Origin of the sequence: Nitratireductor arenosus, from assembly GCF_009742725.1 — a bacterium.
In the GTDB taxonomy this organism is placed as follows: domain Bacteria; phylum Pseudomonadota; class Alphaproteobacteria; order Rhizobiales; family Rhizobiaceae; genus Mangrovimarina; species Mangrovimarina arenosa.
Map to the genome: position 1 here is coordinate 1 of NZ_WPHG01000010.1, position 50,085 is coordinate 50,085.

Consider the following 50,085-nt stretch of genomic DNA (forward strand, 5'->3'; position numbering starts at 1 on the left):
TCCCAAACCAGATGCGCTACCAGGCTGCGCTACGCTCCGACTGCCGGATGGCATTGATCGCACTATGCTTTTCGGCGCGAAAACGCAAGAGCCGAATTTTCGAAGCGGAGCAAAAACGGAACAAACGGACTGCTGTGGCAGGGTTGGGCGCAGAAATTACCACGGAAATTACCACGGGCCTCGCACCATGACCGAAACCCTCGCCCCTGTCGAATGCGCCTCAGCAGACCAACCAGCCTACGACGCCGTGTTTGGCGAGTTGTGCCGCTTCCTTGCTCGTGAGGGACTCACAATGCACTCTCCTAGACGAGGTGCGCCCTATGTTCGCAGAAAGAGCGGGAAGCTATCGCCGCTGGCGTTTCAGATAAAGGATTGAACATGATCGATGCATTCAGGCACTTAGTTCTTTGGCTACAGTCCAACAATATCGACCCGAGTAACGTCAAGGTCACTCTAGCCTTCTCCGAACCGGGGGATAGAGTTGCGGCGACGACCGCGCTCTACAAAGATACGCGGTGGCTAATGCACGAGTTGCCAATAGACATCGGATCGGCAACTCGCGGGATCATCCACGGCGTGCGCTTTGAAACAACCACCCCTCAAGCGCATTCCAACGGCAATGGGGGTGGCGTCGGTCCCTACTAATCGATGCCGGTGGAGAATTAGACCGCGACCGCCGGTAGCGCTCGTAGCTCAGATGGATAGAGCGGCGGACTTCGAATCCGCAGGCCGCAGGTTCGAGCCCTGCCGAGCGCGCCATAATGGAGACAAATGATGGCAAACATCAAGGAATGGCTTGAGTCCGCCGAACGGGAATTTGGCGAGATGATTGAGGCGGTGGTCGTCGGCAAGCATGATGATAGGTGGAGGTCCGGTGCCCCATTGCCGGATGAAGACGTGGTCCTGTCGCGCGAAGATGGGCTGCGCAAGCTCGACCAGGAATTTGACTGCGGTTTCGGCGGCGCGGACTGCTTCCCTATGTACGCATGGACCAAGACACGCGTATTTCTGGTGCACGAGTATGACGGCGCCACCAAACTTGGTTGGGTGCCGCGAAACCCTCAGGCAATCGCTCCAGATTTTGGCGGCAACTCGTGCGAATAGAGCGCCGCTCCCTCCCCGTCCTCATAATCGCTGCAATCGTGCTAGTGATAGCCGTTGCCGCGAACGCAGGGGCGTTTATCCAGCCTTATGTATCAAAGGCACCAATCTCGGCGGCTATTCCGCCAAAGGGCGGTATTGGCGTTCAGGGTGCGCCAAACGAAAACTATACCGACCGCCGTAACCGCTACACTCGCCAACGTGGCCCACAGTACACCCTCGGCCCAATCCGCCATCTCCCGCTGGGCGTTCAGGTCTTCCTCGGCGCGCTTCTCAGCGCGGGATGTCTCGGAGGGATTTTCGGCGCACTCCCGCGCCTCATCGATGCTGGGAAGTATGAAGCAACTGCGATAGTGGCGTTCGCGCTCAGCGTAGGAAGCGTTTTTAGCCTCATCTTGTTGATAGGCGCGTTGGTAGCCCTTTGACGAGAAGATAGAATACGGAGCCACTTCCGAATCCGCAGCGAGCTCGCCATAATGGAGATGATGAAGTGACGGCCACGGCGATTGAAAGAGCAACACGAGCGATCCGCCGAAAGCGACAAAGCCCGCTTTGCCAACTTTGCGACCGCACGAAAAACTCGGGTGGATCGTGCGAGTGCGAAGATTGGGCACGAGCCGCTATCTTATCCATCAGGGATGTCGATGATCAGACTTTGCCAAGCGGTGAAATCTTCTCGCACTTCCAAACCTTCGACGGCAGTGAAGACAACATCTACATCGACGTGGACCGCGACGAGGCGAGAGTCATCTGGGCATCCACAATTGACGCCATCCTGAAAGGACGGAAGGCGTGAAGACAAAATCGCCCACCTACCCCCTTCGCATAGACACCATTCGAAAGGCCATGGATTGCGGCTATTCGATATGGGTCCACTGCAACAGCGAAGGATGCTGGCGGCATCACCGGATCGACCTAGGCGCACTAGCCGACATGCTCGGGCCGGATCATGGGTGCATGGCCGCAGACCTGGCATCGCATTTCCATTGCTCGGAATGCAGGGAAGCTGGCCGGCCCGACAAGAACATCTCGTTCACCATGCGCCCGGCGACGAATGAAGACGGATGGGCGAAGATCGGTGATTAACGCGGGCGCTTAAGGAATTTGTGCGGCGACAGCTTGCCGTCCTTATCCGTTAGAACCTCTACGAGACGCGGCGGCAGGTGCCCGAGTTCCGCCAGCTTGTCTATGGCCTCGCGAAGATCGTCAAACGCCTGTTGCGCCTTCCCGAGCTTTTCTGCCTCGACCTTCTCGGCCTTGATCCGCGCCCGTTCGATCCGCGCCATCTCAAATTCAGTGGCGAGCCTTTCGAATTGAGCGTCCGTCACATCCATCAGTTCCGGCCGCAGCTTGTTGATATCGGTGATTTCCACCATGGTCCATGTTCTCCCGCATTGAATAGAACGGGATAGATGGCACTGAGTGGGGAAAGCGTCAAGAAGCGTTTTCGCGATCTACCGCTTGCCTGTGACCTCAAATCGAAGCGACGACACGGCCTGCATGGCGAACTCCAACACCTCGAAATAGGATAGGTCCGCGACCTTCTGGCCGTCCAGCATAAGCTCGCGTTGGGGCGTTTTGCCGTCCTCTGCCATTGTGACGCGGATATATGCTCTTGCCGTCATCGAAAGCACCCCACGATGAAGAACACGACCATGTTAGCCTTGAGGCATAGGCCTATCCATTTGAGGTATGTTCTTGCTGCGATTCTTGTCATGCCGCCCACGCTGATGTTTTGACGCGAGATACCTCGCCATGTTCGCGATGATAGGTGATGGCCTGTAGCTGGGATCGGGCGGAATAAGCGTGACTGGTCGCGTAAGCGTCCCGATCCGTGACCGCCCGAAGCTGTTCCCAAGTGACGCCGCCTATATCCTGTGATTTGTGGTGATGGAGATGGCCGGTCCAAAGGAACCTATGCCGTGTCGAACCCCACATATCGGGATATTGATCGGCTAGAAACAGGACGAGTCTATCGGCCTTTGCCTTGTCGCCATGATGCGCCGCAATCATCACTTTGCCAAACTGTTTTGCGAAGAACTCCCCAGGGATTTTGTCTACTGAAATCCTTGAATCATCGCGATATCGCTCGGCCAATGCCATGACGATGGCGACATATGAGTGCGGGTTGTGGTTGCCGGGAAGAATGCGGACTATGACGCGCTTATGCTTGGTCGCGGCGGCCTCAATAGCGGTTGCGAGGGCCGCAATCGTCATGTCGATTGTTTTGAAATACCGCGTATCCACGTCCAGCACATGCTTCGAACGCGGCGTGGCGTTCATCTGGTCGTCGGCATGGGTCAAATCGCCAACATCGAGGATGACGGCCGTGTCGGAAGGCGGTGAAGACGCCACGCATTGCGCCACCCAGGTCCTGAGACGGCGGCAGGCAATATCGGTGTCGTAATCCTCTCCGACCTCCTGCCCCCATGCCCTCATACCGATATGAGCATCCGCGATGGGATAGAGCGTCAGAAGATCGGCGTTGACGTGTTCCGGCGCGGGTATCGGCTTTGAACGGGGGAGCCCTTCCAGTGCGCCGCGAATCTTGTCGGCGATATCTTCCGGGTCCGCTTCCGGGGCGGTCCATCGAACCGTGCCCGTCTTCTTGCCTTCGCCGTCGTAGACGTGCTTCCATCCGCCGCGCGCTTCGCCTATATTGAGGTTTGCACTGGCGATTTCGCCGCGCACGCCTTCGGATAGATGCAGGCCGCGTGCGATGGCTTCTCTACGACGCCGGCTGATAGTGACATCGGAAACGCCGAGGGCCTTACCTGCTTCGATATTGTTACCGTATTCCTTCCATGCTCGATAGGCTTCAATCGCGATTTCATCGGAGATTGGAGGCGTCGGCATGTCTCACCTCGCAAGCAGGTTGCAGATGGTCTTGCCGGGCACGATGAAACCCACGCCGACATATGTGGCGCTAGCGAAGCCCATTGGTACCGTCATGACGCCGACCGTGATGCCGACGACCTTTCCATCAGCGTTCATGACAGGCCCGCCAGATTGCCCCGGAACGGTCGTAATGTCTGTGACAAGCAACGATCCCCATGGACCTATGGAGCGCTCCCCGCCGGCAACGCGGCCCCAATGGCGGGTGAACTCGACATCAACGGGATTGCCAATCGACATGATACTTGAACCGACAGGCGGTACGACACATGCCAGTTCCGACGCGCTCAATCGCTCGGGGCGGGAAGCCCTCAACAGCGCCACGTCATAGGCATTGTTCACCCATAGGACTTCCGCCTTCTGGATATCGCCCATGGTGCTTTTGAGCGTGACGGCCTTCGCGTCTTCCACGACATGCGCGGCAGTGATGACAAAGCCGCCCCCGATATGCACACCGGAACCATGCCCATTGCCCGGCATGACCTTGACCGTGGACTCGGCGTGGTTATCATCCGCCTTGGTGCTCGACAGACCCATGACGACAAGCGCCATCAACACCGCGACCAATCCGGCCGCGATCCAGTAAAGGACACGCATGGGAGCCTCCTATTTGGGTGGGATTAGTCGCCTTTGATAAAAAGCCAGATAGCGCCGATGACGCCCGCCGTGACAATGCCAACGGCTGTGATGAGGCTTTGCTTCTTGACGGTGGCGATAGACCGTCGCCACTCGCGCAAGTGCCGCATGTCGGCCTGCACCTCAGTGGCTTCATCGACATCAAGGCCGATGATCAGGAACGTCTCTCGGACGGCTTCTTTAGCCGCCTTATGCGCGATCTGGTGGATTTCGGCTTCGGTGAGGTTCTGCCGGGTCATTTTCGGAGCCTCGAAATAATCTCCGCACCGGCCTTGCCGATGAACAGCGATCCGATCATAGCGCCCATCCATTCGTCAAGCGGAGACGGCAGGGCGGCGATGGTCCATTCCTGCGGGAATGCGCACGACTGGCACCATAGAATGCTGTAGACGCATACCGAGGCGAACCACAGCCCGGCAGGAGCGAGGAACAGGATCGGAAACCACCACCCTCGCCCATTCAGGACGGAAACCTGTGCCCGGAGGTATTCGGCAACCAGATCGGCCTTGACCGCTTCACGCGTGGTGTCGTTGCTAATCTTCGTATCGACCGTGGAAAGGATACGGTCGAGAGTGCCGCCGGTGAGCCATCCAAGCAGGAGCTTGACGAGTTTAAGCATCGCCTGTCTCCCAGTCTGGTTCTTTCGGGTCCGGCTCGCCATTCAAATCGCTGGCACGACGCCGGCGAAGGTATTCGGTCAGAATGCCGTTCACGACGAGGAAGTATGGAAACCATTCGGCAGGCATAAGCGGCGCGAGCACTTCCGGCTCGACATATGTGATGATGCCCGCCACGACGCCCAAAACAGCCTGGAACCGCGCCCAAAAGAGCGTTTCGGAGTCGCGGAAATATCGCTTGATACGTTGCCACATGACCTGTCCTTCCGCCTCATCAATCGCCGTATGTTTCGCGTGCGATTGCAGCGGTATTCCAAGAGGGGTGCCCGCGAGCCGCCTTGCTGACCTCCCGGTGGATAACTGTGAAAATTGCCACGTTCCGCCCTCGTATGCCGCTTGAATTTCGCGCATAGATGTCTGCGATTTCGGCAGTCGCCACCTTCGCGATTTCAGCCAGCCCGTTATCATCCAGCGCTTTTTGCATCGCCTTCATCGCCGTTTCCGACGCGCCCAGCCGTTGACAGATAACCAGATATGCGTCCTCCAACTGGTCGAGCTCAGAACGCAGCATCCGGATTGTTTGCTTGTCTTCTCGTGGACTGAATGGCCACATCACTTGCCACCCCGCAGGATTTTGCCGATCATGCCGAACAGCCACGACCAGAACGAAGCCTTGCCAGATGGCGCGGTTTTTGGCTCGGTTTGGCGAGGCTCGGGCGCGGAAACCCCGTCAAGGATTTCCATGACGTTCACACGCCGTCCGCGACCCCAAATCACCTTGCCGCTAGAGGTCGCGGGATACATCACCGCAGTGCCGTTCCCGGAATACCGGCCATCGAAGAACAGGTTTCGTTCCTTGCGGCGGCGCGGGATGATCTCCGGGGGCTTGCGCCACTGCATGAACGCCTCGCGCGCGGCGCGGTCGTCGCCGGCATTGAACAGCTTGACCCACGTCGCTCGATGGATGCCGCCAGAATTGAAGTCAAAGGAAAGTGCCGCGTCGAACTGCTGTTGCGTGAGCGGGCGCGTAAAGGCCTTGTTCACCCGCCTTTCGAATTTGGCGATATCGCGGGCGAAGATGTCCATGATTTCGGACAGCGAATATTCGCCGCGTTTCGTTGCCGGGTCTGGCGATCCTGCCGAAGCCGTGTGGCCGATGCCCACGGTCCAATAGCCCTGGCTATCTTTGTAGGGCGAACTGACTATCCCTTCGTGCGCGGCAATCTCTACTAGACCCGCCGTCGATACCTTGTTTGCCATGTTTGTGCTTCCTATTACTTATTGACTTCCTACCGTGTCGTGGTATTGATCTTTTATGGCTAAGAACCCAAGACTCATCAATTTGACCGGCAAGCGCTTTGGTATGTGGACGGTGCTGCATCAAGATGGGAATGCGCCGAAAGGCGCTGCCCGATGGTGCTGTGTTTGCGACTGCGGGACTGAACGCACTGTGGTTGGTGGTGACTTGCGCCATGGCAAGTCCACCAATTGCGGATGTGTTGGATCTCGGCGAATTGGAGCGCTGCGTCGAAGTCACGGCGGCACAGGAACGCGCCTACACAATATATGGAAAGGGATGCGCAAACGCTGTTACGGAACGAGCGACCCAGGCTACGCTAACTATGGTGGTCGCGGGATCACGGTATGCGGCGAGTGGCAGGAATTCGCCGCGTTCAAGGATTGGGCCCTCAATAGCGGATACCGCGATGACCTTTCTATCGAACGTCTCGATGTTGACGGGGACTATGAACCCCACAATTGCATTTGGGCTGACGCTCAGGCGCAAAGCGAGAATCGTCGTTTAGTGGCGAAAGCCCCAAGCGGGAGACTTTGGTGGCACATCGCCAGGGACAACGGTATAACGCACGCGGCCTACCGGACGCGCCTCAGCGCTGGCTGGTCGCACCATCAAGCCGCAACTTGGCCGATAGGGAAAAAGCGACGCGACGGGAACCTCTCAAGAGCCGTGTTCCTCAATATCAATGGCGAAGTGCTTCCTATGTCCCATGCGGCAAAGAAAATTGGGTATTCTGCTTCTGCGATACCACAGCGCGCAAAGCGCAAGGGCATAAGCCTGCAAGCTGCCCTCGATGAGCTAGCGAAACGTCCACGATGATGCCCTCGTGGCTCGCGATCTCTGCGAGACCGCGCTTACTGGCTTTCATAGCCATGATCTGTCCTTTCGGATTGTGATTTTGAGTTTACGCGGGTTATGGTGCCGCGCCTCCAACGGGACGGGCAGATGCCGGGCACGAGACGCAACGAAACGCTTAACCGCTTTCCCGCCGAAGCAGCGGAGTTCAAGCGGCTCGCGGAGTCGGCCTACGGGTGGGGATACCAGACGAAAATCGCTCGAAAATTTGGCGTGGCGAACCGGACAGTCATGCGGTGGGCGAACGGGCACAACATTGCTCCGAAGCATGTCATGGCCTGCCTGGCCGATGATTCGAGAAAGGCGGACGCTCGCGCCGAAGCGTTGGAGGGATTGATTTCGGGCATTCTGCAAGTGCTGCCCGAGCCGATGGCCGATGCCGCATTTGAGATCGCCATAGGCGAGGCCGGACCGAACGCGCGTCACGAAATAGAAAAATTCAGGTCTGCACTTTCAGACGCGCGGGAATAGCAGTATTTGGCTTTGGGGCGTCGAGAATGGGTGTGGGAATGCGATATCAGCACATGCTATTCGCCGTGGTACTGACCGCCTCGGCACTTATGGGGGATGCCCCGCAAAAACATCTCATTGCCGTGGCAGTCGCCGGCGCGGCGCTCGCTGCACTAGCCGTAATGTGGGTGACGCGTCCTGCGATTCCCCGAAACATTACGTCCTACGGGCTTATGGCCTTCCTGGCGTCAATCGCAATTTCACTGCCCGTCGCGCTCTCCAACGGAACAACCGTTTTCGATTGGGCCTTCCGCGCTGCCGCCCCACTGGCCTTGATGGGCGTCTTTTTCCTGGCGCCGCTCGAGACAGAAGAAGACGAAGCCGCAGTACTCAAGATCATTCTGGCCGCTTGCGTTGCCTGGGCGGCGCTGTCGTTCTGGCAGCTATCCAGTCACGTCGACTTGTTGTGGTCGTATCGATGGACGGCACTGTCCAACAATTTGATCGTGCCCTTCAATCTCGTCGCGATCGCGGTCCTGCTTTTCGGGCGGAAACTGGTCAGCCAACGCATGACCTGGCTACTGCTGCTCATCTTCGGGCTTCTGACGGTCGGTGGCGGCTACAGGTCGCACATAGCCATCATTGTCGGGCTTCTGGCCGCTTTTGCCGTCAGCTTGCCGTTTGTGGCCGAATACCGCCGGCGCGCCGTACCGGTCGTTCTGATCGCGGGGCTGGCTATCGCCCCGTTTTACGCATCCGGTATGCTGGATCAAAACATGAAAGTCGGCGAGCACGAAGAGAAGATCGTCGCCAAGAACCCGCCCGCGCCAAAAGCACCGCCTGTCACCAAAGCCCCGCCGGCCGCTATCGTAAAGGTGGAAGCCGGCATACCGTGGCTGCGGAAGTTCCTCGGCAGTCGTGACGGTTCGCGCGTTCTCGAAATCGAATACGCGTACCGGAATTTCATGGAGTCGCCGCTAGTCGGAAAGGGTCTCGCCTTTCCGATCCCGTCCGAAATCCACTTCTACAACGACCTTGACTATCTCCATCGGCTGGAAGCCGCGAATGGGAAGACTTACCCGTATGTGTACATGATGCACAACTTCCCCGCATCGATAGCAATGACCATGGGCCTCTTGGGGCTGGCGTCCCTCGGCGTGTTCTTTATCGGGCTGCTATCTCACGCGCTAAGAGGCGGCGCGACCGCAGCCCCCGCCTTCGCGGCGATTGCCGCCATATGCGTGTTTTCGCTGATTTCGGCCGCGTGGACGCTGCCTCAATTCTCATTGCTTATCGGCGGTCTGGCCGCCGTCGTGTCACAGCGACGAGGCCGACAGCGCAACGACAACAAGGCCGGCATAGAGAAGACCGATAAGCAACCGCTCGGTGATCGACATGACCTATTCTCCAGTGGAGATGTAAGGTAGCCCACCAGTCGCCGGCAGGCAACTACGGACCAAGCAACCCGTGGGTTTTCAGGTCGAGGATCAGCGCCATAACACGCTCGGCAAGTTGCTCGGTCGTGACGGTGCTGGTGACGAAAGTCGTTCGCGTATCGGTCCCGGTGGGGTCTTCCCATCCTGCAATCCGGTTGCCGACGACCTTCACGCCGTCAATGCCAAGGATGCCTTCGAGGTTCACGGAACCGCGCGGGGCACTGGTCAGGGAAGTCGGCTGGCCGGCGTGAACATCGCCGCCCAACGGGTTCAATTCGAACACCTTGAATCCCGTCGCGTCCTGGATCGTCTGCACGCCCCCACGGTGCGTATCGGAGCGCGAATAAAGGGCGGTTCGCATATACGACACGTCGCCAGCCGCTTCCGCCTCGATCTGGCCATACACACCCGTCGTCGGGTACGCGGTGAGAGCGGCGCGGGCGCGCAGCCCGCCGGACGGCAGCAGCGTACCGAGCATCTTGTACTCTACACCGCCCGATTTCGGATTGAGGGTGATCTGTGAGCCGCGCCGAATATCCGACGAGCAGCCGGACGCGACATAGACGCTCGTGTAGAAGCCGTCGAACGTGTTGACGCCGAAATGGACGAGTTCGGCGTGCGACTCAAGGAGCACACCGCGCATGGTCGAGGCATTCCCTGCTGCCACGTTGCGCAGCCGGTTGTTGTGGATCCAGACGTCCGAAACCAGACCGTTCGCGCCTGCGGCCTTCACCCATATGGCCCCGCCAACCGTACTGGTCGCATCAACGTCGCCGCTGTTGTCTTCGATCACGACCCCGACACACCCGCCGACGTTCCCGTTGACCCCGACAGCATCGTTCCAGTAGACGGTGCCGTCCGAACTCGGCTTGAGACGATTGCCGCGAATGACATTGTTGTACGACGGGTCGCGCACAGGCGTGCGAGGATTGTCAACTTCAATCGCGATAAGGCTCGTCGCGATGCCGACCGTGTGGGGCGCCTCGATCTCGTTGTCTTCGATCCAGATATCCTGGCAAGGGCCGTTATTGTCCGTCAGGATCGTCCCTGACGCATGTGTGGTCGCCGTCGTTCCGAGCCGGCCGCGCTCCGTGATGTTGACGGTATCGGTCGGGCTATTCGCATTGGCCGCGACAATCTTCACGATCTCGTCGCCTAGCCTGACCTCGTAAGGGACGCCGGCCGCCAAGGTGAGCCCGGTCACAGGCGTGATCGAGATGTCGTTGACGGGGGTCGTAACGGTCACGTCTTCCGCGATCGTGGTGGCGGTCACGCCGCGCGCATAGAAATATATACCCACATAGGTCGTCGAAAACGCATACTGGTTGACGCTCCAGTTGCGAATTTTGTTGCGGTACACGCGGACATTATCGCAGCTCCCACCCCGGATGACCTGACCGTACCCATAGCTGCCGGACAGCACATTGTCGTGGATGTCGATGTTTCGGATGCGGTCGTAAGGGAAGGCACCCTGCAGGTTGATGCCGCCGCCGAAATAGATGGTGGCGCCGTCGACCGTGTTATGTGCGATCTCGACATCGGCCACCGCCCCATAACAGCAGATTGGATACCAGACGGCGTTCAGCACCTTGTTGCGCAGGACGGACCCCTGCGAACACTCGATCATGAAAATCGCGTAACCGCTGACGTCCTCGATCTCGCAATCCCATACTCCGAACCCTTCGGTGAACTGGATGCGGATTGCATGGGCCACGTCTAGGTCGCCAAGTGGCGTTCCGCTGGTTCCCCGATAGAGGAAATTGCGGACCTTCACCCGCTCGAAATAGATGCCTTTCCGCTGCCCGTTGTCGGTGTTCGTGATGAAGGCGAACCGCGAGCCGGTGGTCGCCGGCGTGTAGGTCATCCCCTCGGCGTCAACGATTACGTCCCGCGTGACCACGCCCGACGAGTTGATGACGAACAGGCTCGCCGGATCGAGGCCGATGTCAGGAACATATGTCGCGTTGGCGTGGATCACCGGAAAAGTGACCGTAGTCCCGGCGGTGATCCTGTAGACGGCCCCCTGGCCATCCACCATGATCGCCTTCGTTGCGGCCGCCACCGCGAAAACATTCTGGACGGCGGTGGTGTCGTCGGCGCCAGTGGCGGCCCCGACTGTGCCGTCGCCAATCGCCCCGAGCATCTTATGAGTTAGGACACTTTCCGCGATTTCATACCAGACGACCGTCACGGCGTCGGAAAGCGCGATCGAAAATTTTCCTGCATGCGACGGCTCCGCGCCGACCATCTTGTACAGCGCACCGCCGCCATCGCCGGCGGAGGTGTGCCCAGCTAGCCGAATGAAATCAGGGGCGGCGGAGGGCGCGTAAGCCTCGGCGGCGGATTTGGTCGGGAACCCGGTCGTCTTTGCGTCGAGCGCGCCTTGAAGCCCGCTGACCGTCGAAATAGCCTGCGTCCCGGTGTGGTTGGCGCGGTCGAAAACATCGCTGCTGATATTCTGCGGGTCGTAGACGCTCGCGAGCATTCCGGTCGGGCCGGACGAACTCCATACCGGGGTCGAGCCGTCCGACATGAGGAAGTAGCCGTTCGGCGCAATGCCGAGGCGGGCCATCGAAGCCGCACCATTGGCATAGATCAGATCGCCGTTGGAATAGGAAAGCCCGGCCACACTCGAAAGCATGTCGTTATAGGCCTGAATAGTGACGCCAACGGCGGCGGGTTGTAGGGCAGTATCGGCCTTTGTTCCCTGCGCCGTTGTGGCAAACTGCGCACCGCCAAGCGCATCGATAGCCTGCTTAGTCGTGAGGGGGGACATCGCCGCCAGCGCATCGACGCCAGCCTCCGCTTCGGCCTGGTTAGCCATGGGGCGGCCGGCCGATACGATTTCAGCAAGGGTAGATTTACGCGTCGTCGCACCATCAATGGCCACAACGTCCGTGTCTACCGGAGAGGTATCCGCCGGTAGGTCTCTAATCCGAATATCAGCCATTGAATATGCCAGTCCAGATGATTTTATTCGTGATGATTGTCGGCTGCACGTTGTTGTGCGCCCCGCCTCCGCCCTGCGATGGGATGGTGTGTGCGTGATTGGGTGCGTCTGAAGTCACGCGGGTCACCACAGCGGGTTGGATATAGCCGCTGCCGAAGTCAAAGCCGGTTCCGTCTGCCGTCGTGCTGTCGGATACGGTGTGGTTGTGCGCGCCGGCATTGCCGGTAGTCCCGTCATGGTTATGAGACGGCATTTCCGCGATAGAAAGGACATGTGTTTGCGAGCCGCCCACAGCGCCCAAGGCTGTGCTTCCAATGGAAGAAAGACGATTGGCGCTCGTGCCGCCCATATCGTCTTTGCCGGCGCTTACGCGTCCGCGATGGTCAGGAAGGTTGAATGTAGTCGATCCGTCGCCGGACCCGTACGTGGTCCCGATTGCCGCAAAGAGCGTCGAATAGGTCGATCTGGATACTGCTTGGCCGTAACAGAGCAGCCAACCGGCGGGGGCCGAAGGGCCGGCGTAATCGTTGATAATCCCAGGGGGCAGAAGGGCGACAAGCTGCGCTCGCGTCACGGCGTCGGTTGGCTCTGTGCCGGCGGCCATATTCGTGACGCGCTTTGCGCCCATTGGCATGTTGGCCTGCATGGCCGCAGACCCATCGCGAGGCAAAGACCCCGTAAGTGCCGTCCCGATGTCTTCCAGGACGGGGTTGTGCTGGGCAACAGTGATCGGCTGGCCGGTCGTGGCCTTGTAGCTGCCGGGAAGCGAATAAACGCCGCCTGCTCTAGGCATGGGCTGCTCCATAAAAAAGCCGCCCCTTGCGGAACGGCATGCGAATTGCGATATTGGCGGAGATGCGGAAGTTCGCTCTCCCCCTATTTTTTGCTCTAGCGGGCTGCACCACGGCGGAGCCGGTTCCCGGTCCAACCGGCGCTGTCATGAACCAGACGAAATGCTCAGGCTCACCGACCGGGTGCTTCAAGACGGCCGTCAAGACCTGCAACGGCCCGTATCAAGTCATGGACAGCTACAGTAAGGCCGGCGGATTGTTGGCCGACCTGTTGCCGGGGCCGATCACATGGTACGGCATGACATACCGATGTGGCTCATCAGACGGGGCAATGCCGACCTTTCCTTTTGGAGGCCAGCAATACGTTCCCTCACCCGTGGCGGCTCCATCAGCACCAAGACCGACACTCTGCACGAGCACGATAGGCGGTTCCGTTATCGGGGCATCCAACCAGATCACAACGAGGTGTTCGTGAAGCGTCAGCCAATCCTTGGGCCGAATGCCCTACCATTCTTCCTACAGTTTGCGTTCGCCATTGCGTTCGCATTTCTGATAGCGAAGCCGGTCGTGACCTACTTGGCGGACCACCTGCTATGCAAGCCTACCGGGATATGTTCGAAGGAAGCGCGCGAGCGCCTGAACCTACCAGCGCTTCGATAATGGCTTGCTGAATAGGCGTAAGAGACTGCTTCGCCGTAGCGCCGCCCGAGCGAATTAGCGCATCGGCCAAATTCACGCTATTTTTGGTCAGCGCATCAGCCGCCGTCTTAGCGCCCATTCCGCCGAGGGACAGCGCCCCGATGGCCGGGTTGACCATGGTTCCGCCAATACCAAGTGCTGCCATAAGCCCATTGCCGGAAGGCGAGAGCTTGCCGGCCAGCCTTAGGGTATTTTGCCCCGGCGTTCCCGTCACAATCTTTTCCAGAGCCTCTTGTTCGGCCTTGTTAAAGCCACGTGGCTTCTCGACAAGGCGCCGGACGTTCTGACGAATAGCGTTGTCAACATTGCCGCCAGAACCGGTAGAGCCGGCTCGCAATTCGGCACGAGAAACTGCATCCGACAAGCGCTCCGCCTTACTGACCCGACTCCACAATTCGCGAGCTGTCCTCAAGGCAGACGCGCCGGCCTGCTGGTTCCCCATCAGAACGCCACCCTGCCCCGGATTGGCAATCACGTCATCGATAGCCTCGATGATGCTGGAAATCGCCTTGTTGTTGGACTGGTTGCCGGGAATGAACCCGTTGGATGCAACTTTCCTGAGCGTGTCAAGCCCCTTCAACGTCACGTTCTGCCCATTAAGATCGCGAAGCCGCTTCACGACAGCCGCCGCGCCGGGCTGCAAAGCCGGGTCGAAGCCAATATCGCTCAACTTCCCAACCACGTCCTTTGCAACCTTGTTGACAGCATTTGGCGTGAACACGACCCCGGCCTGGTCCGCATTCTGATAGGCGGTGTTCGCCGCCGTGCGAAGATCGTCAAGTGACGGTGCGGACTGTTTTGTTGCGCCACGCACGCCAAGGCGGCTTGCCGCGCCTGTAGCGCCGCCCGTGGCTGCGCCCAGCCCCCCGCCAACAGCAGCATTGTACGCCCGCTCCTCAAGCCCCCGTCCTTCCCCAGCGCCATAGACCGCACCGTAGGCCGCGCCCTCGGCCGCGCCGCGCCCTGCAAGACTGCCAAGCGTCGGTTTGGCACCCTGTAGAAAGGAAACACCACCCTTCATTAGCGGTGTCGCGGCCCCCAATCCGCCTGCAACTGCACCGAATGTCGTGGCGATTGGGGAGCGCCTTGAGCGCCGCTGCTGCAATTCTTCCTCGACCTGCATGTTGCGATCATAGGCGCGTCCCAGGTCGAACCCATCACCCTGCATCCACTCACGGCCTGCACGGAAGGGCGCATTGACCCCCGACACGATTTCATCGCCGAACGGGATGGCCTTTGCGATGCCGCTGCCGGTCATGTCGGCAAACGTGCCCTTGCCGGTGATCTTTTCGGCTAAGTCGGCCTCCTTCTCAGGGGACCAGCCATCCGTTTCCTTGCGCCTACGGCGAGCGCGAGCAAGAGCAAGCGCTTTCTGCTGTTCAGGGTTCATCGAAACAGCGCCCTTTCTTCCGGCGTCATGAACTCCCAATCGGTCGGGTCAACGCCATCAGGAATAGCGCCATCGGCCTGCGGAGCACCGCCGAGCGGCCGTCGCGCCGGCCCCCTGCCCTCACCGTGGATCGTATCCATATAGGTGTTCCAGAGTCGGTTCAGGTTGAATTTCAACTGGTCCGCCGATTGAGACTGGTCCAGAGAACCGGCCACGGATTGGAGGAAGTTCAGTTCGCGTTCCGTGACCTGGCCAAGCGCGCCACCTGTTGGCGACTGCTGACGCATACGGTTCAGTTCCTCGAAACCGATATTGGCGCGGATCGTGTCAAGTAGCTTCGAGATTGCCTTCGCATCGGTGTTCGGCACGCCAGACAGAAGCGCGCCAAATCCCGTGTCCGGCAGAATGCCCGTGTCCATCAGGTCAAGAGCACGGTCGATCTCCTGTGTCACAAGGCCACCCCGGTCAACCTCGCCAGTGCGACGAGCTTCTTCGGCGCGAGCCTTTGCATCCACCTCAGCGGCGGCAGGGCCGCCCGGAATCGGCCTCATGGACCGAGAGCCGGTTTCGGGGTTGGTGAACAACTCGAAGCCCTGCGGGATTGTACCGACTTCACCGCCCCCGACCGTAACATTCGTCGCGCCGGCCTTGCGCATGTCCGTCATGAAATCCTGGAACGTGCCCTGATAGCCCTGCTGACGCGCGAACTCGTATTCACGGATATCGTCGGTCTGTTTAGGCTGAGGATTGCGCAACTGCTCAAGCTCAAGCTGGGCGCGCTCCATTTCCATCTGACGCATCGGATCGTTCTGCTGCATCTCGCGATTGAGAAGCGCGTTGACGAGCGAACGCTGAGTGTCGGAAAGCCAAGGGTTTTGCGCGGCGTTGAACAACTGCGCCATGGAAGGCCCATCGTTCGGGTCTACCGCGTCTGCCGTGCCGCCAGCCATGACGGGGAGCCTATCCATGCCGGCCTGTGCCATCTGGACGGGAGGCTTGCCGCCGCCGTTCGCCATGGCTTCCACGAGAGCTTGCCGGATATCCGGCGTGCCGGCAGAAGCCGGGGCCGCACCAGCATTGCCGAGCGCACGCGAGAATTTATCCACGTACTGCGAACCAGACGTTCCGAGCACGTCCTTGCGCCCAGCACCTTGAGATGCGGGCAGCCCGGTAAACCATGCGCTGGCCGCGTCCTGCGGGTTGCCGTACTTTTCGACATAGCTGCCAAATCGATGGTCAAAAATCGCATCCTGGATTTGCGGATTCGACAGAAATTCATCCGGCGTCACTTCACGGCCGAGGGCAGCCGTCGACCATGGGCCGATATTGGCCTCCATCACCTGATACCGGCCAAGAGCGCGGCCAAGCTTCGGATGGGTCGGACCAATTGCGGCATAGCCGCCGTGACCGTCGCTTTCGATGGATGCAATAGCGTCGCGGAACGGCGACATATCACCCCCGACAGAATGAGCCTGTGCAACGCGCGCACTGGCCGGGTCCATCGGTTCACCGCCAGCCATGGGAGACATGGGCGCATCGCCGCGCGGCGCATCAGGGAAATTGCCGCCACTGAGCGCGCCAATGATCGACTGCATTGCGCTGGACGCGCCGGCACGGCCCGCGCCTTCGGCCTTGTCCACACCGCCCATCATGCGACGATAGAGCAATGCCTGACCAATGGCATTCAAGCCCTCGCCAACATCGCGAGGCGCGCCGGTCATTTGCCTCGCCGCGATAGCCTCGGCAATGGCGCGCTTCTTGGCAACGCTATCCGGCGTTTCCTTGGATGCGTCGAAGGCAAAGGAAAGATCACCGACCGCCATACATGCCCCCTGCGCCCATGGTGAAAAGCGGTGACTGGAACGCGGGCTTTACAGGCTGCGGCTTCGCAAGCGTGGGCTGCGGTCGCGCAAGGCCACCCATCGCGTTGAACTGCGGTGCCTGCGGCTGCTCGGCCTGCATCGTGGCAAGACCGCCCATGGCCTGCGGTATGAACTGCGGGCGCTCGGCATCCAACGTTGGCTGCTCCGAAAGCATCATTGGGGCCGGGACAGTATTTTCAGGCACCTGAGGAAGCCCCTGCGGCATAGGAGCCGGTGCGGCCCCACCCATCGTTCCGCCAGCCATCGGCATATTGCTAGATGAACCGTTCGGGTCAGGGACGCCGCCCGTGCGGCCAATGCCGCCTTGCTGACGTGCATTCTGGAGAAAAGCCCGCAAAATTTCCTCGTACATATCAGGCTCCTTCCAATGCCTTGCCGTAATCGACCATCTTTATCCCCGCCACTTCCTTGACCGCGCCGGGCTTCTTCTTCTCCACTTCCTGAGCCATAAGGCCCATCTGGAGTAACGGAGAGCCCTTGTAGCGGAACTTGTAGATGGCCTGCCCGTCGTCGGTCTTGCCGACCTTCTCAATGTCTTCCTTGGTGCGCTTGTCCGACATGATGAGAGACGACCCCAGCCCAAACAGGCCACCGAGCAGGCTGTTGCGCTGCTGGTTCTGAATCTGCCAGTTCTGGAGCTGCTGGTTGTAGTTCTGGTTGATCAGTCCGGCGTTATCCGTGGTCGGGATTGTCGGCATGTTGCCGCCCGTGAACTGCGGGATATTGACCTGAGAACCACCCAACAGCGATGCAATCTCATTAATGGGCTGCGACCGCTGCGCAAGCGCCTCCTGCACGGCCTGCCCCCGGCCCGTGAGCAAGAGCTGGTTGTAGGCGTCGTTGCGGCCTTGGTTGAAATCGCCCATCGCCGCCGAGAAAGCGTCTGAGCCCTCTCGAATACCGCGATTGAGCAAATTCGTGCGCATCGCTTCTTCTTCGCGTGCAAAACGCGGGTCAAGGCGCTTTGAGCCGAGTTCGAATAGTCGCGCCTCCGTCGCCTCATTGCTGAGGTCGATCGGTTCGGCCATGTAATCAGTCAGGAAGCCGGATTGCTGCGCCGCCAGATCGGCTAGGTTGAACTCAGCATCCTGCTGGCGATCATAGGTGCGCTGCTGATTGTCGGAAAGCTGAACATTTTCCGTGAAGCGCGGGATATGGTACGTCTGGCCGGTATACGGGTCCGTGAAGGAATATTCGCCGGACTGGTCATAGGTCACGCTTCCTTCCGGCCCGACACGGTTGACATTACCAAGCATCGCGTTGGCAAGCGCCGTCGCGACACTGGTGCCGGTCTGTGCCGCAGACGTTTCTCGCGGGTCTGGCGGAGCGGGCGGTTTTGGCTTACCCAATGTATTGATCCTCAACAGTTTTTTTCGACGCGATGGGGTGACGCTCTCTCGCATTGAAGCGGTTCGAGAGCCACGCATCATCTGTCAGGAAGAAAATGCGTTCGCCTTCCTCGCGCCCCCTAAGCCGGGGGATGGTGACGTGATCGAAGCCGTACGCCGTGAAGATGCGAAGCAGGCGACTATCCCGCTCCGAAACCCGCGTCACGACCATTTGCGCGCCCGCTTGATGGAACGCATATCCGAACATGGCTTTGAGGACTGGTCTGGTCAGCCAACGAGGCGTTGTCGCCGCGCTGTGCATCTCAATAACCCCAGCCTCGGGCTGCCAGTTGTTGAACACCACCACGCCGACGACAGTGCCGTCCTTCATGACGCCCATGGTGGTATAAGGTTCTTCGAACGGGCGCGGCAAACCGATCTGAACCGCGCACCACAATGCAAGCGCCCTGTTCAATTCAGGATCGCGCGGCCCGCCCCACAGAATATCCATCATACGATTGACGACGACTGACTATAGGCGAAATCGATGCGCACAATTTCGATATCCAGCGGCACGACTGCCCCGCTCGTCATCTGAAAAGACGGCGCCACGGCATAACCCGACCCGCCAACAACGTGCCATTCCTGGAAAGTCAGTTGCGCGCCGGTGACATCCCATCGCGCCGTACCCCAAATGCCGACACCCCAAGCCGAACTTCCTTCGACCGATGGAGATGCTGGAGGCGGCGGAAGGTTGATTTCGTAATCGCTCTGCAACGAGATGCGCGGTTTCGGGTTAACCTCACCGCGAAGAACGGGCCGCGCCATTTTGCCGATCTTGATCGCGGTCGGGTCGCCAAGGTCGTGGAACAGCGGCACGAACGTCGCGGTGTACGGCTTGCCTTCATCCTGACCCGTAACGTTGGCCTGCACGACCTTTCCATCAATCGAGCCGAAATAGAGATGGCCCTGAAACACCTCCATGCAGGTGGCATCCCAATTCGAAAACAGGCCCCACGCCCCGGTGCGCGTATTGGCCACGAACCAACGCGGAGGCTGTTGGTTGACGGACGGAAGCGCGACCACGACCATCTGGTTTGCCGGCCACACCTCGCAATGCCATTCGCCGGACTTGCGCAACGCTACGGCGTCGTTCCACGCATCTTCAATGGGATAGGACACGGCAGAGGGCGAAAGAGCCGCGTAGTCGCGCTGGATGGCCTGCGAGAGCGGCACGAAACCGATATCGGTAGCAATTACCAGATCGCCGCCGGCCGGGATGAATGCCTGCTTTCCAAGGGGCTCGCCGATGCGATAAACGCCGACCTGCGACCATTCAGACGCCGACGCGGGGTTGTTGCCCTGGAAAACAGCAACCTGCCCCTCGGCAGTGGCAAAGATGCACTGCGCCGACAAGCCGCCGCTTTCACCAGTGCCAAGCGACCAGCTTTGACCAAACAGGAGCCGCCCGCCTTTGGTCATGACACCGCCGAGTGGGATTTTAGCCGCCGCGCCGCCAATGCTGTCCACCGGCAGATACCACGCGTCCAGGCTGTTCTTCTCCACAAAGAAGAGGCGGTTTTTGTAAACCCACACGAAATCCAGATCGGCCGTGTTCACGCCCGTGATGCCGGAATAGGCCAATACCTCAGCGCCGGACGCCAAAGCCGAACCGCCTGTCCCATCCGTCAGGGCTTCATTGTCCTGAAACGGCCCCCCAGCGATGGTATGGATGATCAGGGTGCCGCTGGTTTCATCGCCCGCGATATTGACGATTTCTGCCGTGGCGCCCGACGTGCCGCCCGTGACGGTCTGTCCGATGGTGAACGCAGCCGTCCCGCCATCATAGGCGAGGCGATAGACATCTTCACTGCCGATGGGATACCAGAACGAACCATCGTAGAGTAGCATCGGGTCAGTGCCGTTAACCAGCACCAGAAACACGCCGCCAGACGTGGCGAACTGCGCATCGACCCAAGCGCCGCCCGTCCGCCCCGTGATAACCGACAGGTCCCCCGTGCTGCGCTCGCCGAAATAATCCCCGGCATCCGTAATGAACAGGCTTCCGCCCTCAGTGCCGAGACGATAGTTCGTAGGCGAGACGATGCTTGTGACGTTGTAAACCGCATCCTCAGTCGCGCCGAATAATTCTTCCTGACTGCCGTTCTTGTAGGCAAACAGCGCGGTGGTGGGTTTATCCCCTTCGCCAAGCGTGGCATAAAGATCGCTGCCCCGGCGCATGATAGCGCCCTCGGCGGTCGGAAACAGGTTTTCCAGCACCTCGGCGCCAGGAGGGACATCAGGACCGTTCGGATTGGCCTTGTTGCGATTGGCAATCCAGCCGCCCGTAGGCGCTGCAAAGGCAAAGGGGCGCGCGACGTTTTGCGTGGAATAGGGCGCGGGACGCCTCATAGCGCCCTTGAAAACGGCAGGTTGTCGCATTGATCACCCTACGGCGTGATGATGCCAGGCCAGGTGCGGGACGCAACCATGGGATCGACAGGCCATGACGTGTTGACCGGACGGGCGGCGCGATCCGCCGAGATATCCAACTCAAGTTGATGCTCGAAATCGGCCATTTCCTGCGCATAGGGCAGGTTCTTCATGGACAGCCAATTGTAGACCGTCCCGAGCGTCAGGAGATATTCGGGGAAGGCGAACGCGTCATCGTCTTTCGACACGCGCTCCTTGTTCACCCCACCAGAAATCGGGACAACCCACCCTTTGCTGACATACTGCACCGACAACGTTTCGCCGGAGGCAACGCCAAGGATTTCCAGATTGCCGCCAAACTGCCGCCAGTAGCCGGGGAAACCCGCACCGGGTACGGTCAGGAGCCGATGCCATGCATCCGGCGCGCACGGGCCGGACAGCGGCGAAAAACTGGACCCGGAGCGCCAGACAGACGCATTGGAAAAGGACGTGCGCCAGTCGTCAGGCAAGGCCTCCTGCTGGGGCGTGCCGCCCGTCGCGATAAAGGCGAAGGACTTGCCAAGCGTGTTCCAGTTATGGCGAGCGACAAGCGCCCTCCCTGTCATGTTCAACGCAGCGCGCAGGCTTACAACATCCGGGTCATCCGTCCCCTCGATGGTCGATGGGATATTGGTGATCGGCAGTTGTTCAACCGCGTCCTGAATGACAAGGAGAGCGCTCATGTTGCTTCCTTACGCCGCTTCGGCTTCTTCCTTGCGGGGCCGGCCGGGCCCGCGCTTGGGCGTGTCCGACTTTTCCTCAAGTCGCTGAGACAGTTCCTCGATAGTCCTGCTCATACGTGCCATATCGTCTTTCATGCGCTCGTTCTCGGCCGCGAAACGCTGCGCCTCGGCAGTATTCGCAGCCTTTGCCAGATAGGCCTTGGCCTTCTCGACCAGTTCACGCGTACCGGGACCGATCTTTGAAATCGCGATGTCATTCAGCTCGGCAAGCTGATCGACGGTATAGACGTTGAAATGGTTCAAAAGCTTGATCTGCGCCGGCAGAATGGCCGGCCACTGCATCAGCGGCGTGCCGGAAAAGGTCTGCTCGACGCCCTTCTTGAACACCGCGTATTCTTCGGGGAATTTCTGCCGTTCGGCTTCGGTCACGCGCTTGGTGACGACGGTTTTGTTGTCGCCGATGGGGATGATCTTGATGAACTCGAAATCCTTGAAGATCGGGCGACCTTCCTGTTCGGATTCGTGTTTCATATGAACGGCATCGATGTAAAATTCTGCGATCAGGCCTTTAGCCATGATGTTCTCTCCGTTTGATTGGAAATGAGAAAAGGGCGGCCCGGAAGCCGCCCCTATCGATTATCAGTTGCCGTCAAGCGGGCTGGTGGTCTTGCGAATCCAGCCATATTCGCCATTCGCAAACCCGGTATCGGCGGTGAAATCACCCGCACCGGCAGCGGCCGTAAAGCCCGGCGTGGTCAGGATGACAACCGTGGCGTCATTGATCGCGGCAGAAGCCTTGACATAGACCCAGGTCGTATTGCCAGAGCCGATAGCAGCGGTTCCAAGACCGAATTCAGGCGTGGCGGTGCGGCGGTCAAACCCCACACCGACCTTGCCGTCAGTTGCAAAAGCCATGTTTCGTTTCCTTCGAAAATGAGGAAGGGCCGCCCGGAGGCGACCCTATGGGGTTAGTCCTTGAGGACGCCTTGCAGCGACCGGTTGGAGGTGGTCATGTTGCCCGCAAAGAAGATCAGGCGGGTGATGGCGTCCTGATTGACGGGAACGCGCTCACCATCCTCGACCGACATGTTGCGATCACGCGACGGGCGATAGAACAGATAGTCGGTGTTGAGGAAGTACATCTTGTTGGTGGGGGCAGAGCCGCCGAAACCACCGTCAAGGACCACATCGGCAGTCATGTATTTCAGGCTGGAGAAGCCTGCCGACGCCTCACTGATCGACTGAATGCGCTGGATCGCCTGGAGGCTTTCCAGATAGTGGCGCCAGTAGTTGTTGTCCGCCACGATCAGGTCGGGCTTGTCCGAGTTGCGGACCAACTGCACCCACACCTGGTTCATGTAGGACTGGATATTGGCCGCACTGGCCGGCGCACCGCCATCCGTGGTGGCGTCAAAGGCGACGTTACGCCAGAACGTCCACGTGGAGGCGTCGATACCACCCACGATGTCAGAACCGGGCGCGTCGGAAACCAGAAGCTGCATGCCGCCGATCTGCTTGCCGCCATCGGCAGTACCGTCACTGTAGGTATCGGCACCGATGTTGTTCTTCATGGTCTTTTCGGCATTGCCGATGCGCGATTCCAGAAGATCGATGATGGCTTCCGGGCCGGCGTTCTGGATTTGCTCAAGACCGCTGATGGTCACGGCAACAGAGGCCTGCTTCCAGTCGTATTCAGCCGCCGAGAAAACGTCGGAAGGCGAGATGTTGAGGGCTTCATACCCACCATAACGCATGAACGTGCTGTTCTCGTCGTATTCAAGCTCCTGCACGATGGTGCGGCCACCGGAGACAGGCTTGACCTTCCCGCGCCGGTTAAGGCGGTCCAGGAGGGCAGTGGATTTGGTCACGTTGTCCGCCAGCCGCTTGGTGCGGCTGCGCAGCGTGGTGGTGACCAGTTCAGAAAGATTGGGCGATGCCATATCCTATTCCTTTTGGGTCATGTGCGCCCCTGCATCGCAGCGTAATTCTGCTCAAGGAGGGCGCGGAGGTTTTCAGAATCCGGCTCTGCCCCGGCCTGAGTGGCCGCAGGTCCGCCGGTTATGGATGCGCCTGCTTGCCGCGCCTGATCGGCGGCCTGCTTGGCTTTTGCAGCCTTCGCCTTGGCGTCCGCGTTCAGCCGCTCTTTGATGAGCGCATCGCGAACTTCCGGGTTCATATAGCAAGCCGTCTCGTAAATCTGATTGAGATCGACCGGCTGGCCCGAAGCGTTGGCCTGCTGGATGAGCCCGAGCATTTGAGGTGCTACGTTCTCAGCGAATTTGTTTTTGGGATCGGAGAAAAATGCCTCGACCTTTGAAGTGGCCTGTGCCTGCTTTTCCCCGTACACGGTTTGTTCAAGCGTGTTGACGCGGGCCAACTGCTGCTTGAGCGAATTGATTTCCTGCAAAAGCGGCTGCATGGCCGGGTCGGCCTGCTGCGCATCGGCAGTCTGTTCATTGGCCTTCTGACCGCCAATCTGCGACGGATCAACGCCGTAGTTCTGGCAAAGCCAAAGGATCGCATTTTGCGGATCGCGTTGTAGATATTCCTCGGCGCGGCGGTAAGATTCGAAGAACTCGGCCGGCTCCATGCCATGCTGCTTGGCCGTCTCGACAAAACGTTCGAGCGGCTTGTATTCTTTCAGCTTGGCAAAGCCCTGATCGATTTCGCGCTCGCGCTTGGCGATATCTAAGCGCACGCTTTCCGGCAGTTCGTCAAACGCGGCTTTCGAAGCCACAGACCATCCCGGAGGCGGCCCGGCATACTTGTCGCTGGCCGCGTTTTCGTCTGCGGTCTGCGCCGCTTCCTGCTCGCCACTATCCTGCACTTCCGCTGCCGGGTCAGAATCGCCTTCCTTGGCCTTGAAGCGGCCCTTTTCGTCGCGACCACGGGCGTCCTGTTCCGCCGTATCGGCCCCCAGACCAATGGCGTCTTCATCCACCGGCGCCGCAACATTTTCTTCGACGGGCGGGTTGCTGGACCGCTCAAATTCGGCCTTGATGGTATCGCGAAGGGACACTTCTTCTTCGATCGCGGACGCCGTGTCCACGTTCATGGCTTCGTCAGTCATGTTTTACCTGATCTGTTGATGTCAGAGGTGTAAAAAAAGCGCCGCAGGGAACCCTACGACGCTACGGTCTGCCAGAAATGTCGTCGCCTATCAGGCGTTCAAGGCCTTCCAATCCGTGGTTGCCGTGCCGGCGGCGCGATACCAGATGTCGTTGGTGATATCCAAGACCCACTGGCCGATGAATTTCGGCGTAATGCTGCTGTTAGGGTTCCCGGCATGAGTGATGTAACCCAGCCGCTCGGCAAGGGCGGCGGGAAGCCCGAGGCCCATGAGTTCAGTCGTTGTCATTGTCATTTCCTTTTACGATGAAAGTTGCTGCCATGCCTGCACGATGTCTTCCTTGACGCCCTTGGGTTCGGTGTCGCGCGCACCGGCCTTTTCCCAATGCCCCTTGTCGTCACCGACGATTTCGCACCCGGCCTGCTTCACCGCGCGCTCATATTGGCTACGGCTCTCGTAGTGGTTGCCATCGACAGGGTTCCACACCGCGTCCATTCCATCGGCGCGAATATAGGGCCGCGACAGATCGGAACGATGAGGCGAAGGCTTGGGAGCCTTGCGGAAGACGCGCCGGCCGTCGCCAAGCGTGTACCAGTGATATTCAGACATCACCCCACCCACGTTTGATTGGCGGATTGCTGTTTCAGCATCATCTCGGCGCGGGCGCGCTCCTGATCGGCCTGGAACTCAGCCCATGCCAACTTGTCGCGGCTTTGGAACTCGGCCCACTCACGCTGTTCCTTGCTCATGGTCTCCTGAGCGTCGATTTGAGTCTTGGCCTGATCGTTCTTGACCTGCGCCGCCAACTTCTGCTCCTGCAACTTGGCATCGGCCTTGATCTTCTCGACGCGCGGGTCAGGCGGCGGGGGTTGATTGCCGGCGCTATCGGCCTTCTTGGTCAGGTTCTCGACCGCCGTTTCAATCACATCCTCCATCGAACGGCCGGCGCGATAGGCGCGGGCCATGAACAGAAGCGATTCACCGATCACCGGAACCAGCTCGGGCACCTGCATCGCGGTCGGGATGGCCTGCCCCATCAGCCCGCCTAGAACCGTAACGAATTCCTGCCGGCTTTCCTTTTCGGACTGCTCATCGGCTGCAATGGTGCTGTCCGTTTCGATGCCAATGCGGTATGAACGCAACTGGTCGTCGCGCATCAGGTTGATGATTTCCTCCTGTGAGGGCTTTTTCAGCATGTCCTCGATTTCTTCCGGGATGGGAGGCATCGGGGGCGGCGGCTGGCCGGTCGCCTGCGCTTGTTGCGCCATCAGTCGGGCTATCTTCTCGAATTGCTGAATTTGCTTTTCAGCGGCCGCCTTTTCCTCGGCGGTGGGGTATTTGAGGCCGGATAGACGCCACAACGTATCGGGCTGGAACTTCTCCGACAGGATTTCCGCCGAGATGCGCGTCAGGTCGCGGCAGAACCGCGCCACTTCCTCCTGACGCGGGCGAATGCGCGTGCCGCCCCACTGCGCCTTTAGCTGCTGCGCGCCGCGCGTTTCTCTCGGGTCAGTCGAGCCCCGGATGATGTCCGAAATACCGGTAATCTGGTAAACGTCTTCAATGAGCTTCTGGCGCAATTCGATGCAGCCTTGAAGCACCACAAGGACATTCTCGACCGGTAGCCATTCGATCATCTGCTTGGCGCCGCCGCCAGAGACGAAAGAAGCCCAGCCCGGCACAGGGACCATCTGATTGCTGGTGCCCGGCTTCAACGCCATTTCAATGGCCGACGATATTTCGCCATCGGCGCCGGCAGGGTAAAACCCGACCAGCTTCAGCGCATCCTCAAGCGCGTCGATCTTGGCCGTAAGCTTGTTGATTTCCTGCGCCTGATCCTGGTAATAGACGTAATCCGGTACAGGCTTCAGCTTATCGGTCGGCAGCGTGGCGTAGAGCGGCTTCGGGCACGGAAAGAAGCCCTTGAGCATATAGAGCGGTGGGCGGCGATCCAAAACGTCTTCGCCGTAATTCTCCGCCAGCCATATCACCTCGTTATCGCGCTTGGACCACACCTCGAATACGCATGTCTTGTCATCCGGCTTGGCCTTGGCATATTCGCCCGGCTTGTTCGCCATGTACGCGGCGCGAACCTTATCCCAAACCTCCTTGCCGAAACGCTGTTCGCCCGCCTCCTTGTCCAGATAGACCTTGCGGCCAACCCACGGCAAATCCTCCCAGCGGCGGGCTTTTGGGTGAATGAAATCCGACCAGTGCACAAAGTCATAGGCTAGCGTTTCGTCGGCCAGAACCTCTACAAGTTCCGTGCCCTCGTCGCCCTCGTACTGCTCCGTCTTGAATGTAGGTACATAGCGCACCCACATAGTGCCCCGGCCGACAATCAGGTAGTTGTCACGGGCCGATTTGATCGGGCTATCGATGTCCGACAGGTCGTAGATCGACGTGATAGAGCGCTCAAGAACCTCAGCTACGGCACGCGCAATCGGATCGCGATCCGAAAACCGCCTCGATACGGCAGGCTGCGGCGGCTGGGCGTAAACGGCAGGCTGGAGCACCGACACGTTGGCCCAAAGCATCGCGTATTTGCGCTGTGTGTCGGTCTTTTCCTCACGGTCATCGAGATAAATGCGCTCGATGTTCTTGGCGCGCTTGGTCCAGTCGGCCATGGACTGCTCGGCCTGCTGGATATCGTCCAGCCATGCCCTTGCAGAGCGCTTCTTATCATTCTGAGGCGAAGCGTCGGTATATTCGTCCATCTATACCCGCTCCTGCTTCGGACCCCGCCGCGTGGTGGCGTGGAACTCGTTGTATGTCATTTCGGTCAAGGGCTTGGGCGGGGGCGCCATGGCCACCAAACCACGCGGACCCTCGACAACGACGCGCTTATCCGGTGGCGGGGCGCTGGACAAAGCCGTCATCATTTGGCAGCCGTACGAAAAGCTGTCGCCGGGGTGGCTGGCCCAATCGTGCGCCGGCTCTTTTGAGAACGTCTTGGTGTCGTCGTTCCATTCGTATTTCCATGCGCGAAGGCCATCCAACCCATCCTCGCACCGGCTTTCATGAAACTCGCACTGCTTGACCACGGTGCGCGCCGCGTTGATCCTGTCCGTCTTGCTGGTTTGCGGCACGATCCCGCACTTGCTTTCGCCAAACCCCTTGATGAACTGTTCTATCGGGCTGTGACGGCTAGCGAAGGTCTTTGTCCTTGCGTCGTGCGGGAGCCATATCTTGCCGAGAGGCCACCCGCGTTCTTCAAGACGCCTTTTCAGGCGCGGTATCCATTCCTCAGCGTCAAGGCCGCTATCCCCGTCATAATCGAGTAGCGCGAAACCACCCACGCGACGTTGCCAGAACCACCAGCACGCCGTGTCCCTGAAACCAAGGTCGCTACTGATCTCAATGGCCGGCCCATTCGGATCATAATCCACATGATCGCCTATACGGCCTTCCCTGTCGCCAACGGCAATGAGGCGCGCTAGAATTGCACCCTCAGTGACCGTAGCGAAAGCGCCCTCCCAGATATGATCATATTCGTCAGGCCGCTTGCGCTGGTCCTCCAGGCGCTCCATCTCAAGGACGGCAGGGAACCACGGATTATCCCGCCAATTGATCTCCACCACCTTCGCATCGTCAGGCGGGTTGAAACGAAATCGCTTATGTGTCGCGCTGTTCTTCTGCTCGGGGTTCCATGTAACCCAGATTTCAGAACCATGTTCGCGAACGGTCGGTACGGCCTTTTGCCACGCCGCCTCACTAACCGGCTCGGCCTCATCCACCCAAAGCACATGAATGCGGGCCTTCGACTTGATGCTGTCCAGGTTGTGGCGAAGGCCAATGAAGATGAACGATATCCGGCCATCTCTGGTTCGGATGAACTTCTCGCCTACCTCGTAGTGGGCCGCCAACCAAGGCTCGGACGCAATCGCCTCCTTAACCTCAGCCATCGAACTATCGTCCAGCGAGTTCATGTACTCGCGACCGCAGACAATGACGCCGCGCTTGCCCTCTTGGCTTAACTGATAGCCCCTGACAGCGGCCATCTTGGCGAAGGTGCGCGTCTTGCCGCTACCCCGCCCTCCATAAGCACATCGATAACGCGCCTGGCCTGCAAAAACAGGGATGAGCTTTGGAGGAAGCTCAATCCGTGCTGTCGTCATGCCCCGGCGCAACAAGTTCGACACGGGTGGGCGTCATGGTGCCGTCGCTCGACGTGTGGTCCAGCTCGCGCTTATCGCGCCATTCTTCCGGGCGGCGGTTCTTTAGCCAATTGAACGCCGCCCCGGAATCCGGTGGCACATGCTCGACAGTCGCGGCCCTTACCACCTGCCCCTGAAACTGGAAGACCTTTTCACTCTCAAAGGAATAGCCAACGGCCCTGTTAAACAACGAACGCTCTACGCGGTCGTCAGCCTTATCCTTGCCAGCCTTGACCGCATGACAAAAATCATCGTGGGTATTTTTCCACCGGTAGATAGTCCGCGTGTCCACCTCGAAAAAGTCCGCCAGCTCGTAGTCTGTAGCGCCACGCTCGCAAAGCTTCTTAGCTTGCTTTGCGTACTCTTTCCTGTAGGCCGTAGGCCTGCCGCGCTCACTCTGCGTTTCGGAATCGACCATAGTCAGGTATCTTCCTCAGCCGTGGCCTTCAACGCCGCAAGTGCTAGTTTCTCGCAGTCGTACGTTGTGTTGACGTCGTCATCAATGACCTCAACGACCTGCCCTCTCACATGGCGAACATCCACGTGCTTGTATTGTCTCTTCATGGCGTTTGCGATGGCCAACGCAACACGCTCGACCTCGCCTGCCATCAGATTCTTGCGAATGTTAAGGGCAACCTGCCCGCTTCCCAAAGAACCGGATAGACGCTTCTGCAACGCCGTCGCCTCTTCGCCCTCCATTTGCAGGGCCAGCTCACGCGCGGCCTTCTGCGCGGCGCGCCGGAAGTCGTGATAATCCATAATCGGCACCCTGGCTTCCGACCAAGGGCTTGCCACGATATACATCTGCACACCTGATGCAGACTGATAAACCTCTGCGTACAGGTCATCAGACGGAACGATTGCGAATTCCTCGCGCAGAATGTCCAACCGACTTTTAGCCATCTCATCCACCTCGACCGTTTGATTGGTCATGTCGTGTGTCGCCTATTGCCGCGTCACCACGCCCCCGGCCATTGATCATAACCACAGCTAGACCAGTTGGCCGCGCCGAACATATCGGCATAAGCCTGCAACTGCCCGGGTAGATCGGTGGCGGTGCTGTTCGTTGCCGCCTTGCACAAACGGAACAGATGCGCATTGGCGTCACCGCTAGAGTCCGCCGTGAAGAAACGGCTTGCGGCCATCATGTCGCCGTTCCAGTCTAGCGATGTTCCGGCCGTCTCACGAAAGCGCTTTTGAAGGCCGCCCTGCTGAGACATTACGCCAGCTCATCCACCGGCAACCAGTGGTCATCCACGCGTGCAAATGCCTTGCCATCCGCATGGACAACAGTGGCGTCCACCGTACCAGAAATGCCAGATGAATGAGAAACAGTCATGCCGATCATGGTTGGTACCTCTCCTTGGTAAGACGACCCCACGCCCGCCGGCCTAGCGGATCGCCATGTGCTCATAGCTGGTTTGCGTTGCAGGGACCGGGGCCCCGGCGCGTCGATTCGGCTCTGGGAGCGACGTGGGGGGCCTACGCCGGCTGCAAGTGTTGCGATAGAAATGATGCTCGCGGGGGCTACGCCGCCGGACCCCATGGCGAGCATTCTACGCGGCGACTCCCCTGATTAGTTTGCCGCCAGCGTTTCGCTTTATCAGTGCGGAGCTCTGCGGCTCAGGACGGGTGCGCCAATCCAGAAGTCACGCACCATAGTTGCCGGGCTGCTGGCTTACCGGCGGAAACAGAACCGTTACCGGTCTGTGGCGTCCTGATTAAGTGCCCGGACACCTCGCTAACAGCTACGAGGCTTCTGTGGTGTTCGGGGGCCGGGCGTTCGTGAATACGTTTGCCAGTTACCAGCTTCTGGCGTCACTCTTGCGCGGTGACGGTGCGCATCGGCGCGGTGCAGGCAATCGAGGATGGAGCCTCTAACCGTGAACGCGCCTGCACGAGCGCTGGACCACGGTGCGCTTGATATCAGAACGGGGCGATTTCCTTCGCCATCGATCTATCCTCCTTCGTGAAACAGCACAGGCATTCGCGCCTGTGAACCCGCAGCACGCTACGGGTGGGTGATGTGGTTTGGTTCCCGCCCATGGATTCGAACCACGGCCTTCAGAGCCAAAATCTGATGTCCTACCGCTAGACGAGGCGGGATTGGCACCGGAGCCCGGAATCGAACCGAGATTTTCAGTTTTGGAGACTGACGTCTTAGCCATTAGACCACACCGATGTATGGTCTATTGCCAGCGATGATTGGTCTGGGCGGCTGGACTCAAACCAGCGGCTTCCGCATTCCAAGTGCGGCACGCTACCAACTGATACTCCCTGCGACTTGACGGTTCTCCAATCCGAACGCTGGAAACCGATCGAAGGCGCTCCGCCGCGAGCATGCGAGCCCCATTCAGGCCCGCACAACCATGATCGCCTTCTTCGTTCGCGATCTTTGGCATGCCGGAAGTCCTTTGAGACTGACGCCGGGGGCTTGCGTTGCAGAGGCTGGCCCGACGTATACGAACAATAGGTGGCGGGCTTCTGTTGCCAAGTGCCCGCCGAACTCCGTTAGGCCGCGAGAGCCTCAACATACGGAACGTTATCGTTGTCCGCTCAAATTTCGATCCGATAACGGCGGTATCATACCGAGGTGCGTCACTCGCTTCCAACGGGCGTCGATCCTAATTCATCCCCATTGGTGGAGATGGCGGGTACTGCCCCCGCGTCCGACCGCATTCCACAAGTACCGGGTTACACCCATAAGGGGCACGGCAATTTGCCTTAGCCTCCACCACTCACCTTACGGCGAGACATTAGCCCCAGATTGGGGCGATTTGTAAGAGGTACCGACCTCCGCCCGACGCATCACGCGTCAGTCTGACACTGCATGTCATAAATTCGCGTTTCAGTCAACCCTTAAAATGACGGTTGAGGTCTGAAAGCACCGTCCTTAGATCGCCAACGAGGTCTTCGCATTGCTTGTCTCGGAGCACGATCTGTTCCAACGCTTCCGGCACACGTGATCCTTTGTTGTTCCGCCAGCACTCCATAACGATGTCCATCGCCTTCTTCCGTCGAGCACATGCCGTCATGGCCCAACGTTCCGCTGCTTCCTCGTCGCCCGTTCCGAGCCCTCTATGCTCGTAGTAGGCGCCGGGAGACAGGACCGCCTTGGCGTAGTCGTTGGCGACTTCCTGGAACGTCAGGGCGGCGTAGTAGTTGGCCGTACTCAGGCTCATTGCCGGCTGGGGAACGTCGAATTTTCGGCCCGTCCGTTCGGCGTGATTGGCCTTCTTTTTCCATGCCAAATATGCGAGGTGCAACCGGCCTATGAATGTGCTGGCTTGTGGATCGGCGGCATCTGCTACCGAAAGCCGATGCATCCGGGCTCTGGCTTCCACGGCGAGCTTATAGCCGTTCTGGTCGGATCGGATAGCGCGTCCATTGGGCTCGCGAAGCACGCCGTCTTTGCGTGGCCTGCCCCGCTTGGCCTTGATCTTCGCGCTTTGTGTTCTGGCCTTCAATGCCCCGTTCCTTCGTCCGCCTCAAGGATCGTCAGCATCGCGGCTCGGAGGCGACGCCGATGTTTTTCCTCCTTGGTCACTCGCACATTGTACCCGGACACGGCCGCCATACTCGCATCGAGCATTTCCCTTGTCGGCGAGATTGGAGCGATGACAAGCTGTCGCAAAGCCAAGAACCTGCATAGCCCATCGTAAGTGACAATGCCGTTGGCCAGAAGCGAGTCAACCGCGCCACGCGAGTCATTTCCTTGCCCGTGCTGCCGCCCCCCGGACCAGCAAGCGGCCACGATCTCCCGAATGTGGTCCGGGTTGTTGATGCCACGTTGCATCATGACCGTGACAATCGGCAAGCCGAACTCGTGAACACATGCGCGAAGGCCGGACGGCATACGATCTACCGTGTGCAGCGCGTCAATCCGTTTTTGAGAAAGGGTCATCGATGAACACCCGCCCCTATCGCCCCGTCCCGCCTTCTATTTCAGCATTTCAATTGCTGACCGGACAACTGCGACGATGATGGCCGATATCGCCATCAACACTATCAGCACAACTAGAATCGCCCATTGGCCCAAAATCGGGTCTAGTGCCAATGAAAGCCAAAACAGCCCGGCGCCCATCAACGCGCCGAGAGTCATCATTAGGCTGAGACAAACGACCACGAGAGCCGCCACTTGTAAATTGAATGCGAGATGCCTAAGAAACACTCCTAAGCTTTCCATATCCGCACCTTCCCCGCCACCATTGTCTCGATTGTGGTCATCCGATACGAGCAACTGACGCATTCTTTACGACGCCGAACGCCCGCTCTCGTGGGTCTTGAATCGATAGTCTTGAACGGTCTTTTACCACATGCCGGGCAATGAAGGCCCTTTGTCTTCCCCTTCAACGGGTTATCCCCATTTTCCTTAGTACATAGATGATTGTCGTGTGGTCTTTGCCGAACATCCACCCGATCTGTGTTGTCGATAAGTGTGTCTTGGCCAGCGCCACGGCCGCTATCGCCTCGTGCCTCGCGCGAACCGCCGCCTTCGATCTACTCGCACCCATGATATCGGCATAGCCCATGCCATGATATTCGGCGATGGTGGTGATGAGTTCCTTTTCCGATGTCTGGAAACGTTCCCGGCGTATGACCTCAAGGCGATCCCCCGCATCTTCTTTCATGCGCTCAAGGTTGGCAGCCGCTTCGAGGCTTGCCATCCGTTCCCGGAATATCCTCGCCTTTTCTGCCCGTTCTTCGGCGCGCTCCCGTTGCTCTTGCTCTCGCTTCGCCTTGGCTTCTTCCGCCCGCTTGATGGCAACCTTCCGGTAAAAATCGGGATTATAGCCCCGCTCTATCGCACGCTCGACAATATCCATTATTCACTCGCCTGTTTTCGTTCCCATTGCCTTGAGAAGTGATTTTCCGGTAGCGCGGCCCTTCGGATCGGCACGACGTTTTCACGCGCCTCCCGCTCGGCTTTCTTCGCCTGATATTCGCGCTCGCGTTCGGCCCAATCGATGTAGGCTTCCTTGTTAAGCCATGACGCGACCAGCGGGACAAACTTGCGGTCATCGTCTTTCATGAAGCGAAAGAAACCCCTTGCGCCGTCTATGATGTCTTGTGGATCGGCGCCCATGTCCATATGCTTGTTGAAGGCCTTCCGGGCGTCTCCACGACCGTCTGTATGGCGCATGTTGGGTCGCCATATTTCCTCCCAGAACTCTTTGAACAGTTCGTGTTCTTGAGCCTTGGTTTTTACCATTATCAGCCCTCGCCTTCCCGCTCCATATCCCGCTTGGCCCGTCGCCATGCGCTGATGAGCGCTTCCAGATTTTCACGTTCATATTCGCTTTCATGTGCCGGCCGCTTTGGGCCGTGGTCTTTGAGCCATATGCGTTTTGACCGGCCCATGCGTTCCAGGCGCTCGGCTTCGATGTCTGGTGGGAGAGTGGTCATGCAACCGCCCCCTTACGTGTTACATTTCCTAGGTCTTCCGCGAACAAGCCCAAGGATTTGTCACACGGCACTGCGCTGCCGATCTGATCCAGCACATATCGGCCCCACTGATCTGCCATCGCGGCAGCAATGCCGGCGAAGAAGCGTGATCGTTCTTTCTGCCGGTTGGGGCCGGGAGGCATACGCCAGACACGATGGGTCAACTCGGCCGGCTTTTCATGGTGTGAAGGGACAAGGGCCGGCAGGTTCTTCAACCACAGACAGGTGCGCTTGGCTTCAGGGTCACCGAACTGCCAAGGCTGCACCGATTGTGTATGCTCCCGAAAGCTCTTTATCCGCTTTTTTGCGTGTTTATGCATAACCGGGTTCTCAACCGCGATCCGTTCGATAGGCGCGTTCCAGAGGTCAGAGAACAGCGCTGCGCCTTCCTCCAGTTCCGCCCACATTTCTTCATGTGTTCTGCCCGGCGGCGGGGTGTGAAGCCAACGAACACCGCTGTTACACAGGCGCGTGCACGGCGGGTGAGCGACGATCAGCATATCCCACCCGTCGTGAAGCACCGACCGCACATCAGCACGGATATGGCGGTTGCTGCCGTCCTCCGCTGGGAGAAGGTCACACGACCACGCGTCATGACCGCGCGCCAGAAAGGCATTACGGACAGTACCGGAAAACTCGCACGCTATCAGCACCTTGAGCCCGCTCATATCTCCACGACCCTCAGCCCCGGATACATCGCCTCGACAATCGCCTTCTTGAGCTTGTACGTGTCGGTGCGAAATCCCTTAGCGTCCTCGACAACCCGCTTTTCGCCATCCCAATATGCGAAATCGGCTACGTATTTGGCTTGCCGTCCGTTCGGAAAACCGCGCGATCTGATCAGCACCGGACGGCCGTCTATCGCCAGCTTGAATGCGGGCTGCAATTCCAGATGCGTTATCTCGCCGGCCTTTTGAAGCAGGCGAAGCTCGCAATAGCGGTTGGCCTCCTTCTTGCTCGCGAAGGTGATGCCGTCGATTGTGGTTTTGGTGGCACCGTATTTGTTGCGTCTTGCCCTCAAGCCGCCTCTCCATCGAATAGACCATCTCGTAAGCCGGTCTGGTTGCCCCACGCCGCCCAGCCGGGCCTTGAAAGACGCGAGAACAGTTCAAGGTATGGACCGCCTGTCAGGGCTTCTATCCGCTCGTATTGCTCATCAGGCTTTGCCGAGTGCCGACCCCGCCCGCAAAAGATAGCTTGCTCAACGCCCTTGCTGGTCCGAGGAGGCTTTCCCCTCGTGAATAACCAGCACTGTTCCGTCTGTTTGCGTGTCCAGTAGCCCATACCGACCTTTGGCACGATGCCCTCGTTGCGTCCCTTGAACCAGACAAAAGCGCACGTCTTAAACTCGAATCCCCACGCCTTTCCGAGCGCCAATGCCTCATCGAAATGGCTATCCACAACCCACATGAACAGCGCGCAATCCTTCGCCGCGACCGATGCCACCGGGATCGTCGCCATATCCTCGAATGAGGCAACAACGTAGTGGTCCTCAGCGCCCCGATGCGGAGTCGTGCCGGACTTCTTGTTATACGTCTTGAATGACCATGGCGGATCAGCAAGGATTGAGCAGAACCCACCATCGATCTGTGGCAGTGGCATCACCAATCCGACTCTCCATCCACAAACACGGCGCTTTCAGAAGCCGGAAAGTTCGGCGCATAGGTCCAGACCAGCCAGCTCAGAACGCCGAACAGGCCCGCGATAACGGCGAACGAGCACAGGCATACGATCCAGTCCGCATACGGACCGCTTTCGCCTGTGTAGTCGTCTTCATTGTTCATGATGGCGTCCCCTTAGATACGCATTGGCATCAGAACGATGCGCAGCGGGTCATCGTCGGCCGTTATTACGCTTGGAGACGAGCCTATCCCGCCATCATCCGGCGATGCGGCAAACGTCACAGCGTCGCCTCGAAGTGCCGACAGGACTTCGATCAGGTATCGGCCGTTAAAGCCGACCCTGAAGTTTCCGAGTTGGGGGGTTACGCATGGAATGGCCTCGCGGCCACAACTGTCACCGACACCGCGCACCATTGTCAGGCGATCATCCGATCCGCTGAGGACAACAGGATTGCCCCCAAACTGATCTAGAGACGAAAGGCGCCGCAGCGCAGCGATAGCGTCTAGCCGGCCAAGGCGCGCGTATGGAACGGGCAACTTCGGGATGACCCGCGCAACATCGGGATAGGTCCCCTTGATGCAATGCGTCGTGAAAACTAGCCCGTCATATTCGAACCGCGCCCTTCTTTCATCGGGTGAATAGACGGACGCTTTTGGTTCATGCTTGCGCTTTGCCAGAAAAGCCACCGCTTCGTAGGGTAGGATTGCGCCCTCCGCGCCGTTTGGCATAAACGGGATGGACAGATACGCCAATCGGTGGCCGTCCGTCGCCACCACCAATGGCTCGCCATCGAGATTAATCGTCGCTACGCCATTGAGATAGTAGCGCATCTCTTCCGTCGATGCCGCGAACATCACCCGCTTGAGCGCGGCGGCGAAGCCGGCGTTATCCATTGCGGAACGGTCGCCCTCGACCTTCTCCATGTCGCTTGGAAAATCAGACGCGGCATAGGATGGAAGCTGGTATTCGCTACCGTTGAATTTGATCACGGCAAGCGAAGAGTCATCGGTGATCTCTACAACCTCGTCGCGTGGGATATGGCGGGCAAGTCCGGCCAGCGAATGGCAGTCAATTGCCGCCGCGCCGCGCGTCTTGCCTACCGTTGGCAACGCGATGTCCGCGCGCATACCCACTCCGCCCAGAACAGACAGCGTGCCATTTTCCAGCTTCACGGCACCCAAAATTGGGATATTCCCTCTGCGCTGTACCAGCCCGCCAACAATGCCGAGCGCGTCCGCGAGGCTACCTGCATTCGTCTTCATCTGCATGATGGCGTCCTTTCGCCCGTGCGGTTTGTCTATTCCAGTTCCTGCTTGAGGCGGCTTTTGATGATGGCCTTGAGGTCGGTCATCATTTCTATCGCCTCCGGTGATGTGACGACCGTCTCACCAATCTCGGATGCAGCGATCATGTAGATGGTGCGACTGCTGGGCGTGATTGTGTGGACAGCGGCGAAAAGCGCCGTAACCAACGCCCACACGCCCACCAGTCGTGACGCGGCCCGCACGCTAATTTCGTCAAGGCTGATCGCTACTGCGATAAACATCATCCCGGCAATGCCGACCATCACCAAGATTATTGACATAGCGCCCGCCCAAGCGCTGACCTTATCCGCTACTTCCGCCAGATAGATCAGCCATGAAAGATTGTTCATCTATCCGTCCTTTCCAACTCCGGGGCTATCCACGCCGCCCAAGCCGCGCGCGAACGCCCTATGCGTAGCCATCTGCGGGCCATGAAACGCCTCATCCGCCATGGCAAGAGAAGTCTCCAGGAACGCCAGCCGGTCTTGTAGTTCCTTGTATTCACGCCGTGCCCCTTCAATCTCTGCCGCACGCAAAGCGTCGGCTTCTTCCGCATCAATGCGCGCCGCCGTACCTTCCCAGATCGACCGCGCACGCCTCGGGGTAAAGTCCTTGGACACGCGCCGGCTGATGAAACGGTGGGCCTCATACAGCGCGGCCTTTGCGCTTCCATAGCGGCGCGTCGGGAACGCATCCCGCATCATGCCCTGATAGAAGGCCGTGTCACTCATACCCGTTTTCCTGTCACGCTTTCCCAACACCCTGTCATCATCCTTCGCTACGTTTCCGTTCGTAGCGAACTGACCATGATAGGAACTCAAATGAGCCATGCACCGATCCGCCAAGACCTGTTTGCAGGGCTCGTCAATGAACCTGTTTCAGCCGGTCTTTCGCCAGCCGAAAAGGAGACCGATCACACACAAAAGCAGCGTGGACCCGATCCCGCATTACCCATCCGCGACCCCGTTCCAGCGAATGACAATCGACCCTCTTTCGCTGGTGAGGTTGCCGGCTTTACGAGCCTTGGCCTCGAAGTGGCGCGCTTGCTTACTGGAATAGGCAGCGCCGGCCATAAAGGAGGCGAGGATGGCGATTGAAGTGACCATGAGCCAAGTCATTTGCCGCTTTCCTTCGTCACCATTGAAACGACTGCCCCGATCAGGACACCAGCCATCAGAAACGGCCAAACGGCACACAGCGCCACGATAACCGGTGGTCTAGGCCGCTTGTCAGCCTCACTCTCAAACGCCAAATAGGCCGCTACAGTGAACGTCGCCATGCCCGTCACGTACAGGAAGCCGATCAATGAAACTGCAAGCCACATCGTCATGCGCCCAACCCTTCCATGACAAGCCAGATGACGCCAGCCAATGACAATGCAGATTCGAAGTCCTCGCCTCGATAAAGTCGCACGAGCGCGATTCCTAACCATGCCAGAACAGCCACAAAACCGAAACCATGCAAGATCGTCATGCCTCTTCCTCCTGATAGGCTGGATCGATAACGGCGCCGAGCTGGTCGGCCTTGGTCTCGATCTTATCCGGGCAATCGCGTGAGAAATCCGCCCATGAAATCGGTAGTGTTGCGCCCTTCCATTCCGCTGCACTCAAGGCGCGCGGACATCCATGATTGGCGCATGTGGCCTGATATGCCGTGCAGAATGTTTGATCGCGATGGCAGATCATTGCTGGCCATCCTTGTCCTGGATCGCTTTGATGACATCACTGGCGGCGAACAAGACAACTGCGCAAACAAGAGTGCCTGCAGATAAAATGGTCACTTCCCCATCCACGTAGTACATGATGACGCTCGTGCCCAACCAAACAAAGCCCCAGAAAGTTTGTTTTGCTGCCATCACGCACCCACCCTTTCCCAAGGACCAGGAACCGTGTTCAAATGCCGGCGGAATACATCGAGACGGGTTTCATCAAGGGGCTTGAAGCACTTCGAATGAAACATGGGCTCTCCGCCGCTCTCGACTGGGCATTCATCGAATCCGAGATAAGTCCCGATATAGACAATGTCGCCAACCATCTCGTCTGCTTCAACCGATTTGATCGTATAAACCTTGCCGCGCTCGGGATGGTACTGACATGGCTGGCCCCAATCATCACGAATACACACCACGCGCATTCCGGGCTGAGGATCGTATGACATTACACAGCCCTCCATGGCTCTACGTGCTTTGCCGTAAACGGCGAATAGGCGACGGCTTGTCTCGATTTGCTGCTGCGTATTCCCCCAGCATGGGGCCCCGACCGCGATCCGCCGTACAAACGGATTCGCTTTTTGCGCCAGCGGCATCGAGACTTGGTATGCTCGGGCAGCCGTCATTGCCCGCCGAAAGGTGCGGGTCAGGGGAATTAGGTGCGGTGCTTTTGTCGCCATGGCGCACCGCAGGCCATGTTCCGCCCACGACAGCCGCATCTTCGTCGTGGTGCGAACCTGTATTGGTCGCCGGGGAGAGCGCGGGAGAAACACCCTCCCCGGCTGTGGTCGTCTCGCGGGAGGAAGCTACGAGACGATTGGTGTTTGTGTGATCAGTCATGTCCGCTCACTCGCCTCCAGTAGCTTTGGAGATGGCGGCGCGGGCGAATGCTTCGGCTTCCGCCGTTTCCTTGCAGCCCCAAGCGGGTTCGCTATGGTTGCCGTCTGCAATCGCCGGGCAAGCAAGAAGCTTCTCCAGCGCCTCCAGAAGATCGCGCGCGGCGTCCCGAATTTTTGCGTCGCGCCGGCGCGCTTCCATCGCGGACGAAATTTGACGCCGGATTTCTTCCACGAGGAGCCGGCAATCATCGTTCGGGCAATAGTCATCCCCGATAGGAGCGCCCGCATTTTTCAACGGTGTGCCGCAGCCGGGGCAATTGTTCGGAGCATCCGCTTTCTTGCTCATATCCGACCTCCCCATTCGCGCACTGGTGCGCACAACGCCAAGCCATTCGCGGGTTGCGTGCAGCCAATAACGGTTTGATAACCAAGGTCAGAAACCTTTGACTGGACAGTCAAAATTTGACTTGAATGCAAACTACCCCGGCGCGACCCTCCACTGGTCATACCAATGGGAGGCTTGCTTTGTTTTACGACTTTCAGAACATCACAGAGCCGATATACGTACCGGACGTGTATATTTCCGACCTGCTTTGCATCGAGGATGCGGGCGACGGAGATTTGAGATTTGTCTTCATCACGCGCCAACGGTCCATCTATGGGGGCGACGAGCATGTTGTTGTTGCGAGGCTCGTTGCGCCAGCAACCACCGTGCATCGGTCGATCCAGAAGACTATGAAGCACATGAATTTCCGCTGTTGCGGGGCCGTGAGGGCGCTTGCGAACTAGAGGCATGGAATCCCCCACTCATTGAGAAGGTCGCGGCAGTCGTCCTTGGAAAGGCGTTCCGCCGCGTACCAATCATCCTGATCAATGGGCTTGCCGTAGCCGGCACCCTCGCCGGTGTGGCGGTGGTCTATGGGGGCGCGGCCCGCTGCAAAGCGATGATCAAGCCCCATACCCCAAGGTCCGCGACCATCCGCGCGGTCGCAAGCGCGGCGTACTTGCGCCACACTAGCCCCATAGCGTTTGGCAATAGCCACCTTCGTCATGCCGGAAGCCCACAGAGCGCGTACATGATCGTCGGGAGGAAGCTTGCGCGTCACTGGACCGTCTCCATGCCCTCGTACAGATCAGGGCGAAGGATCGACGGCGGAATATCCGTCAGGTCAGCAACCCGGCGAACGCGCCCCGCCGGCACCTCGTCCCACTGCAAAATCGCGCTAGGAGTGATCCCAAGGCTGGAAGCCAGCGCTGTGAGCCGGCCGCGTTCCGCCCTGATCCATTCGAGAAGCTGTTCCATGCGCCTATGTAGCGCTACTATAGTCGTCCCGTCAAGAAAAAATTTAGTGTCACTATGTGGCGCTGGTTTGTGCGCTGCGGCAGACTGTGGAGATGGCTAAACGTGTCCAGCCCCGATTCAAGAACGGCCCGCGCCGGCATTTCGTCCGGCAATGGCGGGAATACCGGAACTTGACCCAAGACCAGCTCGCCGAGCGGGTCGGCGTCACGCCGGGCACGATTTCCCAGCTCGAAACGGGTCGGATCAATTATCGGCAACCGCTCCTGGAGGCTCTTGCCGACGCGCTGCAATGCAGGCCCGGCGACATTTTGAACGTCGACCCGACCCAAGATGACGCGATCTGGTCGCTTTGGGAAACCCTGGAACCGGCCCAGCGCCGGCAGGCTTTTCAAATCATCGAGACGTTCAAAAAAACCGGTTCGGACTAGAGATACAATACTCCACCCTCAGAGCCCTACATCTAAGGGTACTAACCCTTTAGTTATTCAGCTTTATATATTCCCCCGCATTTTTTGCCGGGGTGGTACCGCATTTTTTGCGGGGGTTATTCGAACGGAAACCTGAGAAAATAGGTACTCGGCCGTCCCGGACGCCGGACCACGACGAGAAGCCCTTGCTTTTCCAGTTCGCCAATCCCGTCTGACACCGTTCTGGTGCTGACCGCGCGACGGCCCTCGCTCGCCCCAATCCGCCTTGCGATCTCCGGCACTGAAAACCAGCAACATTTGTCCCTGCCGTTCATCCGGCGCGCGAGAAAATAGCCGACACGAAACGCCGCATGGCCGATTCCGTCGCGCTCCGAAACGAAATCAAGCCACTTCTGGCGCCTGTCGTAGAAGGCCGGCACCGCGTCATCGATAGCGTCACTCTTTTGCATGACGGGGCGTTTAGCACATTGTCTGTAGTGGCGCTACATTTTTCGTTTGACGCAAGCCTGTAGTGTCACTATAGTCGCCTCATCGAACACGAACAGAGGACGAGACGATGGGGACGCGAGCAATCATTCATGTGAAGAACGGCGACAAGGACAGCGACACGCTTGTGACGGTCTATCGCCAGTTTGACGGATACCCGACCGGGCTTGGCGATGACATCAAAAGCATCCTTGGCGGTAAGGCCATCGTGAACGGATACAACGACCCAAGCAATGTGGTGAATGGCATGAAGTGCGCCGCTGCGATGCTAATCGCGGGTCTCAAGGATGGGTGTGGCAACGTTTACATCTATCCAGCCGGCACAAGCGATGTGTGGGAGGAATACACCTACACGATTTACGCGCTGGGCGACCGTCTGCACCTCGTCTGCGACGCAACCTATGGCGACGGCAGTGAGGTCTACTCTGGGTGGCTCGACGATTTTGACGGCGCTGCTGTTGAGCAATCGGAAGCCGCCTAACCCTTTCAACACACAACCCCAACAGCCACGAAGAAGCGCACAGCGCCGATCTGGCAAACGTGATGGAGAACGGAAATGGCCAAGACGAAAAAGAAATTCGCCACCGAGCCGAAATCGGCCGTCACGGCCTACAAGGGTTTCAACAAAGACCTGACCTGTCGCGGGTTTCAGTACGAAGTCGGCAAGACCTATGACAACGGCGGCAAAACCGTCGTTCGGTGCGGCGAAGGCGGGTTCCATTGGGTGGAAATGCCGCTTGATGCATTCAATTACTACGCGCCCGGAACAAGCCGCTTCGCAGAAGTCACGCCGGCTGGCGATATCGCATGCGAAGACGATTCGGACACCAAGGGCGCGTCCGGCGTCCTGACGATCAAGGTCGAAATTTCGATTGGAGAACTGACGCGCCGTGCCGTTGCGTGGGTCGCCGAGAAGGCAAAGTCGCAGGGTAACGGTCAGTTTGCGGCGGGCACTCGCGGCCATGCCTCGGCGGCGGGCTATCGCGGCCATGCCTCGGCGGCGGGCACTGGCGGCCATGCCTCGGCGGCGGGCACTGGCGGCCATGCCTCGGCGGCGGGCGATTACGGCCATGCCTCGGCGGCGGGCACTCGCGGCCATGCCTCGGCGGCGGGCTATCGCGGCCATGCCTCGGCGGCGGGCACTGGCGGCCATGCCTCGGCGGCGGGCGATTACGGCCATGCCTCGGCGGCGGGCACTCGCGGCCATGCCTCGGCGGCGGGCACTGGCGGCCATGCCTCGGCGGCGGGCACTGGCGGCCATGCCTCGGCGGCGGGCGATTACGGCCATGCCTCGGCGGCGGGAAAAAACTCCATCGCCCACGCCGCTGGAGTAGCTAGCACAGCGACGGCCCGTGAAGGCGGTGCGATCAGCCTCGCCGCGTATGACGATGATTACAATCTGGTCGCCGTCCGCTCGTCGCTCGTCGGCCAGAACGGCGTCGAGGCCGGGAAGACGTATCGCCTGACCGTTGGTGGCGAGTTCGAGGAAGTTGCGGCCTAACCGCTGCACACGCAACCAAATGCGCCGATCTGGCAAGGATGGAGAAGACAATGGCTCTGATAGCCAAGCGCATTGGATGGGAAGACCACCCCGAAGCCCGCCGGCGTGAATACGTCATACGGCTGGTTGCTGATGATCCTTCGGATATCGCGGGCATCACCGCAGGCGACGTTTGGAACAGCGTGCCGCTTTCGCTGATGAGAGCGGATGAGTCCAGAGTCCACGCCAAAACCGCCACCATGGATGCCCTTGTGCAGGCTTTGATTGTGATCCGCAACCGCGCGGAAGAAACCGAAGCGCCCGTTGATGCCAGCGAAGATATTGATGATTTCCGGCGCGATCTTCGACACATCGAAGCGATCGCTAAGGCTGCCCTCGCGCTGGTACGAAACGAGAGGAAATAACGATGGCCCGCAACGAGTTCACCACCGCGATGGACACCGCCATTGACGCCCTCAGAGCGGAACAGGCGAACCTCTATCCCGTGCGTATGGCATTCCTCGAAGCGCAGGCCGAAAGCGCTCATGCGTATTGCGATAGCGTGGAACGGATCGTTGCGATTGTCGCCCGTCTCCTGACCGAAACAACCACATTCGCCGCCGCTTTGGGCGACCGTGAAATATCGAAAGACGAAACGCTTCTGATCAAGGAAGCGCTGGAAGAAATCATCGTTGCCGACATTCTTTCCGATGCGAGGGAATGGGCTGATGAAGCCGTGATGGAGGTAGCGTGATGCCTATCGGATTGATCTATGATGAAGTGAAGGCGCTCGATCCTTGCAAAGATGACTTCCACCGCGTGGTCAAGCTGCTTGGGGGCAAAGATGGCTGGAACGGCCACAAGATCGACGCCGCAGCGGCGCGTGAAGCAGGATGCACATTCGATGACATCGTTTGGGTTGCCTCGGCTTTGGCGTGCGAGGACACAAATGTTGAGCGCCGCTTGCGTCTCTGGAAGGCTGATTGCGCGGGGCATGTCCTGCACCTCTACGAGAGGACCGGAAAATCCGAAGCGCCTCGGAACGCGATTATCGCAGCGCGCCAGTTTGCGCGCGGGGAGATCGGCGAGGACGAACTGACCTCCGCATGTGCTGCCGCTGGGGCCACCGCATGGGAAGCCGCGTGTGGTGTTGCATGTGGTGCCGCATGGGCCGCTGCATGGACGGCATGGGGATCCGCACAGAACGCCGCAGGGTACGCGCAGAACGCCGCAGGGTCGGCATGTGACGCCGAACAAAACTGGCAGTTCGACCGCCTCATAGCATGGCTTTCCGATGATGAACCGGAAGACTGGCCGTTGCCGGAACTGCAATCAAGGAGGTAGCGTGATGCGCAAGATAGTCACGAGCAATCCCTACCCGCCGATCCCGACCCGCGCCTTTGACTGGTGCGCACACTACGACGGCGAGGAAGAAGCCGGGAATTATGGATGGGGCCGCACTGAAGCGGAGGCCATCCAGGACTTCATCGACAATTGCAAGGATGACCACGACGACCGTCTTGGCATCGGCCCTTCGGAGGTAGCGTGATGGATAAGAAAGCGCATACGCCTGGACCGTGGGTGTTTGACCCGAGCTGGGATATTCTGGGCAACACGAACGACGGCAACGGTCTTGTTTGCCAGATCACGCACGACCGCGTGGATCGCGAGGAAGCGGAAGCCAACGCGTACCTCGTCAAAGCCGCGCCCGATCTTCTGAAGGCGTTGGAGATAGCGCGCAGCGCCATCAATTGCGTAAGGCGTCCTACGACCGACCCCGCAGACGAGCGCCTTTTCCAAGGCACGTTGCGCCGCATCGAAGCCGCCATCTCCAAAGCCACCGGGGGCGAATAATGGATAAGCAAGCGCATACGCATACGCACGCGCCGGGTCCATGGGAATACAACGACCCTAAGAAGTACACTCAGGGGCATGGCAAGTTTTCGGAGACGGCTGTTTATGCGCCAGGCGCCCTGTTCTATTGGCGAATGGCCGAAGTCCAGGGGCCAGATGAAGCGACCGAAATCGCCACTGCCCGCCTCATAGCCGCCGCGCCCGATCTTCTGGAAGCGCTTGATTGGGCTATCGCGGAAATCGAAGGCCGCACCCGATACGACAGGGAACGGCAATTTCCCGACGCGCTGTCGAGCGCCCGCGCCGCCCTCTCCAAAGCTACCGGAGGCGAGTGACATGGACAATTTCCTCTGGTCCCTTGCCGCCGAACCGGAGCAGCCCGAACCCATACGAAACGTCCTCGCCATGCTCGCCATCATGGCGTTGGTGATTGGATCGGGGATGGTTTTGACGGGGGTGTTTGGATGACCAAGATAAAGGTGCTCACAACCATAACGTACGATTACGGCCCTGATTTATGGGGAAAGGAATACCGCATCCAGTTGTGGATTGGTCTGTCTTCATTCCTTTCATCACGAAACTATTCATCGGAAGCGAAGGCCCGCGACGCCGCTGCTCGACTGGAACGTACATTGGAGGCCGCACGATGACCAAAGACGATTCTCATCAGCCAGAATTGGCCGCGCAATTGAAGATGGCGAAAGATGAAATAGTCCGCCTGCGCCGTATGGTGGCAGATCGAGAATATATGTGCACCGCATATCGCAACATGCTCGGACCAAAGGGTTTAGAAGTCGCAGATATGTGGGACGAAAGGGGCGTCCAGAGGATTCACTTTAGCTGGGCGCAAGGGGCCGACGCTCTTAGCGGAGAGGACCGGGCCGGCTACATCCTCGCATTCGAAAACACGCTACGCGAGGAACCTTGATGACCGCCCACAACACCCGCCAGATGCAGGCTATCGGCATGTGTAAAAGCCTGCTCTCATTGAGCCAAACACAGCGCCGTCTCGCGCACGACAATAGGCGTGAGGCGCTGGAATGGGAACGTGCCGGCGAACTGGCGAAATACCGTCAATGCCGTGCAGATTCAGACCGTCTATGGCGCGATGCAAAGTGGCATTTGTCATGGGCGAAGGAATGGAAGGGACGGATATGAACACCGCCGCATTGGCCACGATAGGCCACAACAATCCCCCGCCGTCGCCGTTCGATCTGTCCAAACGGCAGATCGGCGAACTCTATGACGAGGCGAGGAATTGGTTAGATGGCGATCCCATCAAGAGCCAAGCCGAAGCCGACATGGTTCAAAAGCTCTTGCGGTCCATTCAAGAGGCCACCAACGAAGCTGACGAACGCCGCAAGGACGAATGCCGCCCACATGACGAGGCTAAGGCCGAAATCCAGAAGCGGTACAACGCACTGATCGGCAAGACCAAGAAAGTGACCGGTATCGCGATCCTCGCCACTGACGCCTGCAAGGAAGCGCTAGCACCATGGTTACAACAGGTCGAGGAAGAAAACCGCCGCAAGGCCGAGGAAGCCCGCAAGGAAGCCGAGGAAAAGCAGCGTATCGCCATGGAAGCCATGCGCGACCGTAAGACGCTGGATGATCGTGAAGCGGCGGAACGTGCCGTGGCGGAAGCCAAGGCGGCAGAAGCCGAGGCGCGCAAGATCGGGAATGCGAAGGCATCGGCCAAAGGCGCCGGCAGGGCCGTCACGCTGCGGGACTACTACGAGCCGACCGTGGTCAGCGAAACGGAGCTTGCGCGATATTTGTGGACGGAACACCGGCACGAAATGAGCGCCTTTCTGGCGGTGATGGCGGCTAAGTTGGTCGCGTCCGGTGTGCACAAGATTCCCGGCGTGGAAGTGAAGCGCGAGCGGAGGCCGGTATGACCTTTACGACAGACCAGAAGTCGCTTCTAGCTGCCAAGCTTGATCCCTCCAACGTCAAGCCGCCGCAGCAGTTCGGCCCGAAAGGAGATTACCTCGAAGGCTGGCACGTCATCGCAGAAGCCAATCGCATCTTCGGCTTCGACGGCTGGTCATATGAGGTGGTGGACGTGAAATGCGTTTCCGAAGCCCCGCGCAAGATCGGGCGCCAGCAGAAAGACGGCTGGGGCGTGACCTATACCGCCCGCGTCAAGGCGATAGTTTCAGGCGTCATACGAGAGGATTGCGGCGCTGGTCACGGCTATGACGTTGACGCTGGCTTGGCGCACGAAAGCGCGATCAAGGAAGCGGTAACGGACGCTCTGAAGCGCGCCATGCGCACCTTCGGCAATCCGTTCGGCCTCGCCCTCTACGACAAGACACGGGCCAACGTGGGGACCGCCGATGAAGCGCCAGCGACTCAGCAGGAGCCTGCCCCGAAGGCTAGCAGCGCAGCACAGAAACGCGGGCTTGAGGATATCGAGGGCGATCTACTGGACTGCAAGACGGTCCAGAACGTCATGGCCTGTGCAAATGCCTGGAAGCACATTTTTGAGCGTGACGGATGGGCGAAGGACTTCATCGCCCTTGCGCGGGACAAATTCAATGCACGCAAGGAACAGATCAAACAAGCCGAGGCCTCTGACACATTCCCCGGCGATACAAATGACAACCCCGCAGTTCAAAACATGATGGCAGGATAAGACATGGCAGGCTCAATCAACAAATGCGTCCTCATTGGCAACCTTGGCGCTGACCCGGAAGTGCGGCGAACACAATCGGGCGACCCCATCGTCAACCTGCGCATTGCGACATCCGACACATGGCGCGACAAAAACACCGGCGAACGGCGCGAACGGACCGAATGGCACAGCGTCGTGATCTTCAACGAAGGTCTGGCGAAGGTCGCGGAACAGTACCTGAAAAAGGGCTCGAAGGTTTATGTGGAAGGAGCGCTTCAAACGCGGAAATGGCAAGACCAAAACGGCAATGACAGGTACAGTACGGAAATCGTTTTGCAGAAATATCGTGGTGAATTGCAGATGCTCGACGCGCCCCGTAGCGGCGGTGATGAGCGCGGTTCGCAATCCATGTATGACCGCGATGAAGACGGTGGTAATGCCGGCCCGCTGGACAGCGAAATTCCTTTCTAGGAGACAACATGAAACCGCGAAAGCCCGACGAGTCCGACGCCGGCTACATCGCCCGGCTAGAGATGGCTTACGCTGATGTATCGGCGGTCAACAAGGCTATGAAGAAGGTCCGAAATAGGATCATGGATGCCGTTATCCCTGCGGCGGCTAAAACAGCCGAGATCGCTATATATGCCGCAGAAGTCACGGGCATGAAAGAAGACCCAGAAGTCAAGGCATCAATCGCCGGGCTAGGTAGCCTTGTGGATTGCCTTTGGCATGATGACGCCATCACAATTCCGGATTTCCCCAAGCTCCCCACGGCTGAACCGGAGCGCTTTGGTGGAGACGCCGAGATGATATTGATGTCCGCGATAGAACGCGTCAAGCAGACCCGCCCGCCATGGGAAAGTTGGCGGGATGTTTTGCCCGAGCACAAGGGTGTAGACCCGGCTGATTTGGATTGGGAAGGCTTGGCCGACGAGGTTTACGACGCCCTAGCCAATCTGGAGTTTTCTCGCGGGCTTCTTCGCAACGACTTGCGTTCAACGATGTACGACCACTGCTTCGAACGGATAAGAATGGCTCTTATGAACGCCTCCGTTCGCGTGCGTGAAGATCGAGCAGAAGAACTCGCAGAACGGTCAATCCCATTTTGATGGAGGCATGTGATGGAACTGCATGTGATGAAACTGAAAGAACCGAAGCAGCCGGAAACAATCGAGCGCATCCGCTTCTGGATGGTGTGGCACGAAAATGGTGGCTCGCCAAGGGTGAAGCACTGGAACAAGCAGAATGCTATGGAAGAAGCGGAGCGGCTGGCAAAGGCCAATCCAGGGAAAACCTTCCTTATCCTGAAAGCGACTGGCGGCGCCATTGCTGATGCACCACCGATCAAACGCGTTCGTTTCATGACATGCATGTAAGAGGTCTTCCTTGTCCTGAAGCGACGGGCGGCGTTGTCGCGTCGGAGCCAAGCTTGACGGAAATCAGGCTTTACACGGACCCGATTCCCTTTTGAAGGAGGTATGCAGATGGGTAACCATGATGTTGGTAGAGGAATGGCCGCCGCCGCTCGGGTGTTTTGGATCGCCTATGGCAACGGAGAAGTCACTCAGGAAGTAGCCCTGAAAGCCCTCGATGCGATGGCGAAGGATTATCTTGGGGCGGATGCGGAGTTTGATGATGAACTGCATCAAGAAACTGATCTGAGTGAACTCGTTGCCATTGCCTTCAGCGCGTCCGAGAAGTCGCGGGCGTATCTTCGAGGTGAAGATGATGACGAGGAAACCGGATACGACGAATGGTATTCGACCGTCTACCGTCCCTTCTGTGAACGATATCGCTTCTGCTGAGGTGATCCATGTCCAACCGCCACCGATACATCATCATAAACGACCGGATACGCATGAACGCCCTCACGGCGGTCAAGGAAGCGCAACCGGGTTATGTCGTGACGGTATCGCCGGCAAAGCGGAGCCTTGACCAGAATGCCATGTTCCACGCCATTTGCGCGGATATGGCGAAGGCCGGGGCGGAATGGTACGGCAAGAAGCGCAACGCTGACGAATGGAAGGTTCTCCTCATCAGCGGGCATACAATGGCCACGAAAGGCGAAGTGGAAATCGTTCCCGGACTAGAAGGTGAGTTTTTGAACATCAGGGAAAGCAGCGCGAGCATGACGGTATCGCGGGCCGCGTCTTTGATTACCTACGCCATCGCATTTTGTGACCTGCGAGGCATTCCGCTTACTGAGACACGCCGTTGCGGCTTTATGGATGACGATAGGAGTGCAGCATGAGGTACGCGCAGATCAATTCAGGGCGGAGGCTCCACCT

At 58.9% G+C, this 50,085-nt stretch carries 78 protein-coding genes, 4 tRNA genes and 1 other RNA gene; 27 read left to right on the forward strand and 56 right to left on the reverse strand.

Annotated features, from left to right (window positions below):
* From GN330_RS23605 to GN330_RS22530, 5 genes are all read left to right on the forward strand, one after another.
* Positions 1-191, forward strand: a 191-nt coding sequence (locus GN330_RS23605; protein ID WP_210252328.1) for a hypothetical protein, incomplete at its 5' end; no start/stop codon positions are given.
* 187 nt (positions 192-378) lie between these two features.
* Positions 379-645, forward strand: a complete 267-nt coding sequence (locus GN330_RS22515; protein WP_156715837.1) for a hypothetical protein — start codon at positions 379-381, stop codon at positions 643-645.
* 37 nt (positions 646-682) lie between these two features.
* Positions 683-759 (forward strand) — tRNA-Arg (locus GN330_RS22520).
* A 15-nt stretch (positions 760-774) separates the two neighbouring features.
* On the forward strand, positions 775-1,104 hold the full coding sequence (locus GN330_RS22525) for a hypothetical protein (RefSeq protein ID WP_156715839.1): 330 nt from the start codon (positions 775-777) through the stop codon (positions 1,102-1,104).
* A gap of 487 nt (positions 1,105-1,591) precedes the next feature.
* Positions 1,592-1,897 (forward strand): RNA-binding protein, encoded by a 306-nt coding sequence (locus GN330_RS22530; RefSeq protein ID WP_156715841.1) that lies wholly within the window; start codon positions 1,592-1,594, stop codon positions 1,895-1,897.
* 286 nt (positions 1,898-2,183) lie between these two features.
* Here GN330_RS22530 and GN330_RS22535 read toward each other — a convergent pair whose 3' ends face one another.
* The 9 genes from GN330_RS22535 to GN330_RS22575 all read right to left on the reverse strand — a co-directional run bounded on the left by GN330_RS22535 (position 2,184) and on the right by GN330_RS22575 (position 6,509).
* The gene (locus GN330_RS22535; protein ID WP_156715843.1) at positions 2,184-2,477 is read right to left on the reverse strand and encodes a hypothetical protein; all 294 of its coding nucleotides are present in this window, start codon (positions 2,475-2,477) and stop codon (positions 2,184-2,186) included.
* 78 nt (positions 2,478-2,555) lie between these two features.
* Entirely contained in the window at positions 2,556-2,726 is a 171-nt protein-coding gene (locus tag GN330_RS22540; RefSeq protein WP_156715845.1) for a hypothetical protein, read from the reverse strand.
* Positions 2,727-2,814: 88 nt separating this feature from the next.
* Positions 2,815-3,957, reverse strand: coding sequence for an SDR family oxidoreductase (locus GN330_RS22545; RefSeq protein WP_156715847.1), 1,143 nt, complete (start codon positions 3,955-3,957; stop codon positions 2,815-2,817).
* 3 nt (positions 3,958-3,960) lie between these two features.
* Positions 3,961-4,593, reverse strand: coding sequence for a S1 family peptidase (locus GN330_RS22550; protein WP_156715849.1), 633 nt, complete (start codon positions 4,591-4,593; stop codon positions 3,961-3,963).
* Positions 4,594-4,616: 23 nt separating this feature from the next.
* Positions 4,617-4,871: a hypothetical protein gene (locus tag GN330_RS22555; RefSeq protein ID WP_156715851.1), complete on the reverse strand. Its 255-nt coding sequence runs from the start codon at positions 4,869-4,871 to the stop codon at positions 4,617-4,619.
* Positions 4,868-5,251 (reverse strand): hypothetical protein, encoded by a 384-nt coding sequence (locus GN330_RS22560; protein WP_156715853.1) that lies wholly within the window; start codon positions 5,249-5,251, stop codon positions 4,868-4,870. Before GN330_RS22560 ends, GN330_RS22555 begins: the two co-directional genes overlap by 4 nt.
* The gene (locus GN330_RS22565; protein WP_156715855.1) at positions 5,244-5,504 is read right to left on the reverse strand and encodes a hypothetical protein; all 261 of its coding nucleotides are present in this window, start codon (positions 5,502-5,504) and stop codon (positions 5,244-5,246) included. Before GN330_RS22565 ends, GN330_RS22560 begins: the two co-directional genes overlap by 8 nt.
* A 19-nt stretch (positions 5,505-5,523) precedes the next feature.
* Positions 5,524-5,820, reverse strand: a complete 297-nt coding sequence (locus tag GN330_RS22570; protein ID WP_156715857.1) for a hypothetical protein — start codon at positions 5,818-5,820, stop codon at positions 5,524-5,526.
* Positions 5,821-5,861: 41 nt separating this feature from the next.
* Positions 5,862-6,509 (reverse strand): lysozyme, encoded by a 648-nt coding sequence (locus GN330_RS22575; protein WP_156715859.1) that lies wholly within the window; start codon positions 6,507-6,509, stop codon positions 5,862-5,864.
* Between the two features lie 982 nt (positions 6,510-7,491).
* On the opposite strand from GN330_RS22575, the gene GN330_RS22585 reads away from it, so the two are divergent.
* Both GN330_RS22585 and GN330_RS22590 read left to right on the forward strand, forming a co-directional pair.
* The gene (locus tag GN330_RS22585; RefSeq protein ID WP_156715864.1) at positions 7,492-7,872 is read left to right on the forward strand and encodes a hypothetical protein; all 381 of its coding nucleotides are present in this window, start codon (positions 7,492-7,494) and stop codon (positions 7,870-7,872) included.
* Positions 7,873-7,925: 53 nt separating this feature from the next.
* On the forward strand, positions 7,926-9,278 hold the full coding sequence (locus GN330_RS22590) for an O-antigen ligase family protein (protein WP_210252329.1): 1,353 nt from the start codon (positions 7,926-7,928) through the stop codon (positions 9,276-9,278).
* A 22-nt stretch (positions 9,279-9,300) separates the two neighbouring features.
* On the opposite strand, the gene GN330_RS22595 is transcribed toward GN330_RS22590, so the two are convergent.
* The 39 genes from GN330_RS22595 to GN330_RS22775 form a co-directional block, all read right to left on the reverse strand.
* Positions 9,301-12,111 carry a right-handed parallel beta-helix repeat-containing protein gene (locus tag GN330_RS22595; protein ID WP_156715868.1) on the reverse strand — a complete coding sequence of 937 codons (2,811 nt, stop codon included), beginning with the start codon at positions 12,109-12,111 and terminating at the stop codon, positions 9,301-9,303.
* 118 nt (positions 12,112-12,229) lie between these two features.
* The gene (locus GN330_RS22600; RefSeq protein WP_246188836.1) at positions 12,230-13,030 is read right to left on the reverse strand and encodes a phage tail protein; all 801 of its coding nucleotides are present in this window, start codon (positions 13,028-13,030) and stop codon (positions 12,230-12,232) included.
* A gap of 599 nt (positions 13,031-13,629) precedes the next feature.
* A complete protein-coding gene (locus tag GN330_RS22605) occupies positions 13,630-15,117 on the reverse strand; it encodes a hypothetical protein (protein ID WP_156715871.1) in 1,488 nt (495 codons plus the stop codon).
* Positions 15,114-16,940, reverse strand: a complete 1,827-nt coding sequence (locus GN330_RS22610; protein WP_156715873.1) for a hypothetical protein — start codon at positions 16,938-16,940, stop codon at positions 15,114-15,116. Before GN330_RS22610 ends, GN330_RS22605 begins: the two co-directional genes overlap by 4 nt.
* The gene (locus tag GN330_RS22615) at positions 16,927-17,352 is read right to left on the reverse strand and encodes a polyadenylate binding domain-containing protein (RefSeq protein WP_156715875.1); all 426 of its coding nucleotides are present in this window, start codon (positions 17,350-17,352) and stop codon (positions 16,927-16,929) included. Before GN330_RS22615 ends, GN330_RS22610 begins: the two co-directional genes overlap by 14 nt.
* 1 nt (position 17,353) lies before the next feature.
* A complete protein-coding gene (locus GN330_RS22620) occupies positions 17,354-18,349 on the reverse strand; it encodes a tail fiber domain-containing protein (RefSeq protein WP_156715877.1) in 996 nt (331 codons plus the stop codon).
* A complete protein-coding gene (locus GN330_RS22625; RefSeq protein WP_246188837.1) occupies positions 18,342-18,842 on the reverse strand; it encodes a GNAT family protein in 501 nt (166 codons plus the stop codon). The genes GN330_RS22620 and GN330_RS22625 overlap by 8 nt, the downstream gene beginning before the upstream one ends.
* Positions 18,839-20,770, reverse strand: coding sequence for a hypothetical protein (locus GN330_RS22630; protein WP_156715879.1), 1,932 nt, complete (start codon positions 20,768-20,770; stop codon positions 18,839-18,841). The genes GN330_RS22625 and GN330_RS22630 overlap by 4 nt, the downstream gene beginning before the upstream one ends.
* A gap of 8 nt (positions 20,771-20,778) precedes the next feature.
* A complete protein-coding gene (locus tag GN330_RS22635) occupies positions 20,779-21,483 on the reverse strand; it encodes a hypothetical protein (protein ID WP_156715882.1) in 705 nt (234 codons plus the stop codon).
* Between the two features lie 9 nt (positions 21,484-21,492).
* Positions 21,493-22,059 carry a hypothetical protein gene (locus GN330_RS22640; RefSeq protein ID WP_156715884.1) on the reverse strand — a complete coding sequence of 189 codons (567 nt, stop codon included), beginning with the start codon at positions 22,057-22,059 and terminating at the stop codon, positions 21,493-21,495.
* A 63-nt stretch (positions 22,060-22,122) separates the two neighbouring features.
* Complete coding sequence (locus GN330_RS22645) at positions 22,123-22,398, reverse strand: hypothetical protein (RefSeq protein ID WP_156715886.1); 276 nt, start codon at positions 22,396-22,398, stop codon at positions 22,123-22,125.
* A 53-nt stretch (positions 22,399-22,451) separates the two neighbouring features.
* Complete coding sequence (locus GN330_RS22650) at positions 22,452-23,423, reverse strand: phage major capsid protein (protein ID WP_156715888.1); 972 nt, start codon at positions 23,421-23,423, stop codon at positions 22,452-22,454.
* A gap of 17 nt (positions 23,424-23,440) precedes the next feature.
* Positions 23,441-24,553 (reverse strand): hypothetical protein, encoded by a 1,113-nt coding sequence (locus GN330_RS22655; RefSeq protein ID WP_156715890.1) that lies wholly within the window; start codon positions 24,551-24,553, stop codon positions 23,441-23,443.
* A gap of 90 nt (positions 24,554-24,643) precedes the next feature.
* Positions 24,644-24,841 carry a hypothetical protein gene (locus GN330_RS22660; RefSeq protein ID WP_156715892.1) on the reverse strand — a complete coding sequence of 66 codons (198 nt, stop codon included), beginning with the start codon at positions 24,839-24,841 and terminating at the stop codon, positions 24,644-24,646.
* 12 nt (positions 24,842-24,853) lie between these two features.
* A complete protein-coding gene (locus GN330_RS22665) occupies positions 24,854-25,162 on the reverse strand; it encodes a hypothetical protein (RefSeq protein WP_156715894.1) in 309 nt (102 codons plus the stop codon).
* On the reverse strand, positions 25,162-27,270 hold the full coding sequence (locus GN330_RS22670; RefSeq protein ID WP_156715896.1) for a hypothetical protein: 2,109 nt from the start codon (positions 27,268-27,270) through the stop codon (positions 25,162-25,164). The genes GN330_RS22665 and GN330_RS22670 overlap by 1 nt, the downstream gene beginning before the upstream one ends.
* On the reverse strand, positions 27,271-28,671 hold the full coding sequence (locus tag GN330_RS22675) for a PBSX family phage terminase large subunit (protein WP_156715898.1): 1,401 nt from the start codon (positions 28,669-28,671) through the stop codon (positions 27,271-27,273). It abuts the gene before it with no gap.
* Positions 28,652-29,128 (reverse strand): helix-turn-helix domain-containing protein, encoded by a 477-nt coding sequence (locus GN330_RS22680; protein WP_156715901.1) that lies wholly within the window; start codon positions 29,126-29,128, stop codon positions 28,652-28,654. The genes GN330_RS22675 and GN330_RS22680 overlap by 20 nt, the downstream gene beginning before the upstream one ends.
* A gap of 2 nt (positions 29,129-29,130) precedes the next feature.
* Complete coding sequence (locus tag GN330_RS22685) at positions 29,131-29,643, reverse strand: hypothetical protein (protein ID WP_156715903.1); 513 nt, start codon at positions 29,641-29,643, stop codon at positions 29,131-29,133.
* 23 nt (positions 29,644-29,666) lie between these two features.
* Positions 29,667-29,930 carry a hypothetical protein gene (locus GN330_RS22690; RefSeq protein ID WP_156715905.1) on the reverse strand — a complete coding sequence of 88 codons (264 nt, stop codon included), beginning with the start codon at positions 29,928-29,930 and terminating at the stop codon, positions 29,667-29,669.
* Positions 29,930-30,058: a hypothetical protein gene (locus tag GN330_RS24050; protein ID WP_281349472.1), complete on the reverse strand. Its 129-nt coding sequence runs from the start codon at positions 30,056-30,058 to the stop codon at positions 29,930-29,932. The genes GN330_RS22690 and GN330_RS24050 overlap by 1 nt, the downstream gene beginning before the upstream one ends.
* Before the next feature lie 684 nt (positions 30,059-30,742).
* Positions 30,743-30,816: transfer RNA gene (locus GN330_RS22695), tRNA-Gln, on the reverse strand.
* 1 nt (position 30,817) lies between these two features.
* Positions 30,818-30,892 (reverse strand) — tRNA-Trp (locus GN330_RS22700).
* A 24-nt stretch (positions 30,893-30,916) separates the two neighbouring features.
* Positions 30,917-30,990, reverse strand: a tRNA-Pro gene (locus GN330_RS22705).
* 192 nt (positions 30,991-31,182) lie between these two features.
* Positions 31,183-31,497, reverse strand: a transfer-messenger RNA (tmRNA) gene (gene ssrA, locus GN330_RS22710).
* 65 nt (positions 31,498-31,562) lie between these two features.
* A complete protein-coding gene (locus tag GN330_RS22715; protein WP_156715908.1) occupies positions 31,563-32,177 on the reverse strand; it encodes a hypothetical protein in 615 nt (204 codons plus the stop codon).
* Entirely contained in the window at positions 32,174-32,614 is a 441-nt protein-coding gene (locus tag GN330_RS22720; RefSeq protein WP_156715910.1) for a hypothetical protein, read from the reverse strand. The genes GN330_RS22715 and GN330_RS22720 overlap by 4 nt, the downstream gene beginning before the upstream one ends.
* Positions 32,615-32,650: 36 nt before the next feature.
* Positions 32,651-32,959, reverse strand: coding sequence for a hypothetical protein (locus GN330_RS22725; protein WP_156715912.1), 309 nt, complete (start codon positions 32,957-32,959; stop codon positions 32,651-32,653).
* Complete coding sequence (locus tag GN330_RS24250) at positions 32,884-33,126, reverse strand: NrdR family transcriptional regulator (RefSeq protein WP_425487196.1); 243 nt, start codon at positions 33,124-33,126, stop codon at positions 32,884-32,886. The genes GN330_RS22725 and GN330_RS24250 overlap by 76 nt, the downstream gene beginning before the upstream one ends.
* Positions 33,060-33,536 (reverse strand): helix-turn-helix domain-containing protein, encoded by a 477-nt coding sequence (locus tag GN330_RS22730; protein WP_156715914.1) that lies wholly within the window; start codon positions 33,534-33,536, stop codon positions 33,060-33,062. The genes GN330_RS24250 and GN330_RS22730 overlap by 67 nt, the downstream gene beginning before the upstream one ends.
* Positions 33,536-33,922 carry a hypothetical protein gene (locus GN330_RS22735; RefSeq protein ID WP_156715916.1) on the reverse strand — a complete coding sequence of 129 codons (387 nt, stop codon included), beginning with the start codon at positions 33,920-33,922 and terminating at the stop codon, positions 33,536-33,538. The genes GN330_RS22730 and GN330_RS22735 overlap by 1 nt, the downstream gene beginning before the upstream one ends.
* Positions 33,923-33,924: 2 nt before the next feature.
* Positions 33,925-34,116, reverse strand: a complete 192-nt coding sequence (locus GN330_RS22740) for a hypothetical protein (RefSeq protein ID WP_156715918.1) — start codon at positions 34,114-34,116, stop codon at positions 33,925-33,927.
* Entirely contained in the window at positions 34,113-34,823 is a 711-nt protein-coding gene (locus GN330_RS22745; protein ID WP_246188838.1) for a hypothetical protein, read from the reverse strand. The genes GN330_RS22740 and GN330_RS22745 overlap by 4 nt, the downstream gene beginning before the upstream one ends.
* Positions 34,820-35,176: a DUF1064 domain-containing protein gene (locus GN330_RS22750; RefSeq protein ID WP_156715920.1), complete on the reverse strand. Its 357-nt coding sequence runs from the start codon at positions 35,174-35,176 to the stop codon at positions 34,820-34,822. The genes GN330_RS22745 and GN330_RS22750 overlap by 4 nt, the downstream gene beginning before the upstream one ends.
* Positions 35,173-35,757, reverse strand: coding sequence for an MT-A70 family methyltransferase (locus tag GN330_RS22755; RefSeq protein WP_156716010.1), 585 nt, complete (start codon positions 35,755-35,757; stop codon positions 35,173-35,175). The genes GN330_RS22750 and GN330_RS22755 overlap by 4 nt, the downstream gene beginning before the upstream one ends.
* Complete coding sequence (locus GN330_RS22760) at positions 35,757-35,939, reverse strand: hypothetical protein (protein WP_156715923.1); 183 nt, start codon at positions 35,937-35,939, stop codon at positions 35,757-35,759. Before GN330_RS22760 ends, GN330_RS22755 begins: the two co-directional genes overlap by 1 nt.
* A 12-nt stretch (positions 35,940-35,951) precedes the next feature.
* A complete protein-coding gene (locus tag GN330_RS22765; protein ID WP_156715926.1) occupies positions 35,952-37,046 on the reverse strand; it encodes a DNA polymerase III subunit beta in 1,095 nt (364 codons plus the stop codon).
* 29 nt (positions 37,047-37,075) lie between these two features.
* The gene (locus GN330_RS22770; RefSeq protein WP_156715928.1) at positions 37,076-37,432 is read right to left on the reverse strand and encodes a hypothetical protein; all 357 of its coding nucleotides are present in this window, start codon (positions 37,430-37,432) and stop codon (positions 37,076-37,078) included.
* Complete coding sequence (locus tag GN330_RS22775; RefSeq protein ID WP_246188839.1) at positions 37,433-37,813, reverse strand: hypothetical protein; 381 nt, start codon at positions 37,811-37,813, stop codon at positions 37,433-37,435.
* Between the two features lie 90 nt (positions 37,814-37,903).
* On the opposite strand from GN330_RS22775, the gene GN330_RS22780 reads away from it, so the two are divergent.
* The gene (locus GN330_RS22780; RefSeq protein WP_156715930.1) at positions 37,904-38,179 is read left to right on the forward strand and encodes a hypothetical protein; all 276 of its coding nucleotides are present in this window, start codon (positions 37,904-37,906) and stop codon (positions 38,177-38,179) included.
* 17 nt (positions 38,180-38,196) lie between these two features.
* On the opposite strand, the gene GN330_RS22785 is transcribed toward GN330_RS22780, so the two are convergent.
* The 8 genes from GN330_RS22785 to GN330_RS22820 form a co-directional block, all read right to left on the reverse strand.
* Positions 38,197-38,412 (reverse strand): hypothetical protein, encoded by a 216-nt coding sequence (locus GN330_RS22785; RefSeq protein ID WP_156715932.1) that lies wholly within the window; start codon positions 38,410-38,412, stop codon positions 38,197-38,199.
* The gene (locus GN330_RS22790) at positions 38,409-38,555 is read right to left on the reverse strand and encodes a hypothetical protein (RefSeq protein WP_156715934.1); all 147 of its coding nucleotides are present in this window, start codon (positions 38,553-38,555) and stop codon (positions 38,409-38,411) included. Before GN330_RS22790 ends, GN330_RS22785 begins: the two co-directional genes overlap by 4 nt.
* Positions 38,552-38,767, reverse strand: a complete 216-nt coding sequence (locus GN330_RS22795) for a hypothetical protein (protein ID WP_156715936.1) — start codon at positions 38,765-38,767, stop codon at positions 38,552-38,554. Before GN330_RS22795 ends, GN330_RS22790 begins: the two co-directional genes overlap by 4 nt.
* Complete coding sequence (locus tag GN330_RS22800; protein ID WP_156715938.1) at positions 38,764-38,937, reverse strand: hypothetical protein; 174 nt, start codon at positions 38,935-38,937, stop codon at positions 38,764-38,766. Before GN330_RS22800 ends, GN330_RS22795 begins: the two co-directional genes overlap by 4 nt.
* A complete protein-coding gene (locus tag GN330_RS22805; RefSeq protein ID WP_156715940.1) occupies positions 38,937-39,239 on the reverse strand; it encodes a hypothetical protein in 303 nt (100 codons plus the stop codon). The genes GN330_RS22800 and GN330_RS22805 overlap by 1 nt, the downstream gene beginning before the upstream one ends.
* A gap of 397 nt (positions 39,240-39,636) precedes the next feature.
* The gene (locus GN330_RS22810) at positions 39,637-39,975 is read right to left on the reverse strand and encodes a hypothetical protein (RefSeq protein ID WP_156715942.1); all 339 of its coding nucleotides are present in this window, start codon (positions 39,973-39,975) and stop codon (positions 39,637-39,639) included.
* Between the two features lie 439 nt (positions 39,976-40,414).
* A complete protein-coding gene (locus GN330_RS22815) occupies positions 40,415-40,735 on the reverse strand; it encodes a helix-turn-helix domain-containing protein (RefSeq protein WP_156715944.1) in 321 nt (106 codons plus the stop codon).
* Positions 40,732-40,932, reverse strand: a complete 201-nt coding sequence (locus tag GN330_RS22820) for a YdaS family helix-turn-helix protein (RefSeq protein WP_156715946.1) — start codon at positions 40,930-40,932, stop codon at positions 40,732-40,734. Before GN330_RS22820 ends, GN330_RS22815 begins: the two co-directional genes overlap by 4 nt.
* Positions 40,933-40,988: 56 nt before the next feature.
* Here GN330_RS22820 and GN330_RS22825 point away from each other — a divergent pair, with 56 nt between their 5' ends.
* From GN330_RS22825 to GN330_RS22915, 19 genes are all read left to right on the forward strand, one after another.
* Positions 40,989-41,360, forward strand: a complete 372-nt coding sequence (locus tag GN330_RS22825; protein WP_197435284.1) for a helix-turn-helix domain-containing protein — start codon at positions 40,989-40,991, stop codon at positions 41,358-41,360.
* Between the two features lie 556 nt (positions 41,361-41,916).
* A complete protein-coding gene (locus tag GN330_RS22835) occupies positions 41,917-42,327 on the forward strand; it encodes a hypothetical protein (protein ID WP_156715950.1) in 411 nt (136 codons plus the stop codon).
* 75 nt (positions 42,328-42,402) lie between these two features.
* Complete coding sequence (locus GN330_RS22840; protein WP_156715952.1) at positions 42,403-43,347, forward strand: DUF7666 domain-containing protein; 945 nt, start codon at positions 42,403-42,405, stop codon at positions 43,345-43,347.
* Positions 43,348-43,397: 50 nt separating this feature from the next.
* Positions 43,398-43,751, forward strand: a complete 354-nt coding sequence (locus GN330_RS22845; RefSeq protein WP_156715955.1) for a hypothetical protein — start codon at positions 43,398-43,400, stop codon at positions 43,749-43,751.
* 2 nt (positions 43,752-43,753) lie between these two features.
* On the forward strand, positions 43,754-44,080 hold the full coding sequence (locus GN330_RS22850; protein ID WP_156715957.1) for a hypothetical protein: 327 nt from the start codon (positions 43,754-43,756) through the stop codon (positions 44,078-44,080).
* Positions 44,080-44,670, forward strand: coding sequence for a putative immunity protein (locus GN330_RS22855; protein ID WP_156715959.1), 591 nt, complete (start codon positions 44,080-44,082; stop codon positions 44,668-44,670). Before GN330_RS22850 ends, GN330_RS22855 begins: the two co-directional genes overlap by 1 nt.
* A 4-nt stretch (positions 44,671-44,674) precedes the next feature.
* Complete coding sequence (locus GN330_RS22860; RefSeq protein WP_156715961.1) at positions 44,675-44,875, forward strand: hypothetical protein; 201 nt, start codon at positions 44,675-44,677, stop codon at positions 44,873-44,875.
* A complete protein-coding gene (locus GN330_RS22865) occupies positions 44,875-45,180 on the forward strand; it encodes a hypothetical protein (RefSeq protein WP_156715963.1) in 306 nt (101 codons plus the stop codon). The genes GN330_RS22860 and GN330_RS22865 overlap by 1 nt, the downstream gene beginning before the upstream one ends.
* Positions 45,180-45,515, forward strand: coding sequence for a hypothetical protein (locus GN330_RS22870; protein WP_156715965.1), 336 nt, complete (start codon positions 45,180-45,182; stop codon positions 45,513-45,515). Before GN330_RS22865 ends, GN330_RS22870 begins: the two co-directional genes overlap by 1 nt.
* 1 nt (position 45,516) lies before the next feature.
* On the forward strand, positions 45,517-45,648 hold the full coding sequence (locus GN330_RS24055; RefSeq protein ID WP_281349473.1) for a hypothetical protein: 132 nt from the start codon (positions 45,517-45,519) through the stop codon (positions 45,646-45,648).
* Positions 45,649-45,826: 178 nt separating this feature from the next.
* Positions 45,827-46,108 carry a hypothetical protein gene (locus GN330_RS22875; protein WP_156715967.1) on the forward strand — a complete coding sequence of 94 codons (282 nt, stop codon included), beginning with the start codon at positions 45,827-45,829 and terminating at the stop codon, positions 46,106-46,108.
* Positions 46,108-46,338 carry a hypothetical protein gene (locus GN330_RS22880; protein WP_156715969.1) on the forward strand — a complete coding sequence of 77 codons (231 nt, stop codon included), beginning with the start codon at positions 46,108-46,110 and terminating at the stop codon, positions 46,336-46,338. Before GN330_RS22875 ends, GN330_RS22880 begins: the two co-directional genes overlap by 1 nt.
* Positions 46,335-47,078: a hypothetical protein gene (locus GN330_RS22885; RefSeq protein ID WP_246188840.1), complete on the forward strand. Its 744-nt coding sequence runs from the start codon at positions 46,335-46,337 to the stop codon at positions 47,076-47,078. The genes GN330_RS22880 and GN330_RS22885 overlap by 4 nt, the downstream gene beginning before the upstream one ends.
* On the forward strand, positions 47,075-47,818 hold the full coding sequence (locus tag GN330_RS22890; protein WP_156715971.1) for an RAD52 family DNA repair protein: 744 nt from the start codon (positions 47,075-47,077) through the stop codon (positions 47,816-47,818). Before GN330_RS22885 ends, GN330_RS22890 begins: the two co-directional genes overlap by 4 nt.
* A gap of 3 nt (positions 47,819-47,821) precedes the next feature.
* Positions 47,822-48,268, forward strand: a complete 447-nt coding sequence (gene ssb, locus GN330_RS22895) for a single-stranded DNA-binding protein (RefSeq protein WP_156715973.1) — start codon at positions 47,822-47,824, stop codon at positions 48,266-48,268.
* Between the two features lie 8 nt (positions 48,269-48,276).
* A complete protein-coding gene (locus GN330_RS22900) occupies positions 48,277-48,906 on the forward strand; it encodes a hypothetical protein (RefSeq protein ID WP_156715976.1) in 630 nt (209 codons plus the stop codon).
* 12 nt (positions 48,907-48,918) lie between these two features.
* Positions 48,919-49,173, forward strand: a complete 255-nt coding sequence (locus GN330_RS22905) for a hypothetical protein (RefSeq protein WP_156715978.1) — start codon at positions 48,919-48,921, stop codon at positions 49,171-49,173.
* Between the two features lie 108 nt (positions 49,174-49,281).
* The gene (locus GN330_RS22910) at positions 49,282-49,602 is read left to right on the forward strand and encodes a hypothetical protein (protein ID WP_156715980.1); all 321 of its coding nucleotides are present in this window, start codon (positions 49,282-49,284) and stop codon (positions 49,600-49,602) included.
* 8 nt (positions 49,603-49,610) lie between these two features.
* Positions 49,611-50,048, forward strand: coding sequence for a recombination protein NinB (locus GN330_RS22915; RefSeq protein ID WP_156715982.1), 438 nt, complete (start codon positions 49,611-49,613; stop codon positions 50,046-50,048).
* Positions 50,049-50,085 lie beyond the last annotated feature (37 nt).

What these genes read in the sequence shown, in the direction of transcription:
- GN330_RS22515 (WP_156715837.1), top strand. Translation starts at nt 379, where the DNA reads ATGATCGATGCATTCAGGCACTTAGTTCTTTGGCTACAGTCCAACAAT.
- GN330_RS22525 (WP_156715839.1), top strand. Translation starts at nt 775, where the DNA reads ATGGCAAACATCAAGGAATGGCTTGAGTCCGCCGAACGGGAATTTGGC.
- GN330_RS22535 (WP_156715843.1), bottom strand. Translation starts at nt 2,477, where the DNA reads ATGGTGGAAATCACCGATATCAACAAGCTGCGGCCGGAACTGATGGAT.
- GN330_RS22540 (WP_156715845.1), bottom strand. Translation starts at nt 2,726, where the DNA reads ATGACGGCAAGAGCATATATCCGCGTCACAATGGCAGAGGACGGCAAA.
- GN330_RS22545 (WP_156715847.1), bottom strand. Translation starts at nt 3,957, where the DNA reads ATGCCGACGCCTCCAATCTCCGATGAAATCGCGATTGAAGCCTATCGA.
- GN330_RS22550 (WP_156715849.1), bottom strand. Translation starts at nt 4,593, where the DNA reads ATGCGTGTCCTTTACTGGATCGCGGCCGGATTGGTCGCGGTGTTGATG.
- GN330_RS22555 (WP_156715851.1), bottom strand. Translation starts at nt 4,871, where the DNA reads ATGACCCGGCAGAACCTCACCGAAGCCGAAATCCACCAGATCGCGCAT.
- GN330_RS22560 (WP_156715853.1), bottom strand. Translation starts at nt 5,251, where the DNA reads ATGCTTAAACTCGTCAAGCTCCTGCTTGGATGGCTCACCGGCGGCACT.
- GN330_RS22565 (WP_156715855.1), bottom strand. Translation starts at nt 5,504, where the DNA reads ATGTGGCAACGTATCAAGCGATATTTCCGCGACTCCGAAACGCTCTTT.
- GN330_RS22570 (WP_156715857.1), bottom strand. Translation starts at nt 5,820, where the DNA reads ATGCTGCGTTCTGAGCTCGACCAGTTGGAGGACGCATATCTGGTTATC.
- GN330_RS22575 (WP_156715859.1), bottom strand. Translation starts at nt 6,509, where the DNA reads ATGGCAAACAAGGTATCGACGGCGGGTCTAGTAGAGATTGCCGCGCAC.
- GN330_RS22585 (WP_156715864.1), top strand. Translation starts at nt 7,492, where the DNA reads ATGCCGGGCACGAGACGCAACGAAACGCTTAACCGCTTTCCCGCCGAA.
- GN330_RS22590 (WP_210252329.1), top strand. Translation starts at nt 7,926, where the DNA reads ATGCTATTCGCCGTGGTACTGACCGCCTCGGCACTTATGGGGGATGCC.
- GN330_RS22595 (WP_156715868.1), bottom strand. Translation starts at nt 12,111, where the DNA reads ATGGCTAACCAGGCCGAAGCGGAGGCTGGCGTCGATGCGCTGGCGGCG.
- GN330_RS22600 (WP_246188836.1), bottom strand. Translation starts at nt 13,030, where the DNA reads ATGCCTAGAGCAGGCGGCGTTTATTCGCTTCCCGGCAGCTACAAGGCC.
- GN330_RS22605 (WP_156715871.1), bottom strand. Translation starts at nt 15,117, where the DNA reads ATGAACCCTGAACAGCAGAAAGCGCTTGCTCTTGCTCGCGCTCGCCGT.
- GN330_RS22610 (WP_156715873.1), bottom strand. Translation starts at nt 16,940, where the DNA reads ATGGCGGTCGGTGATCTTTCCTTTGCCTTCGACGCATCCAAGGAAACG.
- GN330_RS22615 (WP_156715875.1), bottom strand. Translation starts at nt 17,352, where the DNA reads ATGTACGAGGAAATTTTGCGGGCTTTTCTCCAGAATGCACGTCAGCAA.
- GN330_RS22625 (WP_246188837.1), bottom strand. Translation starts at nt 18,842, where the DNA reads ATGATGGATATTCTGTGGGGCGGGCCGCGCGATCCTGAATTGAACAGG.
- GN330_RS22630 (WP_156715879.1), bottom strand. Translation starts at nt 20,770, where the DNA reads ATGCGACAACCTGCCGTTTTCAAGGGCGCTATGAGGCGTCCCGCGCCC.
- GN330_RS22635 (WP_156715882.1), bottom strand. Translation starts at nt 21,483, where the DNA reads ATGAGCGCTCTCCTTGTCATTCAGGACGCGGTTGAACAACTGCCGATC.
- GN330_RS22640 (WP_156715884.1), bottom strand. Translation starts at nt 22,059, where the DNA reads ATGGCTAAAGGCCTGATCGCAGAATTTTACATCGATGCCGTTCATATG.
- GN330_RS22645 (WP_156715886.1), bottom strand. Translation starts at nt 22,398, where the DNA reads ATGGCTTTTGCAACTGACGGCAAGGTCGGTGTGGGGTTTGACCGCCGC.
- GN330_RS22650 (WP_156715888.1), bottom strand. Translation starts at nt 23,423, where the DNA reads ATGGCATCGCCCAATCTTTCTGAACTGGTCACCACCACGCTGCGCAGC.
- GN330_RS22655 (WP_156715890.1), bottom strand. Translation starts at nt 24,553, where the DNA reads ATGACTGACGAAGCCATGAACGTGGACACGGCGTCCGCGATCGAAGAA.
- GN330_RS22660 (WP_156715892.1), bottom strand. Translation starts at nt 24,841, where the DNA reads ATGACAACGACTGAACTCATGGGCCTCGGGCTTCCCGCCGCCCTTGCC.
- GN330_RS22665 (WP_156715894.1), bottom strand. Translation starts at nt 25,162, where the DNA reads ATGTCTGAATATCACTGGTACACGCTTGGCGACGGCCGGCGCGTCTTC.
- GN330_RS22670 (WP_156715896.1), bottom strand. Translation starts at nt 27,270, where the DNA reads ATGGACGAATATACCGACGCTTCGCCTCAGAATGATAAGAAGCGCTCT.
- GN330_RS22675 (WP_156715898.1), bottom strand. Translation starts at nt 28,671, where the DNA reads ATGACGACAGCACGGATTGAGCTTCCTCCAAAGCTCATCCCTGTTTTT.
- GN330_RS22680 (WP_156715901.1), bottom strand. Translation starts at nt 29,128, where the DNA reads ATGGTCGATTCCGAAACGCAGAGTGAGCGCGGCAGGCCTACGGCCTAC.
- GN330_RS22685 (WP_156715903.1), bottom strand. Translation starts at nt 29,643, where the DNA reads ATGACCAATCAAACGGTCGAGGTGGATGAGATGGCTAAAAGTCGGTTG.
- GN330_RS22690 (WP_156715905.1), bottom strand. Translation starts at nt 29,930, where the DNA reads ATGTCTCAGCAGGGCGGCCTTCAAAAGCGCTTTCGTGAGACGGCCGGA.
- GN330_RS24050 (WP_281349472.1), bottom strand. Translation starts at nt 30,058, where the DNA reads ATGATCGGCATGACTGTTTCTCATTCATCTGGCATTTCTGGTACGGTG.
- GN330_RS22720 (WP_156715910.1), bottom strand. Translation starts at nt 32,614, where the DNA reads ATGACCCTTTCTCAAAAACGGATTGACGCGCTGCACACGGTAGATCGT.
- GN330_RS22725 (WP_156715912.1), bottom strand. Translation starts at nt 32,959, where the DNA reads ATGCGTCAGTTGCTCGTATCGGATGACCACAATCGAGACAATGGTGGC.
- GN330_RS22730 (WP_156715914.1), bottom strand. Translation starts at nt 33,536, where the DNA reads ATGGATATTGTCGAGCGTGCGATAGAGCGGGGCTATAATCCCGATTTT.
- GN330_RS22735 (WP_156715916.1), bottom strand. Translation starts at nt 33,922, where the DNA reads ATGGTAAAAACCAAGGCTCAAGAACACGAACTGTTCAAAGAGTTCTGG.
- GN330_RS22740 (WP_156715918.1), bottom strand. Translation starts at nt 34,116, where the DNA reads ATGACCACTCTCCCACCAGACATCGAAGCCGAGCGCCTGGAACGCATG.
- GN330_RS22745 (WP_246188838.1), bottom strand. Translation starts at nt 34,823, where the DNA reads ATGAGCGGGCTCAAGGTGCTGATAGCGTGCGAGTTTTCCGGTACTGTC.
- GN330_RS22755 (WP_156716010.1), bottom strand. Translation starts at nt 35,757, where the DNA reads ATGCCACTGCCACAGATCGATGGTGGGTTCTGCTCAATCCTTGCTGAT.
- GN330_RS22760 (WP_156715923.1), bottom strand. Translation starts at nt 35,939, where the DNA reads ATGAACAATGAAGACGACTACACAGGCGAAAGCGGTCCGTATGCGGAC.
- GN330_RS22765 (WP_156715926.1), bottom strand. Translation starts at nt 37,046, where the DNA reads ATGCAGATGAAGACGAATGCAGGTAGCCTCGCGGACGCGCTCGGCATT.
- GN330_RS22770 (WP_156715928.1), bottom strand. Translation starts at nt 37,432, where the DNA reads ATGAACAATCTTTCATGGCTGATCTATCTGGCGGAAGTAGCGGATAAG.
- GN330_RS22775 (WP_246188839.1), bottom strand. Translation starts at nt 37,813, where the DNA reads ATGAGTGACACGGCCTTCTATCAGGGCATGATGCGGGATGCGTTCCCG.
- GN330_RS22780 (WP_156715930.1), top strand. Translation starts at nt 37,904, where the DNA reads ATGAGCCATGCACCGATCCGCCAAGACCTGTTTGCAGGGCTCGTCAAT.
- GN330_RS22785 (WP_156715932.1), bottom strand. Translation starts at nt 38,412, where the DNA reads ATGACGATGTGGCTTGCAGTTTCATTGATCGGCTTCCTGTACGTGACG.
- GN330_RS22790 (WP_156715934.1), bottom strand. Translation starts at nt 38,555, where the DNA reads ATGACGATCTTGCATGGTTTCGGTTTTGTGGCTGTTCTGGCATGGTTA.
- GN330_RS22795 (WP_156715936.1), bottom strand. Translation starts at nt 38,767, where the DNA reads ATGATCTGCCATCGCGATCAAACATTCTGCACGGCATATCAGGCCACA.
- GN330_RS22800 (WP_156715938.1), bottom strand. Translation starts at nt 38,937, where the DNA reads ATGGCAGCAAAACAAACTTTCTGGGGCTTTGTTTGGTTGGGCACGAGC.
- GN330_RS22805 (WP_156715940.1), bottom strand. Translation starts at nt 39,239, where the DNA reads ATGTCATACGATCCTCAGCCCGGAATGCGCGTGGTGTGTATTCGTGAT.
- GN330_RS22810 (WP_156715942.1), bottom strand. Translation starts at nt 39,975, where the DNA reads ATGAGCAAGAAAGCGGATGCTCCGAACAATTGCCCCGGCTGCGGCACA.
- GN330_RS22820 (WP_156715946.1), bottom strand. Translation starts at nt 40,932, where the DNA reads ATGGAACAGCTTCTCGAATGGATCAGGGCGGAACGCGGCCGGCTCACA.
- GN330_RS22835 (WP_156715950.1), top strand. Translation starts at nt 41,917, where the DNA reads ATGGGGACGCGAGCAATCATTCATGTGAAGAACGGCGACAAGGACAGC.
- GN330_RS22840 (WP_156715952.1), top strand. Translation starts at nt 42,403, where the DNA reads ATGGCCAAGACGAAAAAGAAATTCGCCACCGAGCCGAAATCGGCCGTC.
- GN330_RS22845 (WP_156715955.1), top strand. Translation starts at nt 43,398, where the DNA reads ATGGCTCTGATAGCCAAGCGCATTGGATGGGAAGACCACCCCGAAGCC.
- GN330_RS22850 (WP_156715957.1), top strand. Translation starts at nt 43,754, where the DNA reads ATGGCCCGCAACGAGTTCACCACCGCGATGGACACCGCCATTGACGCC.
- GN330_RS22855 (WP_156715959.1), top strand. Translation starts at nt 44,080, where the DNA reads ATGCCTATCGGATTGATCTATGATGAAGTGAAGGCGCTCGATCCTTGC.
- GN330_RS22860 (WP_156715961.1), top strand. Translation starts at nt 44,675, where the DNA reads ATGCGCAAGATAGTCACGAGCAATCCCTACCCGCCGATCCCGACCCGC.
- GN330_RS22865 (WP_156715963.1), top strand. Translation starts at nt 44,875, where the DNA reads ATGGATAAGAAAGCGCATACGCCTGGACCGTGGGTGTTTGACCCGAGC.
- GN330_RS22870 (WP_156715965.1), top strand. Translation starts at nt 45,180, where the DNA reads ATGGATAAGCAAGCGCATACGCATACGCACGCGCCGGGTCCATGGGAA.
- GN330_RS24055 (WP_281349473.1), top strand. Translation starts at nt 45,517, where the DNA reads ATGGACAATTTCCTCTGGTCCCTTGCCGCCGAACCGGAGCAGCCCGAA.
- GN330_RS22875 (WP_156715967.1), top strand. Translation starts at nt 45,827, where the DNA reads ATGACCAAAGACGATTCTCATCAGCCAGAATTGGCCGCGCAATTGAAG.
- GN330_RS22880 (WP_156715969.1), top strand. Translation starts at nt 46,108, where the DNA reads ATGACCGCCCACAACACCCGCCAGATGCAGGCTATCGGCATGTGTAAA.
- GN330_RS22885 (WP_246188840.1), top strand. Translation starts at nt 46,335, where the DNA reads ATGAACACCGCCGCATTGGCCACGATAGGCCACAACAATCCCCCGCCG.
- GN330_RS22890 (WP_156715971.1), top strand. Translation starts at nt 47,075, where the DNA reads ATGACCTTTACGACAGACCAGAAGTCGCTTCTAGCTGCCAAGCTTGAT.
- ssb (WP_156715973.1), top strand. Translation starts at nt 47,822, where the DNA reads ATGGCAGGCTCAATCAACAAATGCGTCCTCATTGGCAACCTTGGCGCT.
- GN330_RS22900 (WP_156715976.1), top strand. Translation starts at nt 48,277, where the DNA reads ATGAAACCGCGAAAGCCCGACGAGTCCGACGCCGGCTACATCGCCCGG.
- GN330_RS22905 (WP_156715978.1), top strand. Translation starts at nt 48,919, where the DNA reads ATGGAACTGCATGTGATGAAACTGAAAGAACCGAAGCAGCCGGAAACA.
- GN330_RS22910 (WP_156715980.1), top strand. Translation starts at nt 49,282, where the DNA reads ATGGGTAACCATGATGTTGGTAGAGGAATGGCCGCCGCCGCTCGGGTG.
- GN330_RS22915 (WP_156715982.1), top strand. Translation starts at nt 49,611, where the DNA reads ATGTCCAACCGCCACCGATACATCATCATAAACGACCGGATACGCATG.